Below are 57019 nucleotides of genomic sequence, written 5' to 3'. Positions count from 1 at the left end.
GTCCTATCTGGAAGATGGCGTTTTGCATCGACTAGAGCTCACATCGGTCAGCGGTCGGCTCGGGGCGACGGGCCATTTCGAGCTGTTTGGCGATGTGCGCTACCGCTCGATCCCGATGAACGGACGTTATGTTATCGATTTTACTGCCCATGAGCCGACCAACTACTCATTCAGCTTTGCCGGTGAGGGGTTGCGGTTGGCGGGTTATACCGAGGCGGAGCGCTTGCTGTGGCTGCTTGAGGCGTGGCAGAGCCCCATGTGGGAGCGTTTGAGCGGCCTCAACCTGGCTGCTGATGCACGGGTTGAAGTTGCGGGTGAACTGCGCGCCAGCGATCAAGGGATGGCGCTGCAGCAGATCTTTGGTCGTGCAGTCAATGTTGCCGGCGTCAACAGATTGCTGCTGACCCAGGGTAGTGCCCGGATCGCTGAGCAGAGCCTGAGCATTGATCTTCAGGGAGAGGCCGATGCTCAGCCCGTCTCACTGCATGCCACCCTCGGAGAGAGAGGGAAGGGTGAAAAGCGGCCACTCACTATCGTGTTGAGCTCGAAAAAAAATAGCCTGAAGGCAGATGGTGCTCTGCATGAGACAAGGCCACGGTTGACTGAATTGTCTCTGCTGTGGAAGGGGGAGCGGTTCGAGTCACTGCTGCCTTCACGAAACCCGTCAGTTCCCATCGGGGCCTACCGGCTTGCTGCGAAGCTGCAGATTGCGCAGGATCAGTGGCGGTTGCAGCAGATCGAGGGACGGATCGGGAAAACTTGCTTCGGCGGTGATCTGCGGCTGGAGACACGCCAGGGGAGGCGGACACTGACAGGTGAGCTGGACTTCAAGCGACTCAACCTGCGTCCGCTGCTGAGCGGAGCCAGCAGGCAATCAGACGATGCAGAAGAGATGCTGCACCTGCCGCTTGCGCTCGACTTGGTTGTGCGTGCCGAATCTTTGCAGCTGCCTGCAGCCGAGTTGCATGCGGTGCAGGCGCGTCTCACTCTCTCCGACGAACAGGTTGCCCTTGAGGATGTCGCCTTCCGATGGCGCAAGCAGAGGTTTACCGGCCAGGGTCGACAGCAGCTGAGTGGCGGTGAATGGGATCTGCAGCTGGCAGGTTCGCAGCTGTCTCTCGCAACCCTGTTGCCCAAATCCGGGCTTAAGGGGAAGCTCGCCGGCATGTCACTTGAGCTGTCGGCTAAAGGTGTAAGCCGAGAGGCAGTGGCGAAAAGCGGGCGAGTGCAACTGCGCCTGCAAGGTGGGGTGGTCGAAGTCGCCGGCTTTGGTAAACAACAGCCCTTACGCTGGGAGCTGAAACAGACACAGCTGAAAGGGGCGCCGGGAAAGCCACTGCAGTTTGCCGCCTCGGGGCAGCTCGATGGGGAAAGCCTGAAATTGAAGGCTGTGGGTCCGCAGCTCGCTCAGCTGGTCGAATCGGCTGGGCTGCTGCGGTTTGCATTTGATGCGAGCTATCCCAAAGGGGGAGCGAGCCTGAAGTTCGATCTGGGGGCTAGTGATTGGCGTTTGCAGGGGCCGCTGCAGATCGAGGCCAAGGGGCGTGCTCTGCCCGCCTGGGCGAGTCGGCAAATTGGCCTGGGCAAAGGCTGGCCGCACCGGCTCAGGATGAGCCTGCTGCTGCAGAAGCGGGGGCTACGACTGCAGCCGTTTTCGCTCACCCTGGGGCGCAACCAGATCGGCGGCAGGCTCGAGCTTCGCCGGGGCGGTAGCCGACCAGCCTTGAGCGGCTCGCTGACATCGGAGCGACTCGATCTCAGGCAGCTGTTTGCCGCCCAGTCGGGCCTGCGGGGAAAAAAGTCGCAGCGGATGGCCGAGCGTCGTATCCGGCTCGAGTGGGTCTCCGCAGCGGATCTGGAGCTGGATCTCGACTTCAAGAGTCTTCGCTATGGCAAGAGTCGCCTCGGCAAGGGGCAGCTGCGGCTGCAGACCAAAGGAGCGCGATTGCGCTTGGTGCCGATCGAGCTGGCATTCAGCGGCGGCGGTACGCTACGGGCCAAGCTCTATGCTGATCCGCGTGGGCCGCAGAAAAAGTTCAAGCTGTTGGCCCACGCTAAGACATTGGATTATGGGCAGTTGCTGCGCCACCTCGATCTGAGTCGGGACCTGGATGGCAAGAGCGACATCACCCTTGATCTCGATGCGGGCGCACGCACCTGGGGGGGGCTGCTGCAGAGCCTGAGCGGGGATCTTGTGATAGTTGGCGGTAAGGCGAAGCTGCGCAACCAGGAGCTACCCTACAAGCTGCAGGATCTGGTCACCACGCTACTGTCCCAGCTGCAGGACGAGAAGCAGCACGACACCCATCTGAATTGTCTGGTGAGCCGCTGGTACCTCAAGCAGGGGGTGGCGCGCAGTCTGGGGCTGCTGGTTGATACTCAGGAGCTGACCATCGCCGGCAGTGGCAAGATTGACTTCAGGCGGGATCGTATCGACATGATCCTTGATCCGCGACCCAAGCAACTGACCCTGATCTCCTTCGCTAATCCGGTGGCGGTGAGCGGACCGCTGCATGATCCGCAGATCAACCCGACCAAGCTGAGTGTTTTGAAAGCGATCGCCGGCGTGGCACTGGGGATCTCCAACCCCGCGCTGTTGCTGGTGGCGTTTGGCGATGTTGGGGTTGGGGATGAGAACCCCTGCCTCAGCGCCTATCAGAAGCTGGAGCGGCGCGTTGGCGTGGATGAAGAGAGCAATGAGCTGCTGGAGGGGGTGCAGGCCGAGCTGGGGAGTCAGATGGATCGGGTTGGCGGTGCGATCTGGCGGGTATTGAGTCCAGTGGACGAGGCGCTGAGTGGTGAGCCACCAAGGCAGCAGGGTGAGGCTGGCCTGAGGGCCGGCGAGAGTATTCTTGATTATGACAACTAGCTCCGCGCCTGGGGATTTATGCACTCAACCCGGTTGCGGCCGTTCGATTTCGCTAGATAGAGCGCCTGATCCGCGTTTTCCAGCAGGGCCTTGGCGATGCTCTCCAGGTCGGGCTGTAGATCGGGTGGTGGTGGCAGGCTCTGCGCGGCGCCGACCGAGACCCTGATCGGGATTGTCTGGCCGCTCTCCAACCGCACCGGTTCGCGCTCCACACGCTGGCGAATCCGCTCCGCTAGCCGCAGTGCCTCTTTCAGCGTGGTGTGGGGCAGGAGTAGGGTGAACTCTTCGCCGCCGTAGCGGATCGCCAGATCACTCGCCCTCAGCTGCTCTCGCAGGCGCCGGGCCAGCTCCTGCAGTACCTGATCCCCCGCCGAATGGCCGTGTTGGTCATTGATCTGTTTGAAGTGGTCGGCATCGACAAATAGGCAGCTGAGCGGCTGGTGATAGCGGTGCGAGCGGGAGAGCTCCTGAGGCAGGCGTCGGTCGAGATATCGGCGGTTGTACAGTTCGGTGAGCGGGTCGGTAAAACCGCTCAGCAGCAGACGCTCGCGATTGGCGGCGTTTTCCAGACAGACACCACTGACTGTGGCGAGGTGTTCGATGAAGTCGCTGGCATGGTGGCGGGTGAAGCGGTCGTGGCGCCGGCTGCCCATGCAGATCCAGCCGATAATCTTGCCGCGGCGGGGGATCGGAAGCAGTGCGACACTCTGCAGCTGTTGTGGGTTGTCGAACAGACCGGCGTGTTCAGGTACCAGGAAGGGGCCGAGCCAGACTCGTTGCAGGCTGGTGAGATGGGGGTGTGCCTGTTGTAGATCATCGACCAGACGTACTGCGGGGAAGCTCTCTGCCGGGATGCCGTTGTTGTTGAGTAGGTCGCGCAGATGGTGTTTCCGATCCTCCAGCAGCAGACAGATCGACGCCAGCTCCATGGAGCGTCGCATGCCATCTGTCAGATGCTGCAGCAGTTCCGCCAGGGAGCCGGCAGAGAGCAGTTCCAGCTCTCGCTGATGGAAGCGATTCAGGGTCGTCTCATTACGCCGCGCCTCGTTGCTCAGCTCCTTGAGTCGTTGTTTGAGGTGGCGGTTTTCCCGTTCCATATCCCGCATGTCGGCGCGTCGTCCTTTCTATGACTGGGCGTGTTAGCGGCGCTTCTGTTTGATACTTGAAGAGTGGCGACTACTATCTGATTGGTCGTCAGGGATTGGATAACTCAGGGAGAGTGCGATGCGACAGGGATGTTTCGCCGGCTTGGTGTTGGGTGTCGGCTTGTGTGTAGGGTGGATCGGTGTGCCGGTGACGGCAGCAGCGGATGAGTCGATCTACCGCTGTACCATGGCGGATGGTGCGGTGGAGTTTCGCCAGCGCCCCTGCCAGCAGGGGGTGCAGAGCGAGACCCGGGTGGTGGAGCAGACTCGCGGTTTTGAAGCGCCGGCGCAGCGCCCCGCTGCCGCCAAGAAACGCAAATTGCGACGTAAAAAATCGAATGCCGGGGCGGCTGAGCGGGCGCGCAAACGCCAACAGGAGCGCTGTTTTCGTACCGAGCAGAAGCTGCAGCGGGTCGAGAACCGGTTGCGGGCCGGCTACAAGGCGTCGCACAGCGCCCGTCTGCACCAGCGCCAGGATGAGTATGAGGATTATCTGAGCCGCTTCTGCCACTAGGGAGCGTTGGAGACCCGCCAGCGTTGGTAGTCGGGCTCGCTGAGATAGCCGCGGCTGTTGATGTAGTTGGCCACGTTGCGCAGCCGGTAGAAGCGCACCACCGAGTCGACCCGGATGATCTCATTGCCCTGTTCGTCGAAGAACAGCAGCGACGGGGTGTAGAAGAGGCCAAGTTCTTTCGCCCACTGCTTCGCCGTGGAGCGTCTGCCGTCGGGGATGACGATAGGGGTGTCGGCGTTGATGTCGAGCTGCACGTTGTCGAACCGCTGGAACAGCCTGTTGATGGCGGGTTCGCGTAGCGGCTGGCCATGCAGCACATCACAGGCGTGGCACTCACCCTGCTCGAAGAAGACCGCCAGCGGGCGCTCGCCGGGGAAGCGGGAGCGGTCGAGGTTGTGCGGTGGCGGCAGGAAGAAGGACTCCTCGTTGAGCTCGCCGGGCTCGAAGTGGGTCGCCTCGTCGGCGCGGGCCAGGTAGTCGGGAAAGCTCTCTCTCTGGTAGTGGCGGTCGGCCACATACTCCAGTGCAGCACGAAACTGGTAGGGTGGGTAGTAGCCGCGCAACCGCAGTGCCTCGTGGCCTTCCTCATCGTAGAAGATCAGCGAGGGAGTGAAAGTGGTGTTCTCGCGCTGGGCCAGTTCCCGCTCCGTGAGCAGCTCGCCAGCCAGGTCGGTGACCTCGTCGATGCCCCAGATGTTGATTGCGACCACCTCGAAGTGGCGGCGGGTGTAGGCGGTGATGTCAGAGAGACCGAAGTTCACCTGCAGAAGCATCTTGCAGTAGGCGCAGCGCTGCTGGCCGAAGTAGAGGATCAGCCCTTGCTTGCCGCTCTGTTGGACATCGGCCAGATCCTCCTGCAGGTCGAGGAAGCTGTGTTTGAACCAGTCGGGGTGGCTGAGCGGCTCCTCCAGGGGAAAGTCATCGAAGGCGAAGAGATCTTTGGTATCTTCGGCAGCAAGAGCCGGGAGTGCGGACAATAGCAGGCTGCCCCACAGCAGCAGGGGCAGGAGGGATCGATGGTGTTTCATGCGGACAGCTCTTGGTGGTTTGTTTTTCCAATGCGCCCGGAACAATCAGTCTGCCTGCCGCCGGTAGTTGTTGTTGGTGTAGCGGCTGGTTCTGTTCCGACCACTCTGGCCGGAACGTTTTGTCCAAGTATATGCAGAGTGGACTCGGATTACTCCTTTTCGCGTTCGAGGTATTGCGACCAGTCGACGCTGCTGTCGCCGAACACGAAGAAGAAGGGGTTGAGCAGCGAATCTTTGGTGTTGTAGCGCAGCGGCTGCATATCGAGCATGGTGATTTTGCCGCCGGCAGCCTCCACTACCGCCTGCGCAGCGGCGGTGTCCCACTCGGAGGTGAGGCCAAGGCGTGGGTAGAGATCGGCGCTGCCCTCGGCCACCAGGCAGAACTTCAGCGAGCTGCCCATGGATGTCAGCTGGTGAGGGCCGATGTTTTCGAGGAATTTGATCAGCGAATTGCCGGCGTGGGAGCGGCTGCCGGCGACGATCGCTGGACTGCGCAGCTTGGCTTGCACCTGAATCGCCTCGGCCTCTGCCGGGCCCTGTTTTTTCCACGCCCCCTCGCCAAGTACGCCGTAGTAGAAGCGCTCCAGCACCGGCGCATAGATCACGCCGAGCGTCGCCTGCTGATTTTCCACCAGGGCGATGTTGACGGTGAACTCGCCATTGCGTTTGACGAACTCGCGGGTGCCGTCGAGCGGGTCGATCAGCCAGTAGCGGTTCCAGCTCTGGCGGGTCTTAAAGGGGATCTTGGCGGACTCCTCCGAGAGCACCGGGATCTCCGGGGTGAGGCGTTCCAATGCCTCGACGATGATCTGGTGGGAGGCGAGGTCGGCCTTGGTTAGGGGGGAGTCGTCAGCCTTCTGCTCGATGCCAAAGTCGTCGGAGTTGTAGACCTCCATGATTGCGTCGCCGGCCTGTTTGGCGAGTTCGAGGAGTTGGTCCATGGAGATCGGTGTGGTCATTGCAGATATTCCCTTGTCAGGCAGAGCGCGGCGATCGAGCGCGCCTCGGTAAAATCGGGTTGGGCCAGCAGTTGCTGCCAGTTTGAGAGTCTCCAGGGGACCACCTCGATGGGCTCGGGTTCATCCCCTTCGAGCCGGTCCGGGTAGAGATCGCGCGCCAGAATAACATGGGTATTGTGCTGGATGTAGGAGGGTACGATGGTCACAGTGCGCAGTAGTTCCAGGTTTCGCGCCGCGTAGCCGGTCTCCTCGCGGATCTCCCGCCCAGCCGCCGCCAACGGCGTCTCGCCGGCCTCGATGCGCCCCTTCGGCAGACCGAGCTGATAGTTGTCGGTGCCGCTGGCGTATTCACGGATCAGCAGCACCGTATCCTCGTCGAGCATCGGTACGATCAGCACCGAGCCGCTGCTGCCGCCAAGCAGCCGTTCGTGGGTGCGGCGCTCACCGTTGGCGTATTCGATCTCCATCTCCTCGACACGGAAGATGCGGGACTGGACTACTTGGCGGCGGCTGAGGATCTTTGGTTTTTGTGGCATGATCGAGCTCGTTTCGTTGCAACCAGCTGGGGTGGCACAGCCTAACATGGAGCCGACTTTTGACGATGATTGACTGGCAGCAAATCGATACCGTGTTGCTCGACATGGATGGCACCCTGCTTGATCTGCACTTCGACAACCACTTCTGGCTGGAGTACGTGCCACAGCGTTACGCAGAGACCCGTAGTCTGGAATATGCGGAGGCCAAGGATCAGCTGATGGCTCGCTACAAGAGCATCGAGGGGACTCTGGAGTGGTACTGTGTCGACCACTGGAGCCGCGAGCTGGGGCTCGATATTGCGCTGTTGAAGGCGGAGGTGGAGCATCTGATCCAGGTGCATCCGCATGTGGTCGATTTTCTCGATCAGCTGATGTGCGCCGGTAAGCGCCGGGTGTTGGTGACCAACGCCCACCAGAAGGCGTTGGCGTTGAAGATGGAGCGGACCCGCCTGGCGGGCTTTTTCGATCACATCGTCACCGCCCATGATCTGGGTCTGCCGAAGGAGGATCCTGCGTTCTGGGATAAGCTGCAGGCACTGGAGCCGTTTGATCGTGAACGCACCCTGTTTGTTGATGACAGCCCCTCGGTGCTTGCATCGGCCCGGGGCTATGGCATCCGCTGGCTGCTGGCGATCCTCAAGCCAGACTCCAAGGGGCCGCTGCGTGAGGCGGGAGAGATCCCAGCCATTCACGACTTCTCCGAGGTGATGGCGGGTCTGCGTTCGGTCTGCTGATCAGCTCTTTTTGGCGTCCTGGCTGGCGCTGATCTGTGCCAGCATCTGCTCCATCCGCTGTAGCCGTTCATCCATCTGCAGGGTGCGCGTCTCGATGTTGTGCACCTCGCCGGCCTCGCCCTCGCCGGTATCCCGGGCGAACTGCTCATGCTCCCGTTGCAGGGTCTCCAGCACGATGCCGATCATCATGTTCAGGAAAACGAAGGCGACGATGAAGATGAAGGAGAGATAGTAGCTCCAGCTCAGTGGATAGACGGCCATGGTCTCGTACATCACGTCGGTCCAGTCCTCGAAGGTGGCGACGCGGAACAGGGTCAGCATGGCGATGGTGATGTTCTCCCACAGCTCCGGGTTGATGGTGTGGAAGAACATGCTGCCCGCTGCGGCGTAGATATAGAAGATGATGAACATCAGCAGCGAGACGTAGCCCATGCGCGGGATCGCGGTGACAAAGGCGTTCAGCAACACCCGTAGCTCCGGGATGATGGAGATCAGCCGCAGCACCCGGAAGATGCGCAGCAGTCGCCCGAGTAGCGCCGCCTCACTATCCTCCACCGGAATTAGGCTGGCCACCACGATGATGAAATCAAAGACATTCCAGGCCTTGCTGAAGAAGCGTTTCAGACTCTGCTCGGCGATTATGCGGATGCTGATTTCCAGCAGAAAGAACAGGGTAATGCCGATATCGAGGATTGCGAAGACTCTGCTCAGAGTCGGCGGGATGGCGTAGGTCTTGGCGCCGATTACCATCGCTGAGATCAGGATCACCAGGATTACGAAGGTCTCGAAGCCCTTGTTTTCGCGGATTGAGATGAAACGGTTCTGGAGGCTGGCTGCGCTGAGGTTCATGGGGTTCGGGGTGGCTGGAGTTCGGATTTTCGGGTCGCGGATTATAGCTGCTGCCGCGGAAAAATCACGTGGCCGTTGGCTCAGATTGGGGTATGGGTTCAGCAGGCAGATCGGCTTACGACTGCAATGCAGTGTGGGGCGCTGCTGTTTGGCTCAGCCTCTTGCGTGGTTTTCTACTCGCGCTGCTGACGACCTATCGTCCCCAGGTCTTGAAGCGTTTTTTACAGTAGTCGAGTAGCTCACGGTAGTTGCGGAAGTGGAGCTCGAAGCCCGCTTCCGCCGGGGCGTCGAGTTCGCACCAGTCGTTGCTGTAGTCGCGACAGATCTGCGGGCGCTCGGCGTAGATACCGCAGGCGCCGCTCGGCTGGATGTGTTCGCAGCGGGCCTGGAACAACAGAAACCAGCCATCCTCATCTTTATAGATCTCCACCCCCTGGTGGGAGATCTGCCACAGCAGGTGCTCGAAATCGACCTTGGAGCGTGGTGCGACGCCGAGGGCCTCGGTGGTGTAGCTGCAGCATTTTGAACCGCTGCAGCGGCCACACTTGTCATCCACTCGGGTTACTGCGGGTTTTTTGATGTGCCCTCCGGATGGTGCCGGTGCCGATGGCGTTTGGGCTTGTCACCCTCGGCCCTGTTTTCGTCGTGCTTTTTATGATGACCACTACTGTGGCCTCTGCCGTGGTGCTTACGGCCATCCTTGCTGCGATGCTGCACACGCTTGCTGCGGTCCGGGTAGATGCGGCTCTTTGGGTCGACCTCTGCCAGCAGTTCGGCGGAGACCGTCTCCATCGGGATGGCGTGGCCGGTGTACTTGGCGATGTCGGGAAGGGAGAAGGCGTAGGTCTCGCAGGCGAAGCTGATGGCGTCGCCGCTGGCGCCGGCGCGGGCGGTGCGGCCGATACGGTGCACATAGTCTTCCGCATCCTCCGGCAGATCGTAGTTGACTACGTGGGTGACATCCGGGATGTGCAGGCCGCGCGCCGCCACGTCGGTGGCGACCAGTACCGATAGTTCACCGGACTGAAATTTGTTGAGCAGGTTGAGGCGTTTTTTCTGTGGCACATCGCCGGAGAGCACCGCAGTGTCGATCTGGTTGCCCTGCAGGAAGCCCCAGACCTTGTCCGCGACCCGTTTGGTGTTGACGAAGACGATGGTGCGGCTCGCCTCTTGCCTGCGCAGCAGGCCGATCAGCAGCGGGATCTTCTCCTCGTTGGCAACCATGTAGCCGATCTCTCGCACTTTCTCAGCGGTGACCTGTTCTGGTTGCACCTCCACATGCTGCGGGTTGTTCATGTGTTCGTAGGCGAGCTCTTGCACCCGGTAGGAGAGGGTGGCGGAGAACAGCATGCCGAGGCGGCGGGTTGGGCCCGGGCAGCGCCGCAGCAGGTAACGGATGTCCTTGATGAAGCCGAGGTCGAACATGCGGTCCGCCTCATCCAGCACTACCACCTGGATCTCATTGAGGTTGTATACATGCTGTTTGAAGTAGTCGATCAGTCGTCCGGGGGTGCCGACCAGGATATCAACGCCTTGCTGCAGCTGATTGCGCTGCTGTTCGTAGCCGGTGCCGCCATATACCGCGGCAGTGGTGAAGTCGGTATGCTTGCAGAGTGCCTCGGCGTCTTTGTGGATCTGCACTGCTAGTTCGCGGGTCGGGGCGAGCATCAGTGCGCGGGGTTGGTTGGGCCGGCGTTGTTCGCTGCTGGGGTGGTCGATCAGGTGCTGCAGGGTCGCGACTAGGAAGGCAGCGGTCTTGCCGGTGCCGGTCTGCGCCTGGCCGGCGACATCGTTGCCGGCGAGGGCGATTGGCAGGGTCTCTGCCTGGATCGGGGTGCACTGGATGAAGCCTGCCTCGGTGATGCCCTGCAGGAGTTCAGGGGCGAGATCGAATTGGTCGAATCGTGTGTCTGTCAAGTGTGTTTTGCTCATGGCGGGCAAGGATAACCCAATTTTTGTGAACTTTGGACTTGAATTAGTGGGATTTTTTCGATCCAATAAGCGACTCGTCACTGTTTGTGGCGTGAATTCACCTGATTTACCTGCTTCTAGGAACCCAAACACAGAGCACCATGCGGTGCCTGGTGTCTTCCCAGATCTTTTTGGAGAAACCCAACGTGAGTGGACAGATTGTTCATGTGACGGACGACTCTTTCGAGTCAGATGTGCTGCAGTCAACCCTGCCGGTCCTGATTGACTATTGGGCGGAGTGGTGTGGCCCCTGCAAAATGATCGCACCGGTGCTGGATGAGATCGCGGCCGAATACTCCGGCAAGCTCAAGGTCGCCAAGCTGAATATTGATGATAATTCCAACACCCCGCCCCAGTACGGTATCCGTGGTATCCCCACGCTGATGCTGTTCAAGAATGGCGAGGTTGAGGCGACCAAGGTGGGCGCGGTCTCCAAATCACAGCTGACCGCGTTTATCGACAGTAATCTCTGAGCGCTGGCAGAAGCCTGGTGACTGGACGCGTCACGAATGCCTGCTAGACTTCCCGCAACGCGAATCCGCACGCAGATCGCCCCCATCAAAATCTGAAGATACTTTTTCTCGGCTTGTCCCCATATCGGGGGCGACTCTCTTTTCCCGCCGATCCCATCAACTCAAAACCATCCCAAAACACCATGAACCTGACTGAACTTAAAAAGATGCCGGTCCCAGAACTGGCCGACCTCGCGCGCGATATGAAGATCGAGGGCATGGCGCGTACCCGTAAACAGGATCTGATTTTCGCCATCCTCAAGGCCCATGCGAAGAAGGGCGAGGACATCTACGGCGATGGGGTGCTGGAGATCCTGCCGGATGGTTTTGGTTTTCTGCGTTCGGGCGACAGCTCTTACCTGGCCGGGCCAGACGATATCTATGTCTCACCGAGTCAGATCCGCCGTTTCAGCCTGCGTACCGGCGACACCATCTCCGGTAAGATTCGCCCGCCAAAGGATGGCGAGCGCTACTTCGCGCTGCTCAAGGTCTCCGAGATCAACTTCGACAAGCCGGAGAACGCCAAGAACAAGATCCTGTTCGAGAACTTCACTCCGTTGTTCGCCAACCAGAAGTTCACTCTGGAAAAGGGTAACGGCAGCACCGAGGACATCACCGCCCGCACCATCGAACTCTGTGCCCCGATCGGCAAGGGGCAGCGCGGCCTGATCGTCTCTCCGCCCAAGGCGGGCAAGACCATGATGCTGCAGAATATCGCCCAGTCGATCGCCTACAACCACCCCGAGTGCTACCTGATCGTGCTGCTGATCGACGAGCGTCCGGAAGAGGTGACCGAGATGGCCCGCTCGGTGCGCGGTGAGGTGATCTCCTCCACCTTCGACGAGCCGGCCACCCGCCACGTGCAGGTCGCCGAGATGGTGATCGAGAAAGCCAAGCGGCTGGTCGAGCACAAGATGGACGTGGTGATCCTACTCGACTCCATCACACGCCTGGCGCGCGCCTACAACACCGTCATCCCCTCCTCCGGCAAGGTGCTGACCGGTGGTGTCGACGCCAACGCCCTGCACCGTCCCAAGCGTTTCTTCGGCGCCGCGCGCAACGTGGAGGAGGGCGGCAGCCTGACCATCATCGCCACCGCCCTGGTGGAGACCGGCTCGCGCATGGACGATGTGATCTACGAGGAGTTCAAGGGCACCGGCAACATGGAGGTCCACCTGGATCGCCGCATCGCCGAGAAGCGCATCTTCCCCGCCATCAACATCAACCGCTCTGGCACCCGCCGCGAGGAGCTGCTGATGAAAGAGGGCGATCTGCAGAAGATGTGGATCCTGCGCAAAATCCTGCATCCTATGGATGAACTGGCGGCGATGGAGTTCCTCTTCGACAAGCTCAAGGTCTCCAAGACCAATCAGGAGTTCTTCGACGCGATGCGGCGTTGAGGTAATGACTGACCTGGTTGCCACCGCGCCCCGGGTTTTATCCTGACGCCAGGCAGCATGCCGTGACTGCAGCGTTCCCCCAGCAAACCTGATGCGATGAAGGCGATGATCCTCGCGGCCGGGCGCGGCGAGCGCATGCGCCCGCTCACCGACCATACCCCCAAGCCGCTGCTGTCAGTGGCGGGCAAGCCGCTGATCCAGTACCACATCGAAAATCTGGCCCGTGCCGGCGTGCGTGAGTTGGTGATCAACCATGCTCACCTGGGTGAACAGATCGAGGCCTGGCTGGGTGATGGGGCGCAGTTTGGGGTTTCAATCCGCTACTCCCCCGAAGCCGAGGCGCTGGAGACCGGCGGCGGCATCTATCGTGCGCTACCTTTACTGGGAGAGGCGCCCTTCCTGGTGGTCAACGGCGATGTCTGGTGCGACTTCGATCCCAGCCGCCTACAGCTGGCCGGAGGAGATCTGGCACAGCTACTGATGGTCGCCAATCCGGACCACCACCCAGGGGGGGATTTTCATCTGCAGGCGGGGCGGCTGGATGACCAGGGCAGTCCAAAGCTGACCTTCAGTGGCATCGGCCTCTATCGTCCGGCGCTGTTTGAAGGCTGCCGGGCTGGCCGCTTCCCGCTGGCGCCACTGTTGCGGAATGCGATGGCTCAGGGCCGGGTGGCCGGCGCTGAACATCATGGTCGCTGGATCGATGTCGGCACTCCGCAACGCTTGCAAGAGCTGGAGCGCAAACTCACAGGATAAACTCGACCATGGGCCAGGAGATCAGCTCAAGCATCTTTTCCCCGGATGACTTCCGCGAGTTTCGGCAGCGGCTGAAGGCAGAGACCCGGCTCCTCGCCGAGTGGTTCAGAGAGGGCCGTTTTGCGTCGGTTGGGCACAGCGGTGGATTTGAGCTGGAGGCCTGGCTGGTGGATGGTAGTGGCTATCCTGCACCACTCAATCAACCCTTTTTGCAGGCCCTCGACAACCCGTTGGTGGTGCCCGAACTAGCCACCTTCAATGTGGAGCTCAACAGTACTCCGCGCGCGATTAGAGGAACAGTCTTTTCCGAGATGGCGGCAGAGTTGCAGCAGCTTTGGTGCCAATGCCGGGATGCCGGCGCGCCGCTGGATGTCCGTCCAGGCATGATCGGCATTCTGCCAAGCCTGCGCCAGTCTGATCTCAGTCTGGCTAATATGTCGCCACTGAATCGCTACCGTGCGCTCAACGAGCAGGTCTTCCGGCTGCGTCGGGGGGAGCCGGTTGAGCTCGATATCAGCGGTCGGGATCAGCTGCAGTTGAGTCATCAGGATGTGATGCTGGAGTCGGCCACTACCTCATTTCAGATCCATCTGCAGGTGGGTGGTGCGGAGATGGCGCGTTTCTACAATCTAGCAAAGATGGTCTCGGCACCGATGGTGGCGCTGTCGGCCAACTCCCCCTTTCTGTTTGGCCGGGATCTGTGGGATGAGACCCGCATCCCGCTGTTTGAGCAGTCGATCTCGGTCGGCGGCTCGGATCTCACCAAGCGGGTCAGCTTTGGCGTGCGCTACGTGAACGACTCGATCATGGAGAGCTTCACGGCCAATCTAGAGCGCTACCCGGTGTTGCTGCCGAAGCTGATGGATGAGCCGGTTGAACGGCTTGCCCATCTGCGCCTGCACAACGGCACTATCTGGCGCTGGAATCGGCCGTTGATCGCCTTCGATGAGGCGGGCCAGGCGCAGCTGCGGATCGAGCACCGGGTGGTGCCAGCAGGCCCCAGCGTGACGGATAGCATCGCCAATGCCGCGCTCTTCTTTGGTCTGATCTACCAGCTGGCGAAGACCCAGCAGGCGGCAGAGCAAAAGCTCGGCTTTATCCGTGCCAGGAGCAATTTCTACGCCGCCGCGCGGCGTGGGCTGGATGCTGAGATATTCTGGTTTGACTGGCAGAGGGTGCCGCTCGCTGAGCTGGCGCTCGGACAGCTGCTGCCGGCTGCCGAGTCGGGGCTTGCGGCACTGGGGGTGGAGCCGGCTGAGATCGAACACTGGCTGGGCATCATTCGCGGGCGGGTGGAGACACGGCAGACAGGAGCCGCCTGGCAGCGCGCCTGGGTAGAGCGCCATGGCCATGACATGCTAGCGTTGACCCAGGCCTATCTTGAGGCTCAGGAGAGCGGCAGACCGGTCTATCAATGGTCGATCTGAAGGAGGTTGCAAGGGTCGATGCTGAAACAAGCGTTCTCTATCCCTGACGGATTACTTGATCGGCAGGCCGATCAGCTGGCGTCTCTGCTCGAAGGCCCCACCCTGTTGCATCTGCCAGGGGCGCGACCTGATCCGCTGTTTGTCTCGGTGCTGATGCACGGTAATGAGACGGTGGGCTGGGAGGCGATCAGGCAGCTGTTGCGGCGCTATGCCGGGGGGCGCGAGCTGCCGCGGGCTCTGAGCCTGTTTATTGGCAATCTCACTGCTGCGGCGCAGGGAGTACGCCGTCTGCCGGGGCAACCCGACTACAATCGGGTCTGGCCCGGCTCTGAGGCCCAGGGGCTGCCTGAGCAGCGGTTGATGCAGCAGGTGGTGGAGGAGATGCGCCGGCGCCAGCCCTTTGCCAGTGTCGACATCCACAATAATACCGGGCTCAATCCGCACTATGCCTGCGTCAACCGTATTGAGCCTCGTTTCCTCCACCTTGCTGCCCTGTTCGGGCGTACCGTGGTCTATTTTCTGCGCCCCCGGGGGGTTACCTCGATGGCGATGGCAGAACTCTGCCCCTCGGTGACCCTAGAGTGCGGCAGGGTCGGTGAGAGCCGCGGCGTGGAGCATGCCATGGACTATCTCGATGCCTGTCTGCATCTGGCGGAACATCCACAACACCCGATGGCAGAGCACGATATCGACCTGTTTCACACGGTTGCCCAGGTGAAGATTAGAGAGGAGGCGAGTATCGGTTTCGACGGTGCGGTCGGAGATATCGTGTTCCACTCCGACATCGACCACATGAACTTCCGCGAACTGCCGGTCGGCACCGCATTGGCACACATCGGGCCGATTGGTACGAAGCTCCTGGATGTGCGTGATGAGCGGGGGATCGATCGTACCGAGCGCTATTTTCATGTCGAGGATGGTGAGCTGCGGCTGCGCACAGCAGTGATGCCATCGATGCTGACCACCGATGCCAGCATCATTCGTCAGGATTGTCTCTGCTACCTGATGGAGCGTTACGACAACCACCTGCATGAGGGCGATTGAACCGCCACTTTGCTGAGGGATAGACGGGCAGGAATTATCTGCCATATTTAGGGCTGAACTTTCCCGTTTGATGAGAGACGTCGCCCGCCATGAGCAAGCCCAAACCACCCCTGATTGGTATCACTGCGGCCAATGATCCGCGCATGCCGGAACACTACCTGTTGCGCTGGGACTATGTGCGTGGAGTGGTTGCGGCAGGTGGTATTCCGGTGATTTTGGCGCCCACCTCTGGATTGGAGATCAAGGCGGTGCTGGCTCGGATCGATGCCCTGGTGCTTTCCGGTGGCGGGGATATTGACCCGGCCTCCTACGGCGGTAATGCACGGATCAAGCCACTGCTGGCGAATCCGGAGCGGGATCAATTCGAGCTGGAGTTGGTGAAGCGGGCGCTTGATCTGGAGATGCCGCTGTTAGGTATCTGTCGCGGTATGCAGGTGATCAACGTCGCCTGCGGCGGTGATTTGATCCAGGATATCGAAGCCGAACGGCAGAGCCCGATCCTGCATGATGACCCGCTGCGTCCGCGGGACCGGATTGCCCATGAGGTGTCGATCTTGCCGGGCACCAGCCTGTTCGGCATGGTGCGACGTGAACGCATCGCGGTGAACAGTTTTCACCATCAGGCGGTGGATCAGCTTGGTGCTGAGCTGCGCATCAGCGCCTTGGCGGATGATGATCTGGTGGAGGCGATTGAGCACCCGCAGTTGCAGTTTGTGATGGGGGTGCAGTGGCATCCGGAGTCGCTGTGTAGCCTTGGTGCGCCGTTCTCAACCCTGTTCGATGAGGTGACCCGGCAGGCCTCCCGGATGATGCATGCCTGAGCCTACTTGAAGTAGTACCAGAGTAGTCCGACATATTCGTGCATGGCGTAGGCGACATTCTTCACCGCCAGGCCATTGGGTAGTCCCTCGAGCCAGACATGGCGGGTGTTGGTTTTGTGGATGAAGCTGGTAGGGGCCGCAATCACCTCCACGCCATTGCGTTCAAAGGCGTAGATGGCGCGCCGCATGTGCAGTGCGTTGGTCACCAGCAGCACCTGCTTGATACCGAGCTTTTTCAGTAATTGTGCACTCAGGCGGGCGTTATCCCAGGTGGTGTTGCTGGCGGCTTCGATCTGGCTGACGCTGACCCCAAACTCATCCTGCAGGATGCGTGCTGCGATCTTCGCTTCGGGCTCGCCGAAATAGATCGGGGCGCCGCCGCTGGGGATCACAGGCAGGCCGGTCTGGCGCGCCAGTTTGGCCGCATAGCGCAGTCGCTCCAGTTCGCGGGCGCTGACCGTGTCGCCGCCATACTCGGGAGCATCCAGATTGCGTCCGCCGCCCAGTACGATGATCGCCTCGGGGTGACTCTCTGCCAGGCGTTCTTCGCTGAGCGCGGGGTGGATCTCCAGCCCCTGCGCGAGCAGATCGGCAGTGATCGGCAGACTGGTGACCCACAGCAGTAGCAGAGCGAAGACAAATACCCGTCGGCCGTAGCCAAAGCGCCAGTAGAGTAGCCCAAGAAAACCGAGCAGAATCGGCCCACCGGGGGGGAGCAGCAGGTACTCGATGGCGCGGTGGGTGATGACGTCCATGGGCTGTGTCGCCTCAGGCTGATGAATAGTGACATGAATTGATTACAGATTTTAGCCCTTCAGCAATCTGCGATGAAGGACGCTGCCGTTGTCAGCGCTGCACAAACAGTGAATCGGCCTGCAGATCTGCGTGGTAGGAAGAGCGCACCAGCGGGCCACTGGCAACGTTGCTGAAGCCCATCGCCTCGCCGCTTTGGCGTAGTGTATCGAACTCTCTGGGGGTGACATAGCGTTGCACCGGCAGGTGGTCACGGCTCGGTTGCAGGTATTGCCCAAGGGTCAGCATGTCGCAGCCGTGAGCGTGCAAATCTTGCATCACCTGTTCGACCTCCGTCAACTCCTCGCCGAGACCGAGCATCAGACCCGATTTGCTGGGCACCTGTGGACAGGCCTGTTTGAACGCCTGCAGTAGTTGCAGAGACCAGGCGTAGTCGGCACCGGGGCGTGCCTGCTGGTAGAGTCGCGGCACTGTTTCCAGATTGTGGTTGAAGACATCCGGCGGCTGCTGGCTGAGCTGCTGTAAGGCGACCTCCAGACGGCCGCGAAAGTCGGGCACCAGGATCTCGACGCGGGTGTTGGGCGTCAGTCGGCGGATCTCGCGGATGCAGTTGGCGAAGTGGCCGGCGCCGCCGTCGCGTAGGTCGTCCCGGTCGACCGAGGTAATCACCACATAGTTGAGCCCCATCTGTGCGATTGCCTCCGCCAGCTGGCTGGGTTCGTCTGGATCGAGGGGGCGTGGCTTGCCATGGGCGACATCGCAGAAGGGACAGCGGCGGGTGCAAATATCCCCCATGATCATGAAGGTGGCGGTGCCCTTGTGGAAACATTCGCCCAGATTGGGGCAGGCGGCCTCTTCGCAGACCGAACTGAGCTTGTGTTCACGCAGCAGCTTGCGCACCCGATTGACCTGGCTGCCCAGCGGCGCCTTGGCGCGAATCCATTTGGGTTTGCGTAGCAGGCTGTCGCGCTGTTCCACCTTTACCGGGATGCGGGCGAGCTTGCTCTCACCGCGTTGATGGCTATCGGGGGTTGAGCGGGAAGGTGGCTGGTGGGTTTTGGTTTCACTCATCGGGGCTGGATTGGGATGTGTCGCTGTCAAAACGCAGAGTGTACTCCAGTCGATCGGCCAGTTGTTGCGCCAATTCCACGGCTAGGATGGGGATGGGCGTGTGGCATCCTAGTTCTGACAACTGGGTCACCGCCAGCCCCGGATAGCCGCAAGGATTGATGCGGCTGAAGGGCTCGGTTTCCATCGCCACATTGAGGCTGAGGCCGTGGTAGCTGCAGCCACGTCGCACGCGCAGACCCAGGGCGGCGATCTTGCGTCCCTCTACATAGACTCCGGGGGCGTCGGCACGGGCTTCTGAGGTGATGCCCCGCTTGGCGAGCAGCTCGATCACCGACTGCTCCAGTAGGGTTACCAAGGCGCGCACGCCAAGTTTGGCGCGGCGCAGGTCGAGCATCAGATAGGCAATCAGCTGGCCAGGGCCGTGATAGGTGACCTGGCCGCCGCGATCGCTCTGTACGATGGGGATCTCCCCTGGGTTTAATAGGTGCTCCGGCTTGCCTGCCTGGCCCAAGGTGAAGACTGGGGGATGTTGGAGCAGCCAGAGTTGGTCGGTGCTCTGGGGATCGCGCTGTTCGGTGTAGTCGCACATCGCCTGCCAGACGTCCAGGTAGGGCTGGACGCCCAGTTCACGCACAAGCAGGGTGTTCATGTCAGCTGCTCAGAGTGCCATGTAGACCTTCTCGTGGGCGCTGAGGTCGAGATAGATGGCATCAAGCTGCGCCTTGCTGTTGGCCTTGATGGTGACGGTGACCGAGACCCACTTGCCGCCCTTGCTGGTGCGGCTGACCACCGCGCCTTCGTGCAGGTCGGGCACGTGGCGGCGGATGAGTTCAACGATTATCAGATCGAAGCCGGGTTCGGCCTTGCCCATCGCCTTGATCGGAAAGCTGCAGGGAAATTCCAGTAGGCTCTCTTGCTCGTTACTCATCTTCTACTCCAGCCACATCAGGGCGGCGTCTTTGGCCTTCTGCCAGAGATTGCCTTCCGCGACGCTCTCCAGTGCGATCAGCGGTACCTCGGCGATCGTCTCGCCGGCTAGTTCGATGCGTACCTGACCCACTTCCTGCCCCTGCTGCACGGGTGCGGTAATGGTGGGGATCACGTCGAGCTGCGCATTGAGTTTTTTGTACTGTTTGTGGGGAATGCTGACATGCAGGTCGTGGGCCAGCCCTAGCGCAATCTGTGGTTTGTTGCCCTTCCAGATGCGCGCCCGGTTAAGGGTTTCGCCGGCACTGTAGAGGCGGTGGCTCTCGAAGAAGCGGAAACCGTAGTTGAGCAGCGCCTGACTGGCAGAGGCGCGTGCCTTCTCGCTCTTGGTGCCCATTACCACCGAGATTAAGCGCATCTGCTCGCGCTGGGCGGATGCCACCAGGCAGTAGCCGGCGGCCTCGGTGTGGCCGGTCTTCATGCCGTCGACAGTGTTGTCGCGCCACAGCAGCTTGTTGCGGTTGTGTTGTTTGATCTTGTTGAAGACGAAGGACTTCTCGCTGTACCACTTGTAGTAGTCGGGGAACTCGCGGATGGTGGCCATCGCGACCTTGGCGATGTCCTCTGGGGTGGTGTAGTGGTCTTTGTCGGGCAGGCCGGTGCTGTTGATGAAGTGGCTGGCGTGCATGCCGAGCCGGCGCGCATGGTTGTTCATGACTTCGGCGAAGGTCTCTTCGCTGCCGGCGATGTGTTCTGCCAGGGCGACACAGGCATCGTTGCCCGACTGGATGATCATGCCCTTGATCAGATCCTCCACTTTGACCCGTTTGCCGACCTCGATGAACATCCGGGAGCCGGGTGTGCGCCACGCCTTTTCACTCACCAGCACCTCGTCTGTGAGGTTGATGTTGCCCTCCTTGAGTTCGCGGAACACAGCGTAGGCGGTCATGATCTTGGTCAGGCTGGCCGGCTCTAGTCGTTGTGAGGCGTTGGATTCAGCAAGTATCTTGCCGGAGTAAAAGTCGAGCAGCAGATAGCCGCTGGCGGCGACCTTGGGCGGGGATGGAATGGGCACAGCAGCCTGTAATGTCAGGCTGAGTGTAACTAACGCAAGAATGAGCAGGGGGCGGAATAGGGTCATATTAGGTTTCATTGAGTTTCTGGGGGCGCGGCGAGCGCCTATTTTAAGAGCTTGTTGAGTGTAGGGAAACATCTCTGATTGAGAGAGAGGGAGGAATGTTTCCCGCGATCAGCGGATCACCACATGGCTGTCGTGGATGCCGAGTTCATCCAGGTGTTGGGCGAGACGGTCAGCACCCTCAACGTTGGGAATTGGCCCAATCTGCACTCGGTAGACTGGTTGCTGCTCGGAGCTGGAGTGACGGATCTGCACTGGTGTGTCGAGCTGGCTGAGTATCCTCTGCTGCAGGCGCCGGGCATTTTGCTGGTTGCCAAAGGCGCCCACCTGTAGGAACAGACTGGGGTCGCCCTTGGGCTTGCTGCGAGCTGGTCGCTTCGGCGGCTTGGTGGGCGCGCCTGGGGTGATCGCTTCGATCTCCACCAGTCCGGTGCCTCGGCCAACGATGCCAAGTTTGTAGGCTGCAGTATAGGAGAGATCGATCAGGCGATTGGCATGGAACGGGCCGCGGTCGTTGATTTTTACTACCACGCTACGGCCGTTGCGCAGGTTGGTGACCCGGGCATAGGTTGGCAGCGGCAGGCTCTTGTGTGCCGCGCTCATGCCGTACATGTTGTAGATCTCGCCACTGGAGGTGCGCCGGCCGTGGAATTTGCTGCCGTACCAGGAGGCGATGCCGCGCTCGCGATAGCCACGACTTTGCTTCAGGGTTTGGTAGCGCTTGCCAAGTACCACGTAGGAGGGGGCGTTGCCGTAGCGGCTGCGCGGCTCTTTTTTCGGTACCGCGTCAGGTATCGCGTTGATGTCGCTGGGTGCTGGGATCGAGCTTGAGATGCCGTCGATGTCCTGTTCGATGATCGACGGGCCGATACTACAGCAGGTGAGGGCGAGTAGCAGGACCGGCCAAAACAGTGGCCGCAATCTGCCACTGAAAAATCGTTTTCTCGACCGGGTCGCTCGTCTCTTCACTGCAATTGCGCCAATTTACCGATGGGTCAGGATCAATCGAGAGGCGCTCTCTCCCGGGCCTCTTTGGCTCTCTTGATGGCGCGGCTCAATTGATAGGTGGCCATCGCATAGAGGTTGCTGTGATTGTAGCGGGTTATCACGTAGAAATTGTGCAGCCCGACCCAATACTCGTCTTCTTCCCCGGCATCGAGCCGGATCAGGCTGCCCAGAGCATCGCCTGTCAGTTGAGGTGCCTGCTCGGCTTTCAGGCCTGAAGCGAGCAATTCTGTTACTGGGGTAACCGGTTTCATGCCGCGTTCCACATATTTCTCATGGACCTTGCTGCCGCCCCGTACCCGCAGGGCTATCGGTTCGCCGGCCCGCCAGCCATGGCGCTTGAAATAGTTGGCGACACTGGCAATGACGTCGGCCTTGTTGTTCCACAGGTCACGGTGGCCATCCTTGTCATGGTCGACTGCGTAGGTGCGATAGCTGCTGGAGATGAACTGCGGCATGCCCATGGCGCCGGCATAGGAGCCTTTGGATGCGGCCGGAGAGATCTGTTCCTCACGGCTCAGCAGCAGAAACTGCTCCAGTTCACTGCGAAAAAATTTGCTCCGCTTGGGGTAGCCGAAGGCGAGAGTGGTGAGGGCGTCGAGCACCCGATAGCGGCCGGTGTGGCGACCATAGCGGGTCTCCACGCCGATAATGGCGACAATGATCTCCGGCGGCACACCGTACTCACGGCTGACCTGCTCCAGCAGCGCCTGGTTTTGTCGCCAGAAGCTGATGCCGCCGCGGATGCGGTCTTCGGTAAGAAATATGGGGCGATATTCGTGCCACGCCTTCGACTCTGCCGGGCGGCTGATGGCGCGGATGATGTCATCCCGGAACTTGGCCTGGCTTAGCAGGCGGGTGATCTGGCTGCTCTCAAAACCGTGTTTTTTTGCCATCTCCTCGGCAAAGGCGTTGATCTCGGGGGAGGATGTCAGGGCCTGGCTGCTGCTGGCGGCGAGGCTAAGCAGCAGTGAAGCTGCGAGCTGTCTGATTGTGTACTTCATAGGTTAGGTAGGTAGTAGCTTCCGATGCGTGTGTATCGACATGAGCATACCGAAGCCGGCCAGGATGGTCACCAGTGAAGTGCCGCCATAGCTGATCAGGGGAAGTGGCACCCCAACCACCGGCAGCAGGCCAGTGACCATGCCGGTGTTGACGAACAGATAGACGAAGAAGACCAGCGTAAGGGTGCCGGCGAGCAGTCGGCTGTAGGTATTCTGCGCCTGGGTGGCGATGTAGAGGCCGCGCAGGATGATGAAGAAGTAGAGCAGTAGCAGTGCGGCGACCCCCACCAGTCCCAGCTCTTCGGAGATCACGGCGAAGATGAAATCGGTGTGACGTTCGGGGAGAAACTCCAGGTGGGACTGGGTGCCGTTGAGCCAGCCCTTGCCGGCGATACCTCCGGAACCGATGGCGATCTTCGCCTGGATGGTATGGTAGCCTGCCCCCAGGGGATCGTTTTCCGGGTTGAGAAAGGTCATCACCCGCTGACGCTGATAAGGGCGCATGAGGAACCAGATGAGCGGCCCCATGGCGGCCATCAGGGCGCTGAAGCCAGCCACCAGCCGCCAGCTGATGCCGGCCAGAAACAGCACAAAGACTCCGGCGCTGGCGACCAGCAGGGCGGTGCCAAGATCGGGCTGTTTAGCGATCAGCAGCACTGGTAGCAAGGTCATGATGATGGCCACTAACAGGCGGCGCTTCTTCGGTGGCAGACGCTTCTCCGCCAGGTACCAGGCGAGCATCATCGGCAGCGCCAGCTTCATCATCTCCGAGGGTTGGAAGCGGAATAGCCCCAGGTCAAGCCAGCGCTGCGCGCCCTTGCCGGTCTCGCCGAAGGCGAGCACTGCGGTCAGCATTAGCAGACCCGTCAGGTAGAGCCAAGGTGACCAGCGCCGCAGGTGGTCGGGATGGATCTGTGCCAGCAGAATCAGCGCGACGAAGGCGATGCCAAAGCGGATCGCCTGACGTTGGATCAGCGCCATGTCCTGATCCCCGGCACTGTAGAGCACCAGCAGGCTGACGCCGCACAGCAGCAGCAGGGCGCTCAGCAGCGGCAGATCGAGATGCAGCCAGGCGAGCAGACCGCTGGGGCGGGCGGGCTGGGATTCATGCAGGCTGGAGAGGCCGCTCACAGGGATTCTCCCAGCAGATATTGATCCATCACCTTGCGTGCGATAGGCGCCGCCACTGAGCCGCCGTGACCGCCGTTCTCTACGATGACTGCCACCGCGATCTTCGGCATCTCTGCCGGGGCGAAGGCGATGAACAGGGCGTGGTCGCGCTTGCGCTTCGCCACCGTCTTTTCGTCATACTCTTCGTCCTGACCCACGCTGAAGACCTGGGCGGTGCCGGTCTTGCCGGCGATGCGATATTTTTTGTTGCGGATGCGCCGGGCGGTGCCGCGCGGCCCTTGCACTACGTCGGTCATCGCCTGGGTGATCTGCTGCCAGTGCAGTGGGTTGTTCTGTGTTATTTGAGAGACGATAGGGATCAGCTCTTCTTGGCTGCCATCACCATGGCGGATGCTGGAAACGACCCGTGGTCGGATGCGTTTGCCGCCGTTGGCCAGCGTCGCGGTGGCGACCGCCAGCTGCAGCGGGGTGGCGAGGAAGTAGCCCTGACCGATGCCGATGATCAGGGTCTCACCGGGATACCAAGGGGCGCGGCGGGTACGGCGCTTCCAGGCTCGGCTGGGCAGCAGGCCGGTGCTTTCGCCGGTCAGGTCGATACCGCTTTTGCTGCCGAAGCCGAAGTTGGAGAGGAAGCCGTGCAGCCGGTCGATGCCCAGTGTGCGGGCCAGTTCATAGTAGTAGACATCACAAGACTGCACGATCGCCTTATGCATGTCGGTCACACCGTGGCCGGTCTTTTTCCAGTCACGATATTTGTGTTCCTTGCCGGGGAGTTGATAGTAGCCCGGGCAGTAGTTCTTCTGCCTGAAATGGACCACGCCGCTCTCCAGCCCGGCTAGGCCGATGAAGGGTTTTACCGTGGAGCCGGGCGGATACTGGCCGCGGATGGCGCGGTTGAAGAGTGGTTTGTCGGGGGATTTCTGTAGCGCTCGGTAGGCTTTGCTGCTGATGCCTTCAACGAACAGGTTGGGGTCATAGCCCGGTTTGCTGACCAGCGCCAGCACCCCGCCGGTCTCGATCTCGATTGCGGCTACAGCGCCGTTGAACTCGCCGAGTGCCTTGAGCGCGGTCTGTTGCAACTGGATATCGATAGATAGCTGTAGATCCTGGCCGGGGATTGGCGGCTGCTCCTGCAGTACCCGTAGGGTACGCCCCTTGGCGTTGACCTCCACCTGCTGCAGGCCGACCTTGCCGTGCAGCAGTGACTCGTAGGTCTTCTCCACGCCGTTCTTGCCGATATGGCTGGTGCCGCTGTAGTTGGAGGTGTCGATCAGCTGTAGCTCCTGCTGATTGATGCGTCCGACATAACCCAGCAGGTGGGCGGTGTGCTCTCCCAGGGGGTAGTCGCGTAGCAGCTTTGCCTTGACGTCGACGCCTGGGAAGATGTGCTGGTTGACTGCAAATCGGGCCACCTCCTCATCGTTCAGGCGTACTCGGATCGGGATACTGTCGAAGCGACGTCGTTGCCGGCGCAGCTTCTTAAAGCGGCGGCGGTCCTCCTCGCTGATCGGCAGGATCAGCGCCAGTTGTTCGATGGTCTGCTCAAGCGATTCCACCTTTTCAGGGGTGATTTCCAGGCTGTAGGCAGGCAGATTCTGCGCCAGGATGACGCCATTGCGGTCGTAGATCAGGCCGCGTGTCGGCGGCAGCGGCTGCAGCTTGACGCGGTTATCCTTCGACAGGGTGGTGTAGTGTTCGTGGCTGACCACTTGCAGATAGACCATGCGTACCCCGAGAAGCAGCAGCATCAGGGTGACGATGATTGCCGCGGCGATACTGCGGTTGATGAAGAGCTGGCTCTCGTAGAGATGATCTTTGATCGAGTACTGAGGCATCGCCGTTCCTCAAGGAGTCTCTGAGCGAATCATTGACGGCTGCCTGGTGGTCCAAATCTCCCGCCGCTGCGTTGAAAATCCTGGTAATAGACTAGCTATTACCTGCGGTTTCCGCCTTACATCGGAACATTTGATCTCACAATTCAGCTCGCCCAGGTTCATTCAGCGGCCCCTTAGCTGACGTGAAAACGTCGGCGGACGTCCCGTAAGATGATGTAGATCCAGGGCCACAATAGCATGCCCACCAGGGGCGCGGCCCAATACCAGAGTGTCGGGGCGGGGTATCCGGCGGCGGCGGTGGCCCAGAGCGCCAGTAGCTTCTCCACCAGCAGCAGAATCATGATGGTGAACATCTGTTGGCGCAGTGGCAGTACCCGCACCCGTTGATAGATATTGAGGGTAAGAAAACTGACCACCGCCAGCGCCAAGGCGTGTTGACCGAGCAGCGATCCGCTCAGCACATCGAGCAGCAGACCGGCGAGCCAGCCGGTGCCGACGTTGACCCGCTCCGGCAGAGCCATACACCAGTAGATCAGGATCAAAGTAACCCACTGGGGGCGGAAGTTGCTGGCCCAGTCAGGCATAGGCATTACCGCCAGCACAAAGCCGAATGCCAGGGTCAGGTGGGCGATGTAGAGGCGTCCCTGGACGTTCGCGTTCATTGGGTTACCTCATCTGCTGACGGCTGTTCCTGCAGCGTCTTTGGTGTCAGTGTCCATACCAGCAGTACCTCGCGGATGCGGTCTAGGTCAGCAGTAGGGCGGGCGGTAACTGAGGCGAAAGGCTTGCCAGGCTCGCGCACCACGCTGGTGACCTCCGCCACCGGGTAGCCCGGCGGGAAGCGTCCAGCAAGCCCGGAGGTGACTAGCAGGTCGCCGGGCTTGATGTCGGCGTTGTTTGGCAGATGTGGCAGTTGCAGTTGGTTGATCAGGCCGGTGCCCATGGCGATAGTGCGCAGGCCGTTACGGTTGACCTGTACTGGTAATGCGTGGCTGGCATCGGTGATCAGCAGCACTGTCGAGGTGTAGGGGGTGACCAGTGTGATCTGGCCGGCGACGGCGTTGGCGTCGAGCACCGGTTGGCCCTTGAAGGCGCCGGATGTGGAGCCCTTGTCGATCACCACCAGTTGGCGGAACGGATCCTGCTCCACCGCCAGCAGTTCGGAGATCAACACCCGGTCACCGACTTTGAAGGATGAGTCGAGCAGGCCGCGCAGACGCATGTTTTCCGCCTCAAGGGCCTCAAACTTCTGCAGCCGGGCGCGCAGCTCCAGGTTCTGCTTGGCGAGCCGCTGGCGATCCTGGTTGAGCTGATCGCGATCGGCCAGGCTCTCCGCTCCCTGGCGGGCCAGCTGAGTTGGGAGGGAGGCGATATATTGGATTGGGTAGATCAGGACCGAGAGGGCTGAGCGCAGTTCGTCGAGGTGCTTCTCGCGATGGTCTAGCACCATCAATACGATCGACAGCAGCACGGCCGAGAACAGCCGCGTGTTGAGGGAGGGGCCCTGTGTGAAGATCGGTTTAATGGTTGGCGAACCTCTCGGATGCGGCAAAAGAGCGAGCGGCCGCTGGCGGCCGCATCAGGCTGCTATTCCACGGAGAAGATGTCTCCGCCGCGTTCGTCGATCAACTCCAGCGCACGGCCGCCACCGCGGGCGACGCAGGTCAGGGGGTCTTCGGCGACGATCACCGGCAGGCCGGTCTCCTCCTGGATCAGTCGATCCAGATCCTTTAGCAGCGCGCCACCGCCGGTGAGTACGATGCCGCGCTCGGCGACATCTGCGCCCAGCTCCGGCGGAGTCTGTTCAAGGGCGGTCCTGACTGCGCCGACGATGCCGGAGAGCGGCTCCTGTAGCGCCTCGAGGATCTCGTTGCTGTTGAGGGTGAAGCTGCGCGGGATGCCCTCAGCCAGGTTGCGACCCTTGACCTCGATCTCCTTCACCTCGTTGCCGGGGTAGGCGGAGCCGATCTCGTGTTTTATCCGTTCGGCGGTGGCATCACCGATCAGGGTGCCGTAGTTACGGCGGACATAGCTGATGATCGCTTCGTCGAAGCGGTCGCCGCCGACCCGTACCGAGTTGGAGTAGACGATACCGTTGAGCGAGATGATCGCCACCTCGGAGGTGCCGCCGCCGATATCCAGCACCATTGAGCCGCGCGCTTCGTCCACCGGCAGGCCGGCGCCAATGGCGGCCGACATCGGCTCTTCGATCAGGTAGACCTCGCGGGCGCCGGCGCCGGCAGCGGACTCCTTGATCGCACGCCGCTCCACTTGGGTAGAGCCACAGGGCACGCATACCAGCACCCGTGGGCTGGGCCGCAGGATGCGGGTCTCATGCACCTTGTGGATGAAGTACTGCAGCATTTTTTCGGTGACCGTGAAGTCGGCGATCACGCCCTCTTTCATGGGGCGGATGGCGGTGATGTTGGCCGGGGTGCGGCCGAGCATCTTTTTTGCCTCTTCACCTACCGCGACCACGGACTTTGCACCGCCTGGGCCGCGGTCCTGGCGGATTGCCACCACCGAAGGCTCATTCAGCACGATGCCCTGGCCACGGGCGTAGATCAGCGTGTTGGCGGTGCCAAGGTCGATGGAGAGATCGTTGGAGAAGAGGCCGCGGATGCGTCGGAACAGCATAAAATTTCTTCGTAATATCAGTGTATTGACATGGCCTTATGCGAATCGCTGGAGCTCTAGTCCAAGCTGGGGCTATTCCGGGCCACGATGAGGTTTCCGTAATCGGCCTTAATCTAGCAACCGTTGGAGGCTTGGGCAAGGCGGTGGTGTGGTGAAAGCGACTTTATATACCTTATTTGCTTTTTTATGTGAGTAGCTATACTTGATTAGAAAGCCGAGTAAAAAGCTCGGGTATTGGGTTCTTGTACTGATGCAGGAGGTGGTTATGACGATGTCTAAGCCTAGCCAGGTGAAGAAGCTTGATCACGACACCTGTATGCGGGAGATTCCCCGTTCTGAAATGGGTGTAGCTGAAGCGGATGACTACATCTTCTATTTTTGTGGTAGCGACTGCTACGCAGAGATGTCCCACGAGACGCCGCCCTCGGAGCAGCCGGAGGATATTACCTGATCGCTTGCCAGCTGTTGCTTTCGCTGATTCTGCGGCCGGCGGAGCGACAGTGATCTAGTGTGGATTGTTGGTGGCGGGTTGAGGGTGCTTCAGATGCCCTCTTCCGTGTTCTGTTCGAAATAAAAGATTCCGATGCCGGCCTGCATGTGCCGGTCGCCGTTGCTTTGCTGACCGGCGTGGCGGCCATTTTGCGCCAGATGCAGGTCGAACTCCTTGAGCAGTGCTTGGGCCTTTCTCGCGCTGAACTGGCGGAAGGCGGGCAGTGCCTCTTGGGGCAGGTTGTCGTAGGCGACCTTGCGTTGAAATAGGGGCGGAGAGCCCTCCTTGCGGAGCCTCTGGTCAATGGTGGAGACGAGTAGCTGTACATCATTGCCGAGGCTGCGCAGCTCGTCGATCTCGTCATCATTCGGCGCAAATGCGGTGGAGGCCAGGCGTACCTGACCCTCGGCGTTCTGTTCAACTGAGCCGATGCGCAGCAGTTCGTCAAGGATCGCGCGTGGAGGGATGTCGCCGCTGTGCTCGCGCACCAGGTCGCTGAAACTGCCGCTGCCAGACTCGAAATAGAGGGTTGCTGGGTTGCCGTTGCTGTCCTGAAATCGCGGGTTCCGGCGCCAGCCGGCGATTACCCGGGCGGCTCGGTTGTGGCGCTGGGAGATGAGTTCACTGCCGGGGTGTTGGAGCTTCTGTAGTCGGGCGACCTCTTTGCGGGTCAGCCCGGTAATCACCGAGATGCGCGAGATGGTCTGTTTTCGGCCGGGGATGGTGAACTCTTTTGCAGCCACGTCTATATAAATCCACTTTGCCAAGTCGGCGAACTCACCGTAAGACATGTTATTGCGCAGCAACAGGTGCACCACCGGTCTAAGCAGCTTGAGTACTGCTGTGCTGAGGGTGTTGCCGGTCGGGTCTCTCATCTGAAGTGAAGTGGCCTCTGCTGGTTTACATCGGGAAGCTCTTATGGTCCTGTGTGGCTTCCTGCTTTGTCGGGATTATCAATCGCCTCACTTTTCCGGCAAATGGGGTGCGGAAAGTTTTGTGACACAGGTTGCAGCTTGCCTTGCTTCCCTTCCTAAAGTGGCAAAACTGGTCTCATTCAGCGTTAAAGATGAGTCGCTCGGACGGCTGGGTCGTATCAATCCTGACGGAGTTTTTTTCTGGGATCTGCGCCGGTTCAGGGGGGTGGGTGGTGTTGGTGCAAAGTTTCAGCCCCATGTATGGATAAGGCCAATTGTGATAAGTTTTCCCGGTTTTCAATCTCAAGGGATCATTACGGATGTCTTTGGATCATTCTGATATCGAGAAGATCGCGCATCTTGCTCGGCTCTCTGTTGAACAGGAGCAGCTGGATGGCTTTGCGCAGGAATTGAGTAACATCCTCGATCTGGTGGCGCAGATGGATGCGCAGGATACTGAGGGGGTTACGCCGATGGCCCACCCGCTGCATATGTCGCAACGGCTGCGTGCTGATGAGGTGACTGAGAGCAATCGCCGCGAGGTCTTTCAATCGATCGCGCCGAAGGTCGATGGTGGGCTCTATCTGGTTCCCAAGGTGATCGAGTAATCGTCGGATAGCCGGCGTTAATCAAGAGAATTTCCTGCACAATGCATAACAAAAGTATCGTCGAACTGGGCGCGGCCCTACGTGCGGGCGAGTGCTCCAGCGTGGAGCTGGCCCGTCACTTTCTGCAGCGCATCGAAGCCCTTGATGGGGAGCTTAATAGCCTTATCAGCACCACCGCCGAGCAGGCGCTGGCTGCGGCAGAGGCGGCCGACAAGCAGATCGCCGCTGGCGAGGCGGGGTCGCTCACCGGCATTCCGATTATCCACAAGGATATCTTCTGTACCGAAGGGGTGAAGACCAGCTGTGGCTCGCGCATGCTCGACAGCTTCATCTCCCCTTACGACGCAACGGTGGTGAGCAAGCTGAAGGCGGCTGGCGTGGTCTCCCTAGGCAAGGCCAACATGGATGAGTTTGCCATGGGCTCCTCTAACGAGACCAGCTGGTATGGCCCAGTGCGCAACCCTTGGGACAAGTCGCGGGTGCCAGGTGGCTCCTCCGGCGGTTCTGCGGCGGCGGTGGCGGCGCGTCTGGCTGCTGCTGCCACCGGCACCGATACTGGCGGCTCGATTCGCCAGCCCGCCGCACTCTGCGGCATCACCGGCCTCAAGCCGACCTACGGGCGGGTCTCGCGCTACGGCATGATCGCCTTCGCCTCAAGTCTCGATCAGGGCGGACCCATGGCCCGCTCCGCCGAGGATGCGGCGCTGTTGCTGCAGGCGATGGCCGGCTTCGACCCAAAGGATTCCACTAGCGCTGAGGCGCCGGTGCCCGACTACTCAGCGAGCCTCAACGACTCCCTGGAGGGACTGAAAATCGGTCTGCCGAAGGAGTATTTCGGTGAAGGTCTCGACAGTGCCGTGGCCGAATCGGTCGAGGCGGCGATTGCCGAGTACAAAAAGCTCGGCGCCGAGCTGGTGGAGATCAGTCTGCCGAATACCGGTCTGGCGGTCCCCACCTACTACGTGGTGGCGCCGGCTGAGTGTTCCTCCAACCTCTCCCGCTTCGACGGCGTGCGTTATGGCTATCGTTGCGATGAGCCAAAGGATCTGGAGGATCTTTACAAGCGCTCCCGCGGCGAGGGCTTTGGTGCCGAGGTGAAGCGGCGCATCATGATCGGCGCCTATGTGCTCTCCGCCGGTTACTACGACGCCTTCTATCTGAAGGCACAGAAGATCCGTCATCTGATCTCTGATGACTTCAAGCGCGCCTTCGAACAGGTCGACGTGATCATGGGGCCGACCTCGCCGAGCACCGCCTTTGGTCTCGGTGAGAAGGCGGATGACCCGGTCACTATGTATCTCAACGACATCTACACCATCGCTGCCAATATGGCGGGTCTGCCTGGGATCTCGATCCCGGTGGCGCCGGTGGCGGGTCTGCCGGTGGGGCTGCAGATTATCGGCGACTACTTTGCCGAGGCGCGACTGCTGAATGTGGCTCATAAGTTCCAGCAGGCGACCGACTGGCACACGCAGGTGCCGTCAGGTTTCTGATTCCCTTAACCTAAGAGAAAAGACCATGCAGTGGGAAACTGTCATCGGGCTGGAGGTCCATACCCAGCTCGCCACTCGATCGAAGATCTTCTCCGGGGCTTCCACCGCTTACGGCGCGGAACCCAATACCCAGGCATGCAATGTGGACCTGGGCTTCCCCGGCGTGCTGCCGGTGCTCAACCAGCAAGCGGTGAGTATGGCGCTGAAGTTCGGCCTGGCGGTAGGCGCGGAGATCGGTCGGCGTTCGGTGTTCGCGCGCAAGAACTACTTCTATCCCGATCTGCCGAAGGGCTATCAGATCAGCCAGTTTGAGCTGCCGATCGTCGGCAAGGGCTCGATCACCATCGAACTGGCCGATGGCGAGCAGAAGGTGATCGGCATCACTCGCGCCCATCTGGAGGAGGATGCCGGCAAGTCGCTGCACGAGGATTTCCACGGTATGAGCGGGATCGACCTGAACCGTGCCGGTACGCCGCTGCTGGAGATCGTCTCCGAACCCGACATGCGCTCGATCAAAGAGGCGGTGGCCTATGCGCGCAAGATCCATCAGCTGGTGGTCTATTTGGGGATCTGTGACGGCAATATGCAGGAGGGCTCGTTCCGCGTCGATGCCAATCTCTCGATCCGCCCCAAGGGTCGGGAGGCGTTTGGTACCCGCACCGAACTGAAGAACATCAACTCCTTCCGTTTTCTTGAACGGGCCCTCAAATTCGAGCTGGAGCGGCAGATCGATCTGGTCGAGAGCGGCGGCAAGGTGGTACAAGAGACCCGGCTCTACGATGCTGATCGGGACGAGACTCGCTCCATGCGCAGCAAGGAGGAGGCCAACGACTACCGCTACTTCCCCGATCCGGATCTGCTACCGGTGGAGGTGGAAGAAGAGTTGCTAGAGACGATCCGAGCAGAGCTGCCCGAGTTGCCCGATGCCAAGCGACAGCGCTTCGAGCAGGAGTATGGCCTGAGTGATCAGGATGCGGGCGGGTTGACCGCGAGCCGGCCGCTGGCGGACTACTTCGAGGCGGTGGCCGCCGCCGGCGCCGAGCCGAAGATGGCGGCCAACTGGGTCACCATGGAGCTGGCCGGGGCACTCAACAAGGCGGGGCTGGGGATCGAAGCGTCGCCGGTGTCGCCGCAGCAGCTCGGTGGGCTGCTGGCGCGTATCGCGGACAGCACCATCTCCGGCAAGATCGCCAAGCAGGTGTTTGAAGCGATCTGGGACGGTGAGGGAGATGCTGATGCGATCATCGAGGCTAAAGGCCTGAAGCAGATTACCGATACAGCTGCCATCGAGTCGATTATCGATGAGATCATCGGCAGCAATCCCAAGCAGGTGGAACAGTTCCGGGCAGGTAAGGAGAAGCTGCTCGGGTTTTTTGTCGGCCAGGTGATGAAGCTCACCCAGGGCAAGGCTAATCCGGGACAGGTCAACGAACTGCTGCGGAAAAAGCTCGCTCCCTGAAACGTCGGTTTGAGGCTTGCCAGCGATTCCGCGGGCCGCTTGCGTGGAGAGGAGCCACTGCCGGCTTTTGTATAGTTTATGGCTGGTCGGCAGGCTGGCTCACGTAGGAGGCAGTGGCATGGGTTTTGGGTCTCGGTTTGTGGTTTGGCTGTTGCTGCTGGGGTTGCCGCTGGGTGGCGTGTCGGCCGGCGGCATCTGGAGTGAGCGCCTGCCGGATGTTGCCGCGCGGAGCGCTGCGGTGCCCGCCTTCCAATATCGTTCCCTACAGGCCGATCGCCCTGCTCTGGAGTCCCTGTTGGCGACAGCGCCGCTGGAGTTCACTGCCAGCGAAGGAGCGCCCCTGCAGCTGCCCCTGCCTGACGGCTCGTTTGCCCGGTTTAGCGTTGAAGAGTCGCCGATAATGGCGCCGGAGCTGGCTCGGCGCTACCCCGAGATCCGCACCTATTCGGTTCGCGGTATCGATCAGCCAACTGCGACAGGTCGGCTCGATCTGACCCCGCAGGGCTTCCACGCCATGCTCGATACACCCGCCGGCGTGATCTTTATTGACCCCGATGATCAGGGTGGCTATCGCTCCTACTTCAAGCGTGACTATGTGTTGGCGGCGCGTGGCGAGCTGTCATCACGCCCCTACTGCGTGCTGCAGGAGGTGGAGCAGGACTGGGAGCAGCGTGTGGCGGAGGCCTCTGCCTTGGCGCAGCGGCTCATCACCCTCACCGGGCAGCGGCGGGTCTACCGGTTGGCGGTGGCAGCGACTGGTGAGTACACGCAGTTTCACGGTGGCACTAATGCCCAGGCCTTGGACGCCATCGTTACGGCTATCAATCGGGTTAATCAGATCTATGGGCGGGATCTGGCGATCCAGTTCGAGCTGGTGGCCAATAATGACAGCCTCATCTATATCGATGGTGCTACCGACCCCTATACGAATACTGATGTTGCGACCATGTTGTCGGAGAACCAGGCCAACCTCGACAGCGTCATCGGTAGTGCCAACTACGATATCGGCCATGTTTTCGGCACGGGGAGTGGTGGCATCGCACGTGTCGGTTCTTCCTGTGCAGGTGGTATTAAAGCGCAAGGCGCGACCGGTTCTTTAGTGCCAAATGGAGATACTTTCTGGATCGATTTTGTTGCTCATGAAATCGGGCATCAGTTCAATGCCGCCCACACTTTTAACGGTACAACCGGCAGCAACTGTTCAGGAGGGCGTAGCCCACTAAATGCGGTGGAACCAGGTAGCGGCACTAGTATCATGGCCTACGCCGGTATCTGCAGTGGGGAGAATATCCAGCAAAATAGTGATGCCACCTTTCATGCACGCAGTATCGAGCAGATCGCTGTATATGCGGATTCGCAAACGTGTGGCAGTCAGGTCTCCACTGGCAATACTGCGCCGGTGGCGGCGGCAGGCAGCAATTACACGGTGCCACGTCAGACCCCGTTTCGACTGACTGGCACGGCGACCGATGTGGATGGCGACAGCCTCTCCTATCAGTGGGATGAACTGGATGTGGGAGCTTCAACGGATGCATCCACGCTGGGCACGGATCTGGGCTCCAATCCGCTGTTCCGTTCGTTCCTGCCGAAGAGTGGCGGAATGCGGGACTTTCCGCGGGTGAGTGAATTGCTGGTCGGCTTGACGAACAATCACAGTGCCGACAAGGGCGAGACCCTGCCCAGCACAAACCGTACGCTGAACTTTCGTCTGACCGTGCGGGATGGCAATTCCGGGGTGGATGAGGATGACGTGTCGATTGTGGTTGATAGCAGCTCTGGACCCTTTGCCATCACCGGCGGGACCCTGGTCACGACGGCTACGAGCCAGGGGGGTGTTGATCGCACCCTGACCTGGACGACCAATACCACTAGCATCTGTAGTGCGCTGAGCGTTGAACTGCTGGCCCTGAGTGCTGACGGCTACAGTTATTGTGATGCCAGTGACGATGTCGATCTTGATCTGGGCAGTGGCTTTCTCAACAGTATTGGCAACGCCACGGTGACGCTGCCGCAACGTAATATCGCTCGCGCCCGGGTCCGGCTCTACTGCAACGACAACATCTTCTTCGATCTCTCCGATAGCGATATTTCAGTAGAGAGTAGCCTTGGTGCTGCCGTGGCGACCAACTGCAAAGCGATTGATGGCGGTAGCTTGGAGCACGGCACGGTGTTCAATGATGCCGGTACCAATCTGGGCAGTGGTGGTAGTAGTAGCGATAGTGATAGCGGTGGCGGTGGCTCACTGCTCTGGCTGCCCCTGCTGTTCTCTCTGATCGGCTTGTCGCGTACCTCGAGGCGGTGCCTGCCGCTGCGCTTCGGTTCCTAATAAATGGCTTGTTGCCTGGGGGAGTGCCGAGCTTTGCCTGTGCGCTCCCTGAGGCGGGCAGCGCCGTGAACTTGTCCGATGTTCTCTTCATTCTCTCTTCAGTTCCTGCGCTTGGTATTAATCGGCCAGGCACGGGCTCTCTTTCAGAATTCTTCTGGGCTCTAAAGCTCTCGGGCCTGTAACCGATACTAGCTGTGCGAGTCGGTTATTTGCTGATAGTCAAGAAGTGGTCACTCTTGGTCGCCCGGCTTTCAGCAAATCACTACTGACTCGATCAGGATCCAGGCCCCTTTGAGATAGATAAACACCTCTCTGCCGGGCGCGGCCGCAACAGGCCATTGGGTCGGTTTCTGTCAGCCGTGGTGGAGAGCACAATATGTGGCTGGGACTCAGGGTTGTGGTTGGGGCGGTGCTGCTGATGAGCACACCGGTTTCATGGGCCTCTGTTGGGTCGGTTTGGGAGGATCTGCCGAGAGAAGACTTGGCAGGCCGACGGACAGTAGATGAGGTGCTCTACTATCGTCGCCTTCAAGCTGACCATGCTGCCCTGCAACAGCGTCTCGCTGCGGCGCCGCAAGAGCTCCTTGCTCGCCAGGGGGTGGAGTTGTCACTGCCCCTGCCCGATGGCCGCAGCAGTCGTTTTAGCGTCATGGAGTCGCCAGTTATGGCGCCGGAGCTGGCGCGACGTTATCCCGACATTCGCACTTTCTCCGTCACGGGGTTGGATGATCCAGCGGCGACTGGCCGGCTCGATCTGACCCCGGATGGTTTTCACGCCATGATCAACATGACGGCTGGTACTCTGTTTATCGACCCTGATATCAGTGGCGGCTACCGAGCTTACTACAAGCGGGATCTGCTGTTGGCGGGGCGGGGTGGTGAGGCCGATGAGCGGTCGCTCTGTGCTGTGCATGAGGTGCATTATCAGGATGACCCGGCAGGTCACTCCGCAGCGCTCGATGGCCTGGCGCTACGCAGTGGCGAGGGACGGCGTCTCTATCGTTTGGCAGTAGCGGCTACCGGAGAGTATACCCAGGCGATGGGTGGCACTGTTGAGGCGGCGCTATCAGCGATCGTCACGGCGATCAACCGGGTCAACCAGATCTATGGGCGGGATCTAGCGATCCAGTTCCAGCTGGTGGCAGATAACGACCGCATCATCTATACCGATTCTGCCAGTGATCCCTACGACAACAGCAGCGCCTTCGACATGCTGGGCCAGAATCAGGCTAATCTGGACCGGGTGATCGGCAGCGACAACTATGATATCGGGCATGTCTTCAGTACCTATGGGGGCGGTATCGCGGTGGTGCCGAGCGCTTGTTCGCCCCATCAGAAGGCGAAGGGGGTGAGTGGCAGGCGGAATCCGAGCGGCGAGTCTTTTTTTATCGACTTTGTTGCCCATGAGATCGGGCATCAGTTTGCCGCCGATCACACCTTTAATGGCTCAGATGGGGCCTGCATTAGTGCCCAGCGGGTGGCGGGTAGTGCGGTAGAGCCTGGCAGCGGCACCACCATCATGGCCTATGCGGGCATCTGTGGCGCGGAGAATCTGCAATACAACACCGATGCGACCTTTCACGCTTGGAGCATCCAGCAGGTGAATGATTATGTGGCATCCGGCGGTAGCTGCGGCACACTGGTTGCCACCGGCAACACGCCGCCCAGCGTCGATGCGGGAGCTGATTACATCATCCCCAGGCAGACCCCCTTCAGGCTGCTGGGGGCGGCAAACGATACGGATGGTGATGAACTCTCCTTTCAATGGGATGGGCTTGATCGAGGGGCGGTGACCTCTCCGGAGACCTTGGGTAGCGATCTCGGCGCAGATCCGGTCAGTGGTAACAATCCCCTGTTTCGTTCATTTCTGCCCAAGAGCAGTGGTGAGCGCATCTTCCCCCGCATCAGTCAGCTGCTGTTGGGGCTGGATGAAAACGACTCGACCAGCGCCAAGGGTGAAACCCTGCCAGCCAGTGCTCGTGTGATGAACTTTCGCCTGACGGTGCGTGATGGCAATTCCGGGGTTGCCGCGGATGATGTGCGGATCAGTGTGGATAACGCGTCTGGGCCGCTGGAGATTACCGGTGGTGAGCTGGTGTCGGGGGCATCGTTGATGGGGGACGGCACATACAGCCTGGAATGGTCGACTAACACTACGGCGATCTGCGGCAATATGACGGTGGAGCTGTTATCACTCAGTAGCGACTATGCCAGCTACTGCGATGGCACAGATCTACCGGAGCTGATTCTGGGGAGCTTTGCCAATGCTGCTGGCAGCGCCATGGTGACCCTGCCGGACCTGCAGATCGATCGTGCAAGGGTGCGCCTCGCCTGTAGTGACAATATCTTTTTTACCCTCTCCGAGGGTCTCTCGATTGAGGTGCAGGGTAATGGTGTGCCGGTGGCGAGCCGTTGCAAGGCCACAGATGGCACGACGCTGGAGCATGGGGCGCAGTTTAGCGATGCGTCTGACGCACTTGGTGCTGGCGCTGAGGCGGGTCGAAGCGAAGGGGGTGGAGGGGGGCTCTTCTGGATGCCGCTGATGTTGTTGCTGGCAGGCAGCTGGGGGTTGGCCGGCTGGCTGCGGCAGCCTACTTCATGCAGTGCTGGAGCATGATTCCGTTGTAGGTTGCAGCATACTTTTCTGCCTTTTGCAGTAGTTTCAGATGCATATCGCTCACGACCGCATCGGTGGAACCTTCCAGATATCGTATGCCGCAGACAGACTTTGCCTTTGATGCCAGCTCAGTGGGAATGCCTGGCATGCTGGCTCCTCGGGTCGCCATGGCGAGCAGCCGCAAGTCACCCCGGGCAAATGCCTGTTGTGCGTCGCGCTCTGCATCGGCTCCTTTCAGCCATGCCAAAGCGGTGAGCGCCTGTTGCTCTTCAGCGGGGAGGTTTGAGAGGTCGATCTGCTCCCCCTCTTGGCAGCCATGAAGGATCAGAAACGTTAACAGGAAGAGCAGTATCGTCCGAATCACCCGGCTACCTCAGAGTCATTCAATAGTTTTAGGTTGTGCCGCCCATAGTAAGGCGCCGGCAATGCTGCCGTAAAGGTGTGCGTCGACCACGACGTTCGCTGAGATCATCGCCTCACTGCCTGGCATCGGTCCAAGCAGCTGCTCCCAACCCAGCTTGCCCAGCAACAGGGCGGCCAGCAACCCGCCTCCTGACTGGGCATGGCGAAGTAGATGGAGTGCCACCCAGGCCAGATAGCCATGCAGCACTCCCGAGAGCCCTAGGTACCATTGAAGGTCGGGATTGAGAACAAATAGCCCGCATGAGGTGGCCAGCGCGAGCCAGAGAAAACTGATCGGTTGCAGTGTTGGGCTACGGGGAAACAGCAGACGAATCAGCCAGAGTGTCAGCAGATTGAGCAGCAGGTGCGACCAGTTGAGGTGGGTCAGGTGGGCTGTCAGCAGCCGCCAGAGCTCGCCGGATTCGATCAGGCTGCGTTCGTAGCGGAGCCATTGCTGGGTCTGTCCTGGCAGTAAGGTGATGAAGGCGGTCAGCAGGCTCAATCCCGGCAGTGCGAGATCCCAGTCGGGGCGGCGGATGGCTTTAACGCGGCGGCTCGCCATTTAGTGGTGGTCGTCGCTACAGATAGGACAGCGTGGGTCGGGCTTGAGCTTGAGGCTACGCCACTGCATGTGCAGTGCATCGAGGATCAACAGTTGGCCAAACAGTGGCGTGCCCGCCCCGGTCAGGATCTTGATCGCTTCGGTAGCCTGAATGCTGCCGATGATCCCGACCAGCGGTGCCAGTACGCCGTTCTCTGAGCAGGTGTCGGCGACCTGGCCCTCCTCTGGATAGAGGCAGCGGTAGCAGGGGCCGCCCGGCTGGCCGGAGAAGGCGCTGACCTGGCCCTCCATGCGGATCGCTGCACCTGACACAAGCGGTGTGGCGTGGTATTGGCAGGCGCTGTTGATGGCGAAGCGGGTGGCGAAATTGTCGCTGGCGTCGATCACCAGATCGGCCTTTTGCACCTCCAGCTCCAGCTCCTGCTCCTGCAATATCCGGTCGATGGTTTCGATCTGAATTTCAGGGTTCAGAGCCAGCAGCGCGCGGCGGGCCGACTCCACCTTGAGCTCACCGATGGCGTCGGTGGTGTGGGCGATCTGGCGTTGCAGATTGCTGAGATCGACCTTGTCGAAGTCGCTCAGCACCAGCTGGCCGACGCCGGCGGCTGCCAGATACAAAGCAACCGGCGAGCCCAGTCCGCCAAGCCCGACCAGTAACACCCGGCTTTCAAGTAGCAGCTGCTGCCCCTCAATACCGATGCTCGGCAGCATGATCTGGCGGCTATAGCGCAGCAACTGATCGTCATTCATCGAATCGTGTTCTTTGTTTGCATGGAAGCGCCACCTTAAATAAAAGGTGAGGAGAATGCATCAGGTGATTTGGATGGGAGGTTAGAGGTAACGACGCCAGTGTTCCGGGCGATGGTCGCGGCAGCTGTGGTCCTGGCGTTGGTAGCGCTCAGCGAAGATGCGACGGGTGCATTTGGAGTCGCTGCGCGAGCAGCCCATATTGCTGCGCTGGGTCTCTTCCGTGTAGTAGTAGAGGGCCCGTTTGAGGCGGAAATAGAGGCGATTGTCGAGGTGCAGGCCGACTTCGGTGAGCCCAATCTCGATCTGCTCCAGCGAGACTTCCAGCAAGTTGTAGCTGATGCGGAGGTGGGATGGTGCGACCGGCTCGATGCGGTCGATGCCTTCTACGTCAGCCAGCAGCAGTGCGGCAGTTTGCGCCTGCTGGGGGTCCGGGTGCAACTCGACGAAGTGGATCTCCCGGTGCTTGGTGAATTCTGGGCTCCCCGTCTCCATGGGAATTAATCCTAGCGAAAGTGGGTGAATATGCAAGCGTTACTGGTCGCATCTTGAGAATCCTCATTGACTCACCGCTTGGGCAGGCGCAGGCAGACATCCCTCAGTGACACGATCCAACCCGGCCAGATCCTGGTGGGTCTGGATCTCGACAAAGCCGGCCTGCTGCAGCAGTGAGCGGGCTGCAGCTCCCTGCTCGAAGCCGTGCTCGAAGATCAACCAGCCCCCCGCTTCGAGGTGGGCTGGGGCGTCGGCACAGAGCTGACGTATCGCCTGTAGGCCGTCTGGCCCTGAGGCCAGCGCGGCGCGGGGTTCGCGGGGCAGATCTCCCTGGCAGAGATGGGGGTCGTCATCGGCGATATAGGGTGGGTTGCTGAGCAGCAGTCGGTAGTGCGCACCGCGTGGCAGTGCGGAGTACCAGCTGCCGAGGTGGAACTCCAGATTGCCGATGCCGAGGCGCTGGGCATTGCTGCGCGCGGTCTGCAGCGTCTGCGGTTTGAGATCGGTGGCGTCGATGTGACAGTCGGGGCGCTCGCGGCCGATCGCCAGGGCGATGGCGCCGCTGCCGGTGCCGAGATCGGCGATGCGGCTGGCCTGGCTGTCGTCGAGATGGGTCAGTGCGATCTCCACCAGTAGCTCGGTCTCCGGGCGGGGGATCAGGGTATCTGGATTGACCTCGAGCTGCAGCGACCAGAATTCACGTAGGCCAAGGATGTAGGCTAGCGGCTCGCCGCTGAGGCGGCGTTCCAGCAGCTGTGAAAATTGCCGCATCTGGTTGGCTGTGAGCTCCTGCTCGGGCCAGGCGTAAAGGTGGCTGCGCGGCTTGTCGAGCAGATGGCAGAGCAGCAGCGCGGCCTCAAGTTCGGCCTCGGCGTGGGGTAGGACGCGAAGCCGGGCGCCTGCTTGCTGCTGCGCCTCGCGCAGACTGGTCACGCCTCGCCCATCGCCGCCAGCTGTTCCGCCTGATACTCGCGCAGCAGCGGATCGATCACCTGCTCCAGGCCGCCGGCCATGATCTCATCGAGCTTGTAGAGGGTCAGATTGACGCGGTGATCGGTGAGGCGGTTCTGCGGGAAGTTGTAGGTGCGGATGCGCTCCGAGCGGTCGCCGCTGCCGACCTGCAGTTTGCGGTTCTGCGCCTGGGCGCTGCTCTGCGCCTCCTGGGCCTGGGAGAGCAGGCGCGCCGATAGCAACGACATGGCGCGGGCCTTGTTCTTATGCTGTGAGCGTTCGTCTTGGCACTCGATCACGATGCCGGTGGGCAGGTGGGTAATGCGCACCGCGGAGTCGGTCTTGTTGACGTGCTGGCCGCCGGCGCCGGAGGCTCGATAGGTATCGATGCGCAGGTCGTTACTGTTGATCTCGACCTCATCGATGGCGTCGGCTTCGGGCAGGATTGCGACGGTGCAGGCGGAGGTGTGGATGCGCCCTTGGGATTCGGTCTCTGGCACTCGCTGTACCCGATGTGCACCCGACTCAAATTTCAGTCGTGAGTAGACCGCGTTGCCACTGATGCGGCAGATGATCTCCTTGTAGCCGCCGTGCTCGCCTGGGCTCTCGCTGATGGTCTCGGTCTGCCAGCCCAGGGTTTCACTGTAGCGCAGGTACATGCGGTAGAGGTCGCCGGCGAACAGCGCCGCTTCAGCGCCACCGGTGCCGGCGCGGATCTCGAGAAAGATGTTGCGTTGGTCGTTGGGGTCGGCGGGGATCAGCAGCAGCTGCAGCTCCGGTTCGAGGAGGTCCCGGGTGTGCTCTGCTTCTGCCAGTTCTTCGGCAGCCAACTCGGCCATCTCCGGGTCGGCGAGCATCTCCTGTGCCGACTCGATATCCGCCTCTGCCTGGCTGAAGTGCCGGTAGCTCTCCACCACCGGCTCGAGTTGGGCGTACTCTCGGCTGAGGTTGCGAAATTGGTTCTGGTCGTTTTGGACTTCGGGGTCGGCCAGCAGGGCGGTGATCTCCTCGAAACGGTCGGCGATCTGCTCCAGCTTGCCCCGTAGGGAGGGTTTCATGGACGATTCGTAGGCTTTTTTAGTTGAAACAGAGTGTTGGCGGCCTCTAGCAGTTCGATTTGGCCGTCGAAGCCGGCCTGGCGCAGCTGGGCGCTGGGGGTGTGCAGCAGCTTGTTGGTGAGCGTGTGGGCGAGGAACTGCAGTGCCTCCTCTGGCGATTTGCCCTTCTTCAATTGTTGCAGGGCCTTCTTCAAGGTCTCATTGCGCAGCTGTTCGGCCTGGATGCGGTACCCCTGGATTAGCTCCACTGCGTCGAGGGAGCGCAGCCAGCCCATGAACGCCTCGACATGCTGGTCGATGATCTCCTCGGCCTGTAGTGCCGCCTCTTGGCGTGAGCGTTTGTTCTCTTCGATCACCTCGTCTAGGTCGTCCACCGTGTAGAGGTAGATGTCGCTCAGATCGGCGACCTCGGGTTCGATGTCCCGCGGCACGGCGATGTCGACCATAAATATGGGGCGGTGTTTGCGCTCCTTGAGGGTCCGCTCGACGGTGCCTTTGCCGAGGATCGGCAGCGGGCTGGCAGTGGAGGAGATGACGATGTCGGCCTCCGCCAGGTGGTTGCCGATCTCAGTCAGGGCGATGGCGTAGCCGTCGAACTGGGCGGCCAGGCTGTGGGCGCGCTCGACAGTGCGGTTGGCGACGATGATGCGGCCGATGCCGTTCTGATGCAGATGGCGGGCGGCCAGTTCGACGGTCTCGCCGGCGCCGATCAGCATCGCGGTTTGCTCCTCCAGCTCGCTGAAGATCTGGCGCGCCAGGCTGACTGCGGCAAACGCAACTGACACTGGGCTGTTGCCAATGGCGGTATCGGTGCGGATCTGCTTGGAGACCGAGAACACGTGTTGGAATAGCTTGCTCAGCATCTTGCCGGTGGCGTTGGCGCTGGCGGCGGTCTGGAAGGCCGATTTGACCTGTCCGAGGATCTGCGGTTCGCCCAGCACCAGGGAGTCGAGGCCGCAGGAGACACGCATCAGGTGGCGCACTGCATCGGCATCCATGTGGCTGTAGAGGTAGGGGCTGACCTTGCCGTTGTCGAGGCCGTGGAAGTCGCTGATCCAGTCGGCCACCGAGCCCTTTTCGGTGTCGTTGATGCTGCAGTAGACTTCGGTGCGATTGCAGGTGGAGAGGATCACCGACTCCTCCACCGAGGCGGCCTCGAGCAGGCTGCGCAGAGCGCCGGCTATGATATCGGGACCAAAGGTGATCCGTTCGCGGACCTCTACCGGCGCGGTTTTGTGGTTAAGGCCCAGGGCGAGTATTGGCATCGGGAGTTGATTCGGGTATTGGGTTTTGGCGAACGGAATGCGGGATTGTGTAATATCATTGTCTTCAGTTCAAGGGCTGGGTTGCGCCAGGGTGCCGTTTTCAAAGGGGATTCTCGTAACTCCAGTATTGGTTAGGGAAATTGATTTGAACTCTGGTAGCATCCGGCCTTTCTTGTAGAACGGCAGCAATCTCCGGCCAAATTTGAAGTCAGTCCGGCTTGGGCCTGTAATCTTAAGGTTTAATGGAGTCTTGAATAAATGAAAGTTACGATCTTCGGAAGTGGATACGTCGGTTTGGTCACGGGCGCCTGTCTGGCTGAGGTCGGTAATGATGTTATGTGTGTGGATGTCGATCCGGCCAAGATCGATATGCTCAACAGTGGCGGCATCCCGATCTATGAGCCGGGCCTTGAAGAGATGGTTAAGCGCAACCGCGAGGCGGGGCGTCTTGCCTTTACGCTCGATCCAAAAAAGGGCGTCGAGCACGGGCTGTTCCAGTTCATCGCGGTGGGCACTCCGCCGGATGAGGATGGCTCCGCCGATCTGCAGTATGTGACGGCCGTGGCGCGCAGCATCGCGGAGCACATGACCGAGTATCGTGTCATCATCGACAAGTCTACCGTGCCGGTTGGTACCGGCGACAAGGTGTGTGAGGCGATACGCGAGGTTCAGGCGACACGTGGCGTCGAGATCGAATATGATGTGGTCTCCAATCCGGAGTTCCTCAAAGAGGGTGCGGCGATCGATGATTTCATGCGTCCCGATCGCATCGTTGTGGGTACCGATAATCCCCGTACCGGTGAGCTGCTGCGCGCCCTCTATGCGCCGTTCAATCGCAATCACGAGCGCGTGATGGTGATGGATGTGCGCTCCGCCGAGTTGACCAAGTATGCGGCCAACGCGATTCTTGCCACCAAGATCAGCTTCATGAACGAACTCTCCAATATCGCCGACCTGCTGGGCGCGGATATTGAGAAGGTGCGTATCGGTATCGGTTCTGATCCGCGCATCGGCTATCAGTTCATCTACCCAGGGTGCGGTTACGGCGGCTCCTGTTTTCCCAAGGATGTACAGGCGCTGGAGAAGACGGCGTTGAGCGTTGGCTACAATCCACGTCTGTTGACTGCCGTCGAAGCGGTCAATAGCGATCAGAAGCGGGTCATCTTCAATAAGTTGAATCGCTATTTTGATGGGGACCTGAAAGGCAAGACATTCGCTCTCTGGGGCCTGGCCTTCAAGCCCAATACGGATGACATGCGTGCGGCCTCCAGCCGGGTGATGATGGAGTCGCTGTGGGAGGCGGGTGCCTCGGTGCGGGTCTACGATCCAGTGGCGATGGAGGAGGCGGGCCGTATCTATGGTGAACGCGATGAGCTGACCTTTTGTGAGAGCGCCCAAGATGCCCTGCAGGGTGCGGAGGCCCTGATCATCATGACTGAATGGACCCAGTTCCGCAGTCCCGACTTTGACAGTATCAAAGAGACTCTGGGGAGCCCGGCGGTGTTCGATGGACGCAATATGTTTGAGCCGGAGACTGTGACGCGAGCAGGCCTAAGTTATTTTGCTATCGGCCGGCCGGATGCCCACCCGGCGAGCTGATGCACCAAACGGACCCCGCCGCAGAGCGGGGTTTTTTTTGCCCTGAAGAGTTTGGAATCACGATATGCGAGGGCGACTGCAGAGGCAAAAGCTGGCCTATGTAGCGGTTTTCCCTTATTGCGGTTGCAAGGGGATGTTTGATATTAATACCGGCCATTAGAATAATGCGTTCCATATAAGAATAACCTAAAAAAGTTATCTGATGGACGCGCAGTAGTAGCACCGCTTAGGAGGATCTTCAAAGATGCACTTGCGTAAGTTTGTTGCCGCGGCCGCGGCGATTCCCTTTTTTATCTCCACTCATGTCGCTGCCGGGGTGTCCAAGGATCTGGCCATTCCCTCGGGAACCCCCAGTGCCGCCGAAATCGCCGATCAGGTCTATTTCGTCAACCACTTCTATGCGATGAAAAACTACGGCATCACCAAGAAAGGCAAGACGATGACCGTGCTGATCAACAAGTCTGCCGGCAAGAAGCCCACCACCATCGCCCTGGAACGTTACCTCAATAACGACTACCGCGACAGCGCGATCAACGCCATGGACTTGGCGATCTTCCGCTCCGGCAAGCTGAGAGGCACCGGCATGCTGATCACCGACTATGTGGATGACAACAAGAGTCAGTCCTACTCCATCTGGTTGCCTGCGCTACGCAAGATTCGTCGTTTTGCCGAGCCGGCCCATGATGATGCCTGGGGCGGTACCGACTTTACTTTCGGTGATGTCACCTTGCGCAAGCCGAAGGACGAGACCCATGAACTGCTGGGCAAAGAAGAATTCAACGACTGCCTGGGTTCTATTCCGGATGTCAAGGTCAAGTATCTGCCCAATCCCCCCGCTGCGTCCTGCAAACACAAGGGCAAACAGGTCTACAAGCTGAAGAGTACCACCAAGCGTCAGAACTGGTGGTATGACTACCGTGTCAGCTATGTTGATACCAAGACCTTTGCCGACTATCGCACCGAGTTTTTCAAAGATGGCGAGAAGATCAAGGTAATCGATCGTGATTGGGTCAGCCTCGGTCAGGATGACGCGCGCGCGCAGTCCTGGGCCTACTGGTACGGAAAGACTTTCGCTAGCGGCCATGAGACCTGGGCGGTGATTCCGGATGAAGTGGTGGAGTTCAACCACGACTGGAAGCCGAGCAAGTGGTCGGAAAAGACCCTGCGCAAGATCAAGCGGTAATAATCAACCAAGTTAGAGGGGCGATTGCCCCTCTTTTTTGGGCTGCCGCAACGGCAGCCTGCAGTTTAACCAGATTCCAACCGGACAAAAGGGGAAGCCGCTAGGCGGGGTCCATGGGGCCGGGGGAGGAGTATGTAAATGTTTAAGCGATCAGTGATTTATCAATCCATGCTGCTTGCGTTGGTGCTGCCTGGGGTGGCAGTGGCGGAGATCGAAGTTAGCGGCTATCTGAAGAATGAGACCGCGGTCTTTACCAAAAGCGGGCAACGTACCGGTCAGGCCTCCAGCATGCTCGATACAACAGAGCATAGCGCCGGCGACCTGATGAAATTCGAGAACTCCGCGCGGATCTTCTTCAATGGTGATCTCGGTGAAGAGAGCAGCTGGCACGGCGAACTCAACCTGATCTACGACACTGAAGGGGTCGACGGTTATAAGAGCCACGAGAGCTATACCCAGAACGACTGGTTCCGTGAACTCTACGTGGACACCGGCGTTGGTGGTTGGGATCTACGCCTTGGTAAGCAGCAGGTGGTGTGGGGTACCGCGGATGGTATGAAGCTGCTCGATATCATTAATCCTACCGATTACCGCGAACTCAACCAGAATGCGATGGAAGACTCACGCATCCCGATCTGGATGATCAATGCGGAACGTAACGTGGGTGAGAACGGCAACATCCAGCTGATCGTCTCCCAGGTTGAGGAGAACAAGATCCCCGGACTGAATGCGGATGGAGATGCCGAGCATCCGTTCCTGATGAAGGGCGTCGATTCGATCACTGGCAAGGTCAATGGCTTCCTCAACGTTACCCCGCGTCTAGCAGCGACGGCGCAGAGCTTCAACAATGCAGCCCAGGCTGGCATGTTGACCGGCGGTGTGCCGATGGCGAGCGGCCTGGTGGGTTTCGCCGGCCTGAGTGTGGACGGTTTTGCCAGCAACCCGGACCCGATCGGCAGTGGCACGTCAGGCAGTGTGATGCTCAACCAGATCGCCCAGTTTGGTCTGACCGATCCGACCGTGGCGGTTGATCCCAACGGCAACTTCTGGGTCACCAATCTGACCAGTGTCACCGGGCAGTTGCCAACTGATGTGACCTGGGATGTCAGTCAGGCTTCATCAGCGTTCGAGTATATGGCCAACGCTACTTTCTCCACCTTTAACTCCTTTTCCGGGGCGGGTGCGACCGGTAACAGCGCCGGTGCAGTCTATGAGCGTGACTATCCGAACGATCTGGATGCCAACTTTGGCGCACGTTATCGCGGCAGCACCGATGGTGGCTTTAACTACTCCTTCAACTACTTCTATCACTACGACTCCAACCCCTATGTGGAGATGAGTTGGCGTGATGCGGTCACCAAGGAGACTCTGTCGGTGCAGCGCGCCCAGGCGATGCTGATTGACCCTGCTACTGGTGCTCAAGCGCCCAATCCAGCTACCGATCTGACGCCTGATCAGATCCCCAACTCTTTTGCGGCTGATGGTTCAAACTCGGTCTCCATCCTGTTGCACAATGCAGCTGGCGAATACTATGGTGCGATCGACCCAACCACCTTTGCCACCAACACCAACACCAATCCGGTGGAGATGGTGATGACGGAGAAGCTGAACCGCATCCACAGTCTCGGCACCTCGTTCGACTATGCAATGGACACCGGGGCGATGGGTGCCATCGTGCTGCGCGGCGAGTTTCTCTACAACAAGGATGAGATGCAGCCGGTGGTGGATCGGCGCCTGCTGGGGATTGGTGACCTGACCAACTCCCTGCGCATGGAAGAGGCGGACATGTTTAAGTATGTGCTGGGTGCGGATATCACCGTGCTGACCAACATGCTGGTCAGTGCCCAGTTTATCCAGTTCTGGAACATGGACTTTATCGAGGAGACGCGCACCTGTACCACCCAGGCGGGCAACAGCTACGATTGCTCCCGCTACACCGGTGACATGGCTACCATGAACCTGGATAACGGCCTGAACAAGGGACATGAGTTCAAAGAGTTCTACTCGCTCTTCTTCTCCAAGCCGTTTGGTGACTCGCAGGAGCACCGCTGGAACAACATCACCATCTATGAAGAGGGCGGTGGCTGGTGGAACCGGCTCGATATGGAGTACACCTTCACCGACGAGTTGATCGGTTCTGCTGAGTGGAACCACTACTGGGGTGACAAAGACACCACCTTTGGCCAGTTCGACAAGTCATCCAACTTCCAGCTGGGAGTGAAGTACCTGTTCGACTGATCCGGGTTGAGCATCGAAATCCGCTGATGAGGATGGAGGGGCATTCCGTTGGAATGCCCTCCATCCTCGCTCTCTTTTCTACTCTCGGCATGGAGTCCCAAGTGTCATGAGCGAAACCCCCGCAAGCCAATCAGCTAACAACCACTGGGCGGAACGTTACGCCGATTTTGTCATCCGCTTCCGCTGGCCGCTGATGCTGCTGTTGCTGGTTGTTACCGTGATTACTGCTCTGCAGATCAAGAATTTGGATATGCGCAATGATCCAGATACCCTGCTGCCGCCGAGCAATCGTTATGTGGCGACCAACCTCTATGCCGAGCATAACTTTGGCATGGGCAATCTGATGGTCTTCACCCTGCGCGTCAAGGAGGGTGACGTCTACCAGGGGTGGTTCATCAACAAGGTGCAGGAGATCCACACCCGGCTGGTGGAGTTGCCCACGGCGCGCGCCTCGAACTTCATCGACATCGCTGCGAAGAAGATCAAGTTTATGGGGGCGGACGAGAACGGTCTGGTGTTCAAGCGCCTGATCCCCACCGAGGGTATCAGTGAAGACTCCGCTGTGGCCGCCGAACAGCTGGCATTCCTCAAGGAGGGCATCGAGGGCAATCCGGTGATGGGTCCGATGCTGATAGGCTTTGAGGATGCCGCCGGCAACAAGTGTGAGTTCAGCGACAGGGATACAAAGAACTGCACTGCTAAGTCGCTCTATATCATCGGTGACTATACCGATGACGTGAAGGAGATCTACCTCCCCTGGGTGCGCTCGGTGCGTGCCATGATGGACGAATATGGCGAGGATGATCGCTTCGAGTTGCTGGTTGCCGGCGAGCCCTACTTCCTCGCCTGGATGCTTGCCGATCTAGTCAATAAGTGGTGGCTGTTTGTCATCTCCCTGGCGATCGTGGTAGCTGCGCTCTGGTTCGAATTCCGCAACTGGCGCGGTGCGCTGTTCCCGATGATCGGCGTCGGTTCCACCATCATCCTGACCCTGGGAGTGATGGGTTTCTCCTCCTTCAAACTGACCACCATGATGGTGCTGACGCCGATGTTGCTGCTTGCCATCGGCATAGGGCACTCGGTGCAGGTGACCCGGCGTTTCATGCAGGAGCAGGCGAAGGGGGGGAGCTGCGAGGATGCGGCGCGGCTCGCCATCTCACACACTATTGTCCCGGCGACCCTCTCCATCATCACCGACATGGTGGGCTTTGCCACCCTGGCCACGGTGGATATCTCCTTCTACAAGGCCTACGCCTACTTTGGCATGTTTGGCATGCTGACGCTGTTGTTTACCACCACCAGCCTGATCCCCCTGCTGATGATCACCTTTCCCGGCAGCAATGCGCAGATGGACGAAGGAGGTGAGCGCGCCTGGGAGCATAAGGTGGGTGGCGCCATCACTAACCTGCTGGCGGGGCCGGGCAAATGGTTGCCGATCGGCTTTGTGGCGGTGGTTATCGGCTGGTCCACCTATGAGACCGATATCTTGAACGGTACCTCAGAGGATCTGATGCCGGGGGTGGAGAAGGGTATCAACTACTCCCGTGCCGCCTTCAAAGAGCAGTCGATCACGATCCAGCAACTAGAACGCCTGAACCAGATAATGCCCGGTGTTATCTCGGTCTCGATCCCGATCCGGGGCAAGGCGCCGGTCTCTGAGCTCTGTACCGAGACGCCTTTCCCGGAAGAGCTCTACGATATCGAGGAGCCCGCCGAGAAGCTGGCTCAGTGCAAGAAGTACGAGGCCGAGCTGGGTTGCTGGGATCCTGATCCCTGTGGCGCCCAGGGCATCTTCAACGATGCCGAGGTGCTGGCTGACATCGAGGCGATGGAGGAGTGGATGCGGGCCCATCCGTTCATCGGCTTTACCGGCTCCTACGCTCAGTACATCCGCTTGATCAACATGCTACTGACCGCCGAGCCGGGCGAGAAACCGCAGCTGAAGGATCTCTATATCCCGAGCGATGCCAAGTTGCGCTCCATAGATCCGGATGATGACCGCAGCGGTGACGAGATCGTACAGCTCTACAACGGACTGCTGGAGACCATGACCGATGAGGGCGACATGGACTCCTTCGTCATGTCGAACTGGAACGAGGGCGTGGTGATGGGCTTCATCAACACCATGGATCCGAAGGAGACCCATCAGGTCACCATGGATATCCAGCAGTACATCGAGGACCACAAGAATGATTCGGGCTTTGGCAAGGTCAACTTCGGTCTGCGCGCCGGTCCGGTGGATGATCTCTCCAGTGACACCAACGAACTCTCGGTGGATGGCCCGGATTATATCCGTCCGGCGGTTGGCGGTTTTCTCGGTGCCACCGAGGCGACTCGCGAAGTGGCTGTTGACAATTGGCTCGCGGGACCGCTGCTGACCGCCGCTGCGGTGTTCGTCATCGCAGCCCTGATCTTCCGTTCCGTGGTGGTCTCGGTGATCCTGATGGTGATGCTCTTCATCACCCTCTATGCCCAGTATGGGCTGGGTGGTTACATGACCCGGGTGGAGAACTGGTCGGGCAACCTGGCGTTCCATCTGCAGGTGGCACTGAGTATCGCCATGGGGCTGGGTATCGACTACGGCATCTATATGATCTCGCGATTGCGCGAGGAGATGCAGGCCACCGCAGGCAATTGGGAGCAGTCGTTGGAGAACACGCTCAACACGACCGGATCGGCGGTGATCATCTCGGTGATCGTGCTGTTGGGCTGTTTTATCCCGTTGCTCAATACCGACCTGGCCAATACCTGGGGGCTGGGTGTCTATATCAGTGAGGCTCTGCTGATTGATGTGGTGACCGCCCTGACCCTGCTGCCGCTGCTAGTGAAGTGGCTGCGGCCGAAGTTTGTATTTGGGGTTTGACCTCGCTTGAACCGCCTGAGCGGTGAATAGTACAGCAAGGCCGGCATCTCGCCGGCCTTGCTGTTTTTCGGCAATAGTGGGATGAGTAGAGCAGAATCAATCTGGGGCGATGCCGGCTACACGGGGTGAACAAGCGTGAGGCGCTCAAAGAGAAGACCTCACCTGGAACATCGCTATGCGATGCAACTAAGTAAGGAAACTTTAACAAGGCAGCGAGATGCGCTGATTGGCGGAAGAGATTGAAACGCTCAAGACTAAGGTCCGATCGTGTGTCGAACTCGCCTTCCACATCCTCAAACTAAGGCGGCCCATGTGGTTTTGGCCCATGAGGCGAGCAACGGTTTGGTCTTTACTTCGTATCGGCGAGTGACACCCCCGGTTGGCCAATGGAAAGCCAATGCGTGGGCCGGCTCTGATTGAGATTAAAGTGCATAAGTACCGCCTGCACTAGAAAAACTGATGAGGCTCGACCGCTATCTGAGCAACGTCACCACGTTGACCCGTTCCCAGGCGCAGAAGGCGATCTGTGGCGGGCGGGTGTCGGTGGATGGAGAGCCGCAGAAACAGCCGTCGTTGAATGTCATGGAGGCCGCGGCAGTGTCGCTGGATGGCGGATTGGTGGCGCGGCACGAACCGCGCTATTTCATGCTGCACAAACCTGAAGGATATGTCTGTTCAACCGAGCCGGAGCTTCATCCTGGCGTGCTCGATCTGTTGGATGAGGCGACTGCTATGGGTCTCCACTTCGTCGGTCGGCTCGATATCGATACCACCGGTCTGTTGCTGATCACGGATGATGGTGCCTGGTCCCATCGTATCCTTGCACCGGCACGGAAGTGCTCCAAGCGCTACCTTGTCACCCTGGCCGAGTCGCTGTCAGAGCGGGATGCTGAGCGCCTTCGTCAGGGTATTCTATTGTGTAGCGAGGCTCGTCCCACCAAGCCGGTGCAGCTGCAACTGGTGTCATCGAACTCCTGCCGTCTCACTATCACCGAAGACCGCTATCATCAGGTGAAGCGGATGTTCGCTGCGCTGGGGAATCGGGTAGTGGTGCTGCACCGCGAACGGATTGGTGCGCTCCAGCTCGACCCTGATCTGTCTCCCGGAAATTATCGGGCGCTGACGGAGGATGAGATCAGCGGGATCTTCGCTGAGCCCTGAATCGACAGCGGTGGCCATCATGGCTATGGGCATATTACTGCCCATAGCTCCGCGGGAAGGGCACACTTGCTGCAAACTGCGGAGCGTAGGGCTTGCTGTCACAGGGTGACGATCAACCGCAGTGCATCCATCCTCAGCCGCGCCCCCTGGATCTGCTGATGCAGCGTCAGCCCCTGTTGCTGCAGCAGTTCAATCTCCACCCGGCGGATCGATGGATTGTGCTTGCGCAGCGCGATCATACGCTGAATCTCCCCGGTGAAGCGCTCCATCATATTGTCGAGCGCCTGTTTGACCTTCGGTCGAAGCTCTTTTTCTGCGCTCTTCTCAGCGGCGCTGATCAACTCCAGAATCTCCTTGCGAAATCGGCGTAGCACCGGTGCGGTGGACTGGGGCGGCAGCGGCTCACCCTGTTGGGCGATCTGATCTATCGTGAGTTGCTGGTCGAGGCGTTCGCCCTGCGGGTTGACCAGCACCCGGATCAGTTGCGGCGGCAGGAAGCGCCCCACCTGCAGTTCGGCCGGGGCGATGCACTCGATCTGGAACAGCGCCTCGATCAGCAGCTGGCCGGGTTTCATCTCTGGATGGCGCAGCGCGATGGCGCTGCTGTTGCCGCTCTCCTGGCTGATCACCTGCTGCATCGCCTCGCGCAGCATGGGGTGTTCCCAGGTGAGGAACTGCCGGTCTTCGTGGGCCAGTGCATCGGCGCGGTCGAATGTCAGTGTCAGACCGTCGTCTGGTAGGCCAGGCAGGCGGTTGTTGCTGATCTGCTCAGCAGGACGAAGTACAAAGCCGTTGCCGAGGGGTTCGACCTCTGCGCCAAAGCAACCGAACAGCCGCTCGCAATATTCGTAGAGCCTGGAGGAGCTATCGAGACTGCGTATCTGCCGCACGATCTGGTCAGCGAGGGGCTGACGGCAGCCTGCCAGCTCAAGCAGGTGGTCGCGGCCCTGCTGCAGGCGTTGCGCGGTCTGCTGGCGCAGCTCAGCGGTGGCCGCCAGCAGTGGCTCAAGTTCCGCTTCGGCTTCGTCCTCCTCCAGTACCTGCTGCAGTGCCGGTGCGAGCTGGCTGAAGATGGTGTGGGCCCCGGGCACAGTGTGGTGGAAGGCGTCGAGTCCCTCGTGGTACCAGCGCACCAGCCGCTCCTGGGGGCCGGGGCTGAGATAGGGCACGTGCACACGCACGGTCTGTTGCTGGCCGATGCGGTCGAGCCGGCCGATGCGCTGCTCCAGCAGGTCGGGGTTGAGTGGCAGGTCGAACAGCACCAGGTGGTGGGCGAACTGGAAGTTGCGCCCCTCGCTGCCGATCTCTGAGCAGAGCAGGATGCGGCTGCCTTGGTCTGGGTCGGCAAACCAGGCGGCGGCGCGATCGCGTTCGATGATGCTCATGCCCTCGTGGAACAGGGCGGCGCCTATCCCCTCCAGGCTGCGCAGAGCCTCCTGCAGCTCGATGGCGGTCTGCGCGTGGGCGCAGATCAGCAGCAGTTTGGGCTCTGGGTTCTCGCGTAGGAAGCGACACAGCCAGCTCACTCGTGGGTCGGTGCGCCACCACTCTTTCAGGCCGGCGGCGGCGTGGATGCGCTCGGGGGTGAGCCAGGCGTCTGGTGGGGCGCTCTGCTGCGGGTCGATCTGTTCCGCGTCGTAGCACTCCGGGTTGGGCAGCGGGTAGCCGTGGAATTCGCGCTCTGGAAAGCCGCTGATGCCTGCGCGATTGTTGCGGAACATCACCCGGCCGGTGCCATGTCGGTCGAGCAGCAGCTCGATCAGGGCGCTGCGGGCCGACTCACGTTGCGCTTCGTCAGAATCTGCGTCGCTGATCATGGCCAGCAGTTTGGCGCACTCCTCTTCGCCAAACTGGTCGAGGATCTGTGCCTGCGCATCTTCTGAGAGGGGGGTGCGCTGCATCAGCCGGTCGATCGCCTCGGCGGCGGGGCGGTAGGCTTGTTCTTCGGCGAGAAATGCCTCTAGAGAGTGGAAGCGGTCGGGGTCGAGTAGTCGCAGTCGGGCGAAATGGCCAGCGCGGCCGAGCTGTTCCGGGGTGGCGGTGAGTAGCAGGATGCCGGGGGTGTTGAGGGCCAGCGCCTCCACCAGCAAGTATTCGGGGCTAGGGTCATCCTCGCTCCAGGCGAGGTGGTGGGCCTCATCGATGATCAACAGATCCCACTCGCCTTCTAGGGCTTGGGAGAAGCGCTGCGGATTCTGACTGAACAGGTCGAGGCTGCAGAGCACCAGCTGCTCGGCATGAAAAGGGTTGCTTGCCTGGCCCGATTCGATGATTGCGGTACAGCGCTCTTCGTCGAAGATGCTGAAGTGCAGGTTGAAACGCCGCAGCAGTTCCACCAGCCACTGGTGCAGCAGCGGTGAGGGCACCAGGATCAGGGCACGGTTGGTGCGTCCGCTGATCAGTTGCTGGTGCAGGATCAGGCAGGCCTCGATGGTCTTGCCGAGCCCAACTTCGTCGGCCAGTAGCACCCGCGGTGCATGACGGCCAGCCACCTCGTGGGCGATGTAGAGCTGGTGCGGGATCAGGTCGATACGTGCGCCTTGCAGACCGTAGTTGGCCGATTCTGCCAGCTGTGCCTGGTGGTGCAGGCTGTGGTAGCGCAGCTCAAACCAGTGGTTGGCGTCGAGCTGGCCGGTGAGCAGCCGGTCGCGGGGTTTGTTGAAGCGCAGGTAGTGACTGAGTTCGCTCTCCGGCAGCTGGCGTGTGTTGCCATCCTGCTGTCGTACGGAATAGATGAGCAGGCCCTGTTGTTCGCTGACCGAGGTGATGTGCAGGGCTTCACCCTGCTGGTCCTCCACCTGGTCGCCACTGTCGAAGCGGATCCGAGTGAGCGGGGCGTTGGCGCTCGCATAGACGCGGGTGGCGTCGCTGGCCTCGAACCGCAGGGTGACGGTACGGCCTTCGAGTTTGACGACGCTGCCCAGGCCGAGCTCCGATTCGGTGTCACTGATCCAGCGTTGGCCGGGGATGAACTCATGCATTCGAGGTCTCCGCAAAAAACCCACCATTGTATTGAATTTAGCGGCTAAATTCAGGTTTACGGAGAGTCATGGGGGGCGGCTTTGGCTACATTGCTCTTTTACCTGCCTGTGGGAGTCTTTAGAATCCGCCTAATTTCTTTCAACTGCCGCCCAGGTGGCCGGAGTCGATTGCGTGGAGAAGATTTTCGAGAGTTTTTTGTGGAACAGCCGTCTGGTGGTGCTGCTGGCGGTGGTGGCCAGTCTGGCAGCGGCTGTGGGTATGTTCTATATGGCGACGGTGGATGCGGTCTACATGATCGGTCATCTGTTGCATTATGCCTCGCCGGAGCTGACTGAAGCGGCACGGGTGGCGTTGCGCTCCAGCTCGGTGACCCATGTGGTGGAGATTGTCGACGGCTATCTGTTGGCAACCGTGCTGCTGATCTTCGCGCTCGGTCTGTATGAGCTGTTTATCAGCAAGATCGATCAGGCCGAGAATAATATGCAGGCCTCGCAGGTGTTGCTGATCAGCAGTCTGGATGATCTGAAAAGCCGCCTTGCCAAGGTGGTGATGATGATCCTGGTGGTGCGCTATTTTGAGTTTGCCCTGAGCATGAGTTTTAACACGCCAATGGATCTGCTGCAGTTTGCTGGGGGGATCGCGCTGCTTGGGTTGGCCCTCTACCTCTCACACATGGCGGATAAAGGGGGGCATTGAGCCCGCCAGAAATCCCATGCTGTGGTTGATGAATTGATAAATCTCTTTTAAGTGGACATCTTATCTGGTGGTAATATACTGCCCCGTCGAGCCGATGGGACGAGGCGAACTCATCCCTGTAAACAGGCAGATCTCTCTCAAACTGAAACACGAGGTTCTTTTACCGATGATGAAAATGAAAGCTCTGGCGCTGTCTCTGAGTGTCGCTGCCCTTTCCCTGGGCGTGGTTGGTAATGCGGCCGCTGATGGTGCAGCCCTGTTCAAGGCTAAGACCTGTTTCTCCTGCCACGGTCAGGATGCCAAGACCCCGATCATGCCGGTCTATCCCAAGCTGGCTGGTCAGAACGCCGACTACGCCTTCAACCAGATGATGGATATCAAGTCTGGCAAGCGTAATAACGGTCAGACTGCTGCGATGAAGGGCATCATGGCCACGGTCAGCGAGGCTGAGGCGCGCGAGATCGCCAACTGGCTCTCCAGCCTGTAAGGCAGCAGTGATGCTGTTGGCTGGCACGCCTTATTGGAGGCCGGCCGGCAAGCTGCGATAGAGGGGCGAAGATGAAGATCTTTGCCCTTTTTTTGTCTGATGGATCGGCCATTTGCCTGAATTGCAGGGCAAATGCCATAAAAAATAGCGGAAAGGGTGCGTTTGGGGGCGTGACAGGTTCCTCTGATGGGGTGCTTGATGTTTATCATGTGCCCAGGTAACAGGCCGGGGGATTATGCCTCGGCGAATCGGGTTCAAATACATATGATTGCCGCTCCCTTCCCGGCAGTGGCCGTTATTCTCAGGAGTCATCGTGAATATTTTCAGAACAGTCGTGAGCCTTGTTTTTCTGATGGT

General features: G+C 60.0%; 52 protein-coding genes (2 of these 52 cut by a window edge). 24 read left to right on the top strand and 28 right to left on the bottom strand.

Translation table 11 applies throughout. From position 1 onward, the window contains the following. Positions 1–2869: the 3' portion of an AsmA family protein gene (locus L0Y14_RS15190; protein WP_240991657.1), read on the top strand. It extends 464 nt beyond the left edge of the window; only the last 2869 of its 3333 coding nucleotides appear in the window; its start codon lies off the left edge, out of view; its stop codon occupies positions 2867–2869. On the opposite strand, the gene L0Y14_RS15185 is transcribed toward L0Y14_RS15190, so the two are convergent. Further along, a complete protein-coding gene (locus tag L0Y14_RS15185) occupies positions 2866–3975 on the bottom strand; it encodes a GGDEF domain-containing protein (RefSeq protein ID WP_006474888.1) in 1110 nt (369 codons plus the stop codon). The genes L0Y14_RS15190 and L0Y14_RS15185 overlap by 4 nt on opposite strands. Before the next feature lie 118 nt (positions 3976–4093). On the opposite strand from L0Y14_RS15185, the gene L0Y14_RS15180 reads away from it, so the two are divergent. Further along, the gene (locus L0Y14_RS15180; protein WP_005958611.1) at positions 4094–4528 is read left to right on the top strand and encodes a hypothetical protein; all 435 of its coding nucleotides are present in this window, start codon (positions 4094–4096) and stop codon (positions 4526–4528) included. On the opposite strand, the gene L0Y14_RS15175 is transcribed toward L0Y14_RS15180, so the two are convergent. The 3 genes from L0Y14_RS15175 to nudE all read right to left on the bottom strand — a co-directional run bounded on the left by L0Y14_RS15175 (position 4525) and on the right by nudE (position 7051). Further along, complete coding sequence (locus tag L0Y14_RS15175; RefSeq protein WP_006474889.1) at positions 4525–5556, bottom strand: thioredoxin family protein; 1032 nt, start codon at positions 5554–5556, stop codon at positions 4525–4527. The two genes, L0Y14_RS15180 and L0Y14_RS15175, sit on opposite strands and share 4 nt — an antisense overlap. A 149-nt stretch (positions 5557–5705) precedes the next feature. Then, positions 5706–6515 (bottom strand): 3'(2'),5'-bisphosphate nucleotidase CysQ, encoded by an 810-nt coding sequence (gene cysQ / locus L0Y14_RS15170; RefSeq protein ID WP_006474890.1) that lies wholly within the window; start codon positions 6513–6515, stop codon positions 5706–5708. Beyond that, positions 6512–7051 carry an ADP compounds hydrolase NudE gene (nudE, locus tag L0Y14_RS15165; RefSeq protein WP_006474891.1) on the bottom strand — a complete coding sequence of 180 codons (540 nt, stop codon included), beginning with the start codon at positions 7049–7051 and terminating at the stop codon, positions 6512–6514. Before nudE ends, cysQ begins: the two co-directional genes overlap by 4 nt. Positions 7052–7116: 65 nt before the next feature. On the opposite strand from nudE, the gene yrfG reads away from it, so the two are divergent. Continuing rightward, positions 7117–7785: a GMP/IMP nucleotidase gene (gene yrfG / locus L0Y14_RS15160; protein WP_006474892.1), complete on the top strand. Its 669-nt coding sequence runs from the start codon at positions 7117–7119 to the stop codon at positions 7783–7785. Here the strand turns inward: yrfG and L0Y14_RS15155 are convergent, their stop codons facing one another. The 3 genes from L0Y14_RS15155 to rhlB all read right to left on the bottom strand — a co-directional run bounded on the left by L0Y14_RS15155 (position 7786) and on the right by rhlB (position 10551). Then, the gene (locus tag L0Y14_RS15155) at positions 7786–8634 is read right to left on the bottom strand and encodes an ion transporter (protein ID WP_006474893.1); all 849 of its coding nucleotides are present in this window, start codon (positions 8632–8634) and stop codon (positions 7786–7788) included. 193 nt (positions 8635–8827) lie between these two features. Beyond that, positions 8828–9190, bottom strand: a complete 363-nt coding sequence (locus L0Y14_RS15150) for a YkgJ family cysteine cluster protein (protein WP_006474894.1) — start codon at positions 9188–9190, stop codon at positions 8828–8830. Between the two features lie 5 nt (positions 9191–9195). Beyond that, complete coding sequence (gene rhlB / locus L0Y14_RS15145) at positions 9196–10551, bottom strand: ATP-dependent RNA helicase RhlB (RefSeq protein ID WP_006474895.1); 1356 nt, start codon at positions 10549–10551, stop codon at positions 9196–9198. A gap of 200 nt (positions 10552–10751) precedes the next feature. Between rhlB and trxA the strand changes: the two genes are divergently transcribed. From trxA to L0Y14_RS15115, 6 genes are all read left to right on the top strand, one after another. After that, complete coding sequence (gene trxA, locus L0Y14_RS15140) at positions 10752–11078, top strand: thioredoxin TrxA (RefSeq protein ID WP_006474896.1); 327 nt, start codon at positions 10752–10754, stop codon at positions 11076–11078. Between the two features lie 182 nt (positions 11079–11260). Continuing rightward, a complete protein-coding gene (gene rho / locus L0Y14_RS15135; RefSeq protein ID WP_006474897.1) occupies positions 11261–12517 on the top strand; it encodes a transcription termination factor Rho in 1257 nt (418 codons plus the stop codon). A 96-nt stretch (positions 12518–12613) separates the two neighbouring features. Beyond that, positions 12614–13273, top strand: coding sequence for an N-acetylmuramate alpha-1-phosphate uridylyltransferase MurU (gene murU, locus L0Y14_RS15130; protein WP_005966466.1), 660 nt, complete (start codon positions 12614–12616; stop codon positions 13271–13273). Positions 13274–13281: 8 nt separating this feature from the next. After that, positions 13282–14700: a glutamate-cysteine ligase family protein gene (locus L0Y14_RS15125; protein WP_006474898.1), complete on the top strand. Its 1419-nt coding sequence runs from the start codon at positions 13282–13284 to the stop codon at positions 14698–14700. A gap of 18 nt (positions 14701–14718) precedes the next feature. Then, positions 14719–15744 carry a M14 family metallopeptidase gene (locus L0Y14_RS15120; RefSeq protein ID WP_006474899.1) on the top strand — a complete coding sequence of 342 codons (1026 nt, stop codon included), beginning with the start codon at positions 14719–14721 and terminating at the stop codon, positions 15742–15744. 89 nt (positions 15745–15833) lie between these two features. Continuing rightward, complete coding sequence (locus tag L0Y14_RS15115; protein WP_005962767.1) at positions 15834–16565, top strand: gamma-glutamyl-gamma-aminobutyrate hydrolase family protein; 732 nt, start codon at positions 15834–15836, stop codon at positions 16563–16565. Positions 16566–16567: 2 nt separating this feature from the next. Here L0Y14_RS15115 and L0Y14_RS15110 read toward each other — a convergent pair whose 3' ends face one another. The 12 genes from L0Y14_RS15110 to L0Y14_RS15055 form a co-directional block, all read right to left on the bottom strand. Further along, a complete protein-coding gene (locus tag L0Y14_RS15110) occupies positions 16568–17320 on the bottom strand; it encodes a YdcF family protein (RefSeq protein ID WP_005962771.1) in 753 nt (250 codons plus the stop codon). A 91-nt stretch (positions 17321–17411) separates the two neighbouring features. Beyond that, the gene (gene lipA, locus L0Y14_RS15105) at positions 17412–18389 is read right to left on the bottom strand and encodes a lipoyl synthase (protein WP_006474900.1); all 978 of its coding nucleotides are present in this window, start codon (positions 18387–18389) and stop codon (positions 17412–17414) included. Next, positions 18382–19038 carry a lipoyl(octanoyl) transferase LipB gene (gene lipB, locus L0Y14_RS15100; protein WP_005962776.1) on the bottom strand — a complete coding sequence of 219 codons (657 nt, stop codon included), beginning with the start codon at positions 19036–19038 and terminating at the stop codon, positions 18382–18384. Before lipB ends, lipA begins: the two co-directional genes overlap by 8 nt. 9 nt (positions 19039–19047) lie before the next feature. Further along, positions 19048–19317: a YbeD family protein gene (locus L0Y14_RS15095; RefSeq protein WP_005962779.1), complete on the bottom strand. Its 270-nt coding sequence runs from the start codon at positions 19315–19317 to the stop codon at positions 19048–19050. A 3-nt stretch (positions 19318–19320) separates the two neighbouring features. Then, positions 19321–20469 carry a D-alanyl-D-alanine carboxypeptidase family protein gene (locus L0Y14_RS15090; protein WP_240992067.1) on the bottom strand — a complete coding sequence of 383 codons (1149 nt, stop codon included), beginning with the start codon at positions 20467–20469 and terminating at the stop codon, positions 19321–19323. 96 nt (positions 20470–20565) lie between these two features. Further along, complete coding sequence (locus tag L0Y14_RS15085; protein WP_006474902.1) at positions 20566–21375, bottom strand: septal ring lytic transglycosylase RlpA family protein; 810 nt, start codon at positions 21373–21375, stop codon at positions 20566–20568. 80 nt (positions 21376–21455) lie between these two features. Beyond that, positions 21456–22463, bottom strand: coding sequence for a lytic murein transglycosylase B (gene mltB, locus L0Y14_RS15080; protein WP_005962790.1), 1008 nt, complete (start codon positions 22461–22463; stop codon positions 21456–21458). 3 nt (positions 22464–22466) lie between these two features. Beyond that, the gene (rodA, locus tag L0Y14_RS15075; protein ID WP_005962793.1) at positions 22467–23594 is read right to left on the bottom strand and encodes a rod shape-determining protein RodA; all 1128 of its coding nucleotides are present in this window, start codon (positions 23592–23594) and stop codon (positions 22467–22469) included. Beyond that, positions 23591–25429, bottom strand: a complete 1839-nt coding sequence (gene mrdA / locus L0Y14_RS15070; protein ID WP_006474903.1) for a penicillin-binding protein 2 — start codon at positions 25427–25429, stop codon at positions 23591–23593. Before mrdA ends, rodA begins: the two co-directional genes overlap by 4 nt. Before the next feature lie 173 nt (positions 25430–25602). After that, positions 25603–26091 carry a rod shape-determining protein MreD gene (mreD, locus tag L0Y14_RS15065; protein ID WP_005962801.1) on the bottom strand — a complete coding sequence of 163 codons (489 nt, stop codon included), beginning with the start codon at positions 26089–26091 and terminating at the stop codon, positions 25603–25605. Beyond that, a complete protein-coding gene (gene mreC / locus L0Y14_RS15060; protein ID WP_005962804.1) occupies positions 26088–26981 on the bottom strand; it encodes a rod shape-determining protein MreC in 894 nt (297 codons plus the stop codon). The genes mreD and mreC overlap by 4 nt, the downstream gene beginning before the upstream one ends. A 35-nt stretch (positions 26982–27016) precedes the next feature. Next, positions 27017–28066: a rod shape-determining protein gene (locus L0Y14_RS15055; RefSeq protein WP_005962807.1), complete on the bottom strand. Its 1050-nt coding sequence runs from the start codon at positions 28064–28066 to the stop codon at positions 27017–27019. 265 nt (positions 28067–28331) lie between these two features. On the opposite strand from L0Y14_RS15055, the gene L0Y14_RS15050 reads away from it, so the two are divergent. After that, on the top strand, positions 28332–28517 hold the full coding sequence (locus tag L0Y14_RS15050; RefSeq protein ID WP_039960156.1) for a hypothetical protein: 186 nt from the start codon (positions 28332–28334) through the stop codon (positions 28515–28517). An 89-nt stretch (positions 28518–28606) separates the two neighbouring features. Here the strand turns inward: L0Y14_RS15050 and L0Y14_RS15045 are convergent, their stop codons facing one another. Next, complete coding sequence (locus tag L0Y14_RS15045) at positions 28607–29431, bottom strand: DUF6502 family protein (protein ID WP_005962810.1); 825 nt, start codon at positions 29429–29431, stop codon at positions 28607–28609. 43 nt (positions 29432–29474) lie between these two features. On the opposite strand from L0Y14_RS15045, the gene L0Y14_RS15040 reads away from it, so the two are divergent. The 6 genes from L0Y14_RS15040 to L0Y14_RS15015 all read left to right on the top strand — a co-directional run bounded on the left by L0Y14_RS15040 (position 29475) and on the right by L0Y14_RS15015 (position 37973). Then, complete coding sequence (locus tag L0Y14_RS15040) at positions 29475–29810, top strand: hypothetical protein (protein WP_138921848.1); 336 nt, start codon at positions 29475–29477, stop codon at positions 29808–29810. Further along, positions 29791–30078, top strand: a complete 288-nt coding sequence (gene gatC, locus L0Y14_RS15035; RefSeq protein WP_005962813.1) for an Asp-tRNA(Asn)/Glu-tRNA(Gln) amidotransferase subunit GatC — start codon at positions 29791–29793, stop codon at positions 30076–30078. Before L0Y14_RS15040 ends, gatC begins: the two co-directional genes overlap by 20 nt. A 41-nt stretch (positions 30079–30119) precedes the next feature. After that, positions 30120–31571 carry an Asp-tRNA(Asn)/Glu-tRNA(Gln) amidotransferase subunit GatA gene (gatA, locus tag L0Y14_RS15030; protein WP_005962816.1) on the top strand — a complete coding sequence of 484 codons (1452 nt, stop codon included), beginning with the start codon at positions 30120–30122 and terminating at the stop codon, positions 31569–31571. Positions 31572–31596: 25 nt separating this feature from the next. Further along, the gene (gene gatB / locus L0Y14_RS15025; protein ID WP_251859225.1) at positions 31597–33030 is read left to right on the top strand and encodes an Asp-tRNA(Asn)/Glu-tRNA(Gln) amidotransferase subunit GatB; all 1434 of its coding nucleotides are present in this window, start codon (positions 31597–31599) and stop codon (positions 33028–33030) included. 118 nt (positions 33031–33148) lie between these two features. Continuing rightward, positions 33149–35356 (top strand): zinc-dependent metalloprotease, encoded by a 2208-nt coding sequence (locus L0Y14_RS15020; protein ID WP_006475126.1) that lies wholly within the window; start codon positions 33149–33151, stop codon positions 35354–35356. Between the two features lie 481 nt (positions 35357–35837). Continuing rightward, on the top strand, positions 35838–37973 hold the full coding sequence (locus L0Y14_RS15015) for a reprolysin-like metallopeptidase (protein ID WP_251859224.1): 2136 nt from the start codon (positions 35838–35840) through the stop codon (positions 37971–37973). On the opposite strand, the gene L0Y14_RS15010 is transcribed toward L0Y14_RS15015, so the two are convergent. From L0Y14_RS15010 to hemA, 7 genes are all read right to left on the bottom strand, one after another. Next, complete coding sequence (locus L0Y14_RS15010; RefSeq protein WP_005962829.1) at positions 37948–38337, bottom strand: hypothetical protein; 390 nt, start codon at positions 38335–38337, stop codon at positions 37948–37950. The two genes, L0Y14_RS15015 and L0Y14_RS15010, sit on opposite strands and share 26 nt — an antisense overlap. A 15-nt stretch (positions 38338–38352) precedes the next feature. Continuing rightward, positions 38353–38937 (bottom strand): rhombosortase, encoded by a 585-nt coding sequence (rrtA, locus tag L0Y14_RS15005; RefSeq protein WP_005962831.1) that lies wholly within the window; start codon positions 38935–38937, stop codon positions 38353–38355. Next, a complete protein-coding gene (locus L0Y14_RS15000; protein WP_006475124.1) occupies positions 38938–39687 on the bottom strand; it encodes a HesA/MoeB/ThiF family protein in 750 nt (249 codons plus the stop codon). Positions 39688–39768: 81 nt separating this feature from the next. Continuing rightward, positions 39769–40179: a hypothetical protein gene (locus L0Y14_RS14995; RefSeq protein WP_006475123.1), complete on the bottom strand. Its 411-nt coding sequence runs from the start codon at positions 40177–40179 to the stop codon at positions 39769–39771. Between the two features lie 63 nt (positions 40180–40242). Next, positions 40243–41112 (bottom strand): peptide chain release factor N(5)-glutamine methyltransferase, encoded by an 870-nt coding sequence (prmC, locus tag L0Y14_RS14990; protein ID WP_006475122.1) that lies wholly within the window; start codon positions 41110–41112, stop codon positions 40243–40245. After that, positions 41109–42188 carry a peptide chain release factor 1 gene (gene prfA, locus L0Y14_RS14985; RefSeq protein ID WP_006475121.1) on the bottom strand — a complete coding sequence of 360 codons (1080 nt, stop codon included), beginning with the start codon at positions 42186–42188 and terminating at the stop codon, positions 41109–41111. Before prfA ends, prmC begins: the two co-directional genes overlap by 4 nt. Further along, positions 42185–43453, bottom strand: a complete 1269-nt coding sequence (gene hemA, locus L0Y14_RS14980) for a glutamyl-tRNA reductase (RefSeq protein WP_006475120.1) — start codon at positions 43451–43453, stop codon at positions 42185–42187. The genes prfA and hemA overlap by 4 nt, the downstream gene beginning before the upstream one ends. 258 nt (positions 43454–43711) lie before the next feature. On the opposite strand from hemA, the gene L0Y14_RS14975 reads away from it, so the two are divergent. The 5 genes from L0Y14_RS14975 to rsuA all read left to right on the top strand — a co-directional run bounded on the left by L0Y14_RS14975 (position 43712) and on the right by rsuA (position 52497). Continuing rightward, positions 43712–45052 carry a UDP-glucose dehydrogenase family protein gene (locus tag L0Y14_RS14975; RefSeq protein ID WP_040819718.1) on the top strand — a complete coding sequence of 447 codons (1341 nt, stop codon included), beginning with the start codon at positions 43712–43714 and terminating at the stop codon, positions 45050–45052. A gap of 244 nt (positions 45053–45296) precedes the next feature. Next, entirely contained in the window at positions 45297–46235 is a 939-nt protein-coding gene (locus L0Y14_RS14970) for an outer membrane lipoprotein-sorting protein (protein WP_005959981.1), read from the top strand. 138 nt (positions 46236–46373) lie between these two features. Beyond that, positions 46374–48473: a hypothetical protein gene (locus L0Y14_RS14965; RefSeq protein ID WP_006475117.1), complete on the top strand. Its 2100-nt coding sequence runs from the start codon at positions 46374–46376 to the stop codon at positions 48471–48473. Between the two features lie 106 nt (positions 48474–48579). After that, a complete protein-coding gene (locus L0Y14_RS14960; RefSeq protein ID WP_005959979.1) occupies positions 48580–51336 on the top strand; it encodes an efflux RND transporter permease subunit in 2757 nt (918 codons plus the stop codon). Between the two features lie 459 nt (positions 51337–51795). Further along, on the top strand, positions 51796–52497 hold the full coding sequence (rsuA, locus tag L0Y14_RS14955; RefSeq protein ID WP_006475116.1) for a 16S rRNA pseudouridine(516) synthase RsuA: 702 nt from the start codon (positions 51796–51798) through the stop codon (positions 52495–52497). A 98-nt stretch (positions 52498–52595) separates the two neighbouring features. On the opposite strand, the gene rapA is transcribed toward rsuA, so the two are convergent. Next, complete coding sequence (gene rapA, locus L0Y14_RS14950) at positions 52596–55478, bottom strand: RNA polymerase-associated protein RapA (RefSeq protein ID WP_006475115.1); 2883 nt, start codon at positions 55476–55478, stop codon at positions 52596–52598. Between the two features lie 172 nt (positions 55479–55650). On the opposite strand from rapA, the gene L0Y14_RS14945 reads away from it, so the two are divergent. From L0Y14_RS14945 to L0Y14_RS14935, 3 genes are all read left to right on the top strand, one after another. Further along, positions 55651–56175 carry a YqhA family protein gene (locus L0Y14_RS14945; RefSeq protein ID WP_006475114.1) on the top strand — a complete coding sequence of 175 codons (525 nt, stop codon included), beginning with the start codon at positions 55651–55653 and terminating at the stop codon, positions 56173–56175. 166 nt (positions 56176–56341) lie between these two features. Further along, entirely contained in the window at positions 56342–56662 is a 321-nt protein-coding gene (locus L0Y14_RS14940; RefSeq protein ID WP_006475113.1) for a c-type cytochrome, read from the top strand. A 313-nt stretch (positions 56663–56975) separates the two neighbouring features. Further along, on the top strand, positions 56976–57019 hold the 5' end (the start) of the coding sequence (locus L0Y14_RS14935; protein WP_039959729.1) for a copper chaperone PCu(A)C. It continues 430 nt past the right edge of the window; 44 of the gene's 474 nt are visible here — the first part of the coding sequence; its start codon is at positions 56976–56978; the stop codon falls past the right edge of the window.

The sequence above is a fragment of the Candidatus Endoriftia persephonae genome (assembly GCF_023733635.1).
GTDB lineage: Bacteria > Pseudomonadota > Gammaproteobacteria > Chromatiales > Chromatiaceae > Endoriftia > Endoriftia persephonae.
This window is presented reverse-complemented; position numbering and strand designations above follow the sequence as displayed.

Excerpts from the sequence above, each read along its gene's own strand:
- L0Y14_RS15185 (WP_006474888.1), bottom strand. The coding sequence starts at position 3,975 with ATGCGGGATATGGAACGGGAAAACCGCCACCTCAAACAACGACTCAAG.
- L0Y14_RS15180 (WP_005958611.1), top strand. The coding sequence starts at position 4,094 with ATGCGACAGGGATGTTTCGCCGGCTTGGTGTTGGGTGTCGGCTTGTGT.
- L0Y14_RS15175 (WP_006474889.1), bottom strand. The coding sequence starts at position 5,556 with ATGAAACACCATCGATCCCTCCTGCCCCTGCTGCTGTGGGGCAGCCTG.
- cysQ (WP_006474890.1), bottom strand. The coding sequence starts at position 6,515 with ATGACCACACCGATCTCCATGGACCAACTCCTCGAACTCGCCAAACAG.
- nudE (WP_006474891.1), bottom strand. The coding sequence starts at position 7,051 with ATGCCACAAAAACCAAAGATCCTCAGCCGCCGCCAAGTAGTCCAGTCC.
- yrfG (WP_006474892.1), top strand. The coding sequence starts at position 7,117 with ATGATTGACTGGCAGCAAATCGATACCGTGTTGCTCGACATGGATGGC.
- L0Y14_RS15155 (WP_006474893.1), bottom strand. The coding sequence starts at position 8,634 with ATGAACCTCAGCGCAGCCAGCCTCCAGAACCGTTTCATCTCAATCCGC.
- rho (WP_006474897.1), top strand. The coding sequence starts at position 11,261 with ATGAACCTGACTGAACTTAAAAAGATGCCGGTCCCAGAACTGGCCGAC.
- murU (WP_005966466.1), top strand. The coding sequence starts at position 12,614 with ATGAAGGCGATGATCCTCGCGGCCGGGCGCGGCGAGCGCATGCGCCCG.
- L0Y14_RS15125 (WP_006474898.1), top strand. The coding sequence starts at position 13,282 with ATGGGCCAGGAGATCAGCTCAAGCATCTTTTCCCCGGATGACTTCCGC.
- L0Y14_RS15120 (WP_006474899.1), top strand. The coding sequence starts at position 14,719 with ATGCTGAAACAAGCGTTCTCTATCCCTGACGGATTACTTGATCGGCAG.
- L0Y14_RS15115 (WP_005962767.1), top strand. The coding sequence starts at position 15,834 with ATGAGCAAGCCCAAACCACCCCTGATTGGTATCACTGCGGCCAATGAT.
- L0Y14_RS15110 (WP_005962771.1), bottom strand. The coding sequence starts at position 17,320 with ATGGACGTCATCACCCACCGCGCCATCGAGTACCTGCTGCTCCCCCCC.
- lipA (WP_006474900.1), bottom strand. The coding sequence starts at position 18,389 with ATGAGTGAAACCAAAACCCACCAGCCACCTTCCCGCTCAACCCCCGAT.
- lipB (WP_005962776.1), bottom strand. The coding sequence starts at position 19,038 with ATGAACACCCTGCTTGTGCGTGAACTGGGCGTCCAGCCCTACCTGGAC.
- L0Y14_RS15095 (WP_005962779.1), bottom strand. The coding sequence starts at position 19,317 with ATGAGTAACGAGCAAGAGAGCCTACTGGAATTTCCCTGCAGCTTTCCG.
- L0Y14_RS15090 (WP_240992067.1), bottom strand. The coding sequence starts at position 20,469 with ATGAAACCTAATATGACCCTATTCCGCCCCCTGCTCATTCTTGCGTTA.
- mltB (WP_005962790.1), bottom strand. The coding sequence starts at position 22,463 with ATGAAGTACACAATCAGACAGCTCGCAGCTTCACTGCTGCTTAGCCTC.
- mrdA (WP_006474903.1), bottom strand. The coding sequence starts at position 25,429 with ATGCCTCAGTACTCGATCAAAGATCATCTCTACGAGAGCCAGCTCTTC.
- mreD (WP_005962801.1), bottom strand. The coding sequence starts at position 26,091 with ATGAACGCGAACGTCCAGGGACGCCTCTACATCGCCCACCTGACCCTG.
- L0Y14_RS15055 (WP_005962807.1), bottom strand. The coding sequence starts at position 28,066 with ATGCTGTTCCGACGCATCCGCGGCCTCTTCTCCAACGATCTCTCCATC.
- L0Y14_RS15050 (WP_039960156.1), top strand. The coding sequence starts at position 28,332 with ATGACGATGTCTAAGCCTAGCCAGGTGAAGAAGCTTGATCACGACACC.
- L0Y14_RS15045 (WP_005962810.1), bottom strand. The coding sequence starts at position 29,431 with ATGAGAGACCCGACCGGCAACACCCTCAGCACAGCAGTACTCAAGCTG.
- L0Y14_RS15040 (WP_138921848.1), top strand. The coding sequence starts at position 29,475 with ATGGTCCTGTGTGGCTTCCTGCTTTGTCGGGATTATCAATCGCCTCAC.
- gatC (WP_005962813.1), top strand. The coding sequence starts at position 29,791 with ATGTCTTTGGATCATTCTGATATCGAGAAGATCGCGCATCTTGCTCGG.
- gatA (WP_005962816.1), top strand. The coding sequence starts at position 30,120 with ATGCATAACAAAAGTATCGTCGAACTGGGCGCGGCCCTACGTGCGGGC.
- gatB (WP_251859225.1), top strand. The coding sequence starts at position 31,597 with ATGCAGTGGGAAACTGTCATCGGGCTGGAGGTCCATACCCAGCTCGCC.
- L0Y14_RS15020 (WP_006475126.1), top strand. The coding sequence starts at position 33,149 with ATGGGTTTTGGGTCTCGGTTTGTGGTTTGGCTGTTGCTGCTGGGGTTG.
- rrtA (WP_005962831.1), bottom strand. The coding sequence starts at position 38,937 with ATGGCGAGCCGCCGCGTTAAAGCCATCCGCCGCCCCGACTGGGATCTC.
- L0Y14_RS15000 (WP_006475124.1), bottom strand. The coding sequence starts at position 39,687 with ATGAATGACGATCAGTTGCTGCGCTATAGCCGCCAGATCATGCTGCCG.
- L0Y14_RS14995 (WP_006475123.1), bottom strand. The coding sequence starts at position 40,179 with ATGGAGACGGGGAGCCCAGAATTCACCAAGCACCGGGAGATCCACTTC.
- prfA (WP_006475121.1), bottom strand. The coding sequence starts at position 42,188 with ATGAAACCCTCCCTACGGGGCAAGCTGGAGCAGATCGCCGACCGTTTC.
- hemA (WP_006475120.1), bottom strand. The coding sequence starts at position 43,453 with ATGCCAATACTCGCCCTGGGCCTTAACCACAAAACCGCGCCGGTAGAG.
- L0Y14_RS14975 (WP_040819718.1), top strand. The coding sequence starts at position 43,712 with ATGAAAGTTACGATCTTCGGAAGTGGATACGTCGGTTTGGTCACGGGC.
- L0Y14_RS14970 (WP_005959981.1), top strand. The coding sequence starts at position 45,297 with ATGCACTTGCGTAAGTTTGTTGCCGCGGCCGCGGCGATTCCCTTTTTT.
- L0Y14_RS14965 (WP_006475117.1), top strand. The coding sequence starts at position 46,374 with ATGTTTAAGCGATCAGTGATTTATCAATCCATGCTGCTTGCGTTGGTG.
- L0Y14_RS14960 (WP_005959979.1), top strand. The coding sequence starts at position 48,580 with ATGAGCGAAACCCCCGCAAGCCAATCAGCTAACAACCACTGGGCGGAA.
- rsuA (WP_006475116.1), top strand. The coding sequence starts at position 51,796 with ATGAGGCTCGACCGCTATCTGAGCAACGTCACCACGTTGACCCGTTCC.
- rapA (WP_006475115.1), bottom strand. The coding sequence starts at position 55,478 with ATGCATGAGTTCATCCCCGGCCAACGCTGGATCAGTGACACCGAATCG.
- L0Y14_RS14940 (WP_006475113.1), top strand. The coding sequence starts at position 56,342 with ATGATGAAAATGAAAGCTCTGGCGCTGTCTCTGAGTGTCGCTGCCCTT.